Source organism: Eisenbergiella massiliensis (assembly GCF_003435485.1).
Genome location: NZ_QVLV01000005.1, coordinates 263,152 through 320,822, shown reverse-complemented (window position 1 = coordinate 320,822; position 57,671 = coordinate 263,152). Strand labels below are relative to the sequence as shown.

Annotated in this window: 48 protein-coding genes and 1 other RNA gene (2 of these 49 only partly in view); 35 read left to right on the top strand and 14 right to left on the bottom strand. The window is 45.9% G+C overall.

All coding sequences use genetic code 11. The features are described from left to right. Window positions 1-236: the 3' end of a hypothetical protein gene (locus DXC51_RS10040; RefSeq protein ID WP_117544433.1), read on the top strand. 1,333 nt of this gene lie to the left of the window's left edge; only the last 236 of its 1,569 coding nucleotides appear in the window; its start codon lies beyond the left edge, outside the window; it ends in the stop codon at window positions 234-236. A gap of 14 nt (window positions 237-250) precedes the next feature. On the opposite strand, the gene DXC51_RS10035 is transcribed toward DXC51_RS10040, so the two are convergent. Beyond that, window positions 251-946, bottom strand: a complete 696-nt coding sequence (locus DXC51_RS10035; protein ID WP_102287051.1) for an anaerobic ribonucleoside-triphosphate reductase activating protein — start codon at window positions 944-946, stop codon at window positions 251-253. Between the two features lie 245 nt (window positions 947-1,191). Between DXC51_RS10035 and tadA the strand changes: the two genes are divergently transcribed. Further along, complete coding sequence (tadA, locus tag DXC51_RS10030; RefSeq protein WP_117544432.1) at window positions 1,192-1,704, top strand: tRNA adenosine(34) deaminase TadA; 513 nt, start codon at window positions 1,192-1,194, stop codon at window positions 1,702-1,704. Between the two features lie 244 nt (window positions 1,705-1,948). Here the strand turns inward: tadA and DXC51_RS10025 are convergent, their stop codons facing one another. The 4 genes from DXC51_RS10025 to DXC51_RS10010 form a co-directional block, all read right to left on the bottom strand. Continuing rightward, complete coding sequence (locus tag DXC51_RS10025) at window positions 1,949-3,598, bottom strand: extracellular solute-binding protein (protein ID WP_117544431.1); 1,650 nt, start codon at window positions 3,596-3,598, stop codon at window positions 1,949-1,951. Between the two features lie 14 nt (window positions 3,599-3,612). After that, window positions 3,613-4,911, bottom strand: a complete 1,299-nt coding sequence (gene melA / locus DXC51_RS10020) for an alpha-glucosidase/alpha-galactosidase (protein ID WP_117544430.1) — start codon at window positions 4,909-4,911, stop codon at window positions 3,613-3,615. A gap of 78 nt (window positions 4,912-4,989) precedes the next feature. Continuing rightward, entirely contained in the window at window positions 4,990-5,928 is a 939-nt protein-coding gene (locus DXC51_RS10015) for a carbohydrate ABC transporter permease (protein WP_243003174.1), read from the bottom strand. Between the two features lie 70 nt (window positions 5,929-5,998). Next, on the bottom strand, window positions 5,999-6,967 hold the full coding sequence (locus DXC51_RS10010) for an ABC transporter permease (RefSeq protein ID WP_242991254.1): 969 nt from the start codon (window positions 6,965-6,967) through the stop codon (window positions 5,999-6,001). 219 nt (window positions 6,968-7,186) lie between these two features. On the opposite strand from DXC51_RS10010, the gene DXC51_RS10005 reads away from it, so the two are divergent. From DXC51_RS10005 to DXC51_RS09995, 3 genes are all read left to right on the top strand, one after another. Continuing rightward, entirely contained in the window at window positions 7,187-8,791 is a 1,605-nt protein-coding gene (locus DXC51_RS10005) for a response regulator transcription factor (RefSeq protein ID WP_102287046.1), read from the top strand. Next, the gene (locus DXC51_RS10000) at window positions 8,784-10,517 is read left to right on the top strand and encodes a cache domain-containing sensor histidine kinase (protein WP_102287045.1); all 1,734 of its coding nucleotides are present in this window, start codon (window positions 8,784-8,786) and stop codon (window positions 10,515-10,517) included. The genes DXC51_RS10005 and DXC51_RS10000 overlap by 8 nt, the downstream gene beginning before the upstream one ends. A gap of 111 nt (window positions 10,518-10,628) precedes the next feature. Next, window positions 10,629-11,102, top strand: a complete 474-nt coding sequence (locus DXC51_RS09995; protein ID WP_330406224.1) for a methylglyoxal synthase — start codon at window positions 10,629-10,631, stop codon at window positions 11,100-11,102. Window positions 11,103-11,316: 214 nt separating this feature from the next. On the opposite strand, the gene DXC51_RS09985 is transcribed toward DXC51_RS09995, so the two are convergent. Beyond that, on the bottom strand, window positions 11,317-12,138 hold the full coding sequence (locus DXC51_RS09985; RefSeq protein WP_180998043.1) for a helix-turn-helix domain-containing protein: 822 nt from the start codon (window positions 12,136-12,138) through the stop codon (window positions 11,317-11,319). A 392-nt stretch (window positions 12,139-12,530) separates the two neighbouring features. On the opposite strand from DXC51_RS09985, the gene DXC51_RS09980 reads away from it, so the two are divergent. The 13 genes from DXC51_RS09980 to DXC51_RS09920 all read left to right on the top strand — a co-directional run bounded on the left by DXC51_RS09980 (window position 12,531) and on the right by DXC51_RS09920 (window position 27,478). Next, window positions 12,531-14,309 carry a rhamnogalacturonan acetylesterase gene (locus tag DXC51_RS09980; protein WP_117544427.1) on the top strand — a complete coding sequence of 593 codons (1,779 nt, stop codon included), beginning with the start codon at window positions 12,531-12,533 and terminating at the stop codon, window positions 14,307-14,309. 6 nt (window positions 14,310-14,315) lie between these two features. Next, a complete protein-coding gene (locus tag DXC51_RS09975; RefSeq protein ID WP_117544426.1) occupies window positions 14,316-16,685 on the top strand; it encodes a glycoside hydrolase family 2 TIM barrel-domain containing protein in 2,370 nt (789 codons plus the stop codon). Window positions 16,686-16,808: 123 nt separating this feature from the next. Beyond that, entirely contained in the window at window positions 16,809-18,323 is a 1,515-nt protein-coding gene (locus DXC51_RS09970; protein WP_117544425.1) for a glycoside hydrolase family 28 protein, read from the top strand. A gap of 68 nt (window positions 18,324-18,391) precedes the next feature. Continuing rightward, the gene (locus DXC51_RS09965) at window positions 18,392-19,186 is read left to right on the top strand and encodes a polysaccharide deacetylase family protein (protein WP_117544424.1); all 795 of its coding nucleotides are present in this window, start codon (window positions 18,392-18,394) and stop codon (window positions 19,184-19,186) included. A gap of 40 nt (window positions 19,187-19,226) precedes the next feature. Continuing rightward, window positions 19,227-19,991: a class I SAM-dependent methyltransferase gene (locus DXC51_RS09960; RefSeq protein ID WP_021636580.1), complete on the top strand. Its 765-nt coding sequence runs from the start codon at window positions 19,227-19,229 to the stop codon at window positions 19,989-19,991. A 27-nt stretch (window positions 19,992-20,018) separates the two neighbouring features. Beyond that, window positions 20,019-20,309 carry a GNAT family N-acetyltransferase gene (locus DXC51_RS09955; protein ID WP_243003173.1) on the top strand — a complete coding sequence of 97 codons (291 nt, stop codon included), beginning with the start codon at window positions 20,019-20,021 and terminating at the stop codon, window positions 20,307-20,309. Between the two features lie 32 nt (window positions 20,310-20,341). Further along, window positions 20,342-20,603: signal recognition particle sRNA large type (ffs, locus tag DXC51_RS09950), an RNA gene on the top strand. A gap of 148 nt (window positions 20,604-20,751) precedes the next feature. Then, complete coding sequence (locus DXC51_RS09945; protein ID WP_117544422.1) at window positions 20,752-21,279, top strand: GNAT family N-acetyltransferase; 528 nt, start codon at window positions 20,752-20,754, stop codon at window positions 21,277-21,279. 36 nt (window positions 21,280-21,315) lie between these two features. Next, window positions 21,316-21,831: a DUF6886 family protein gene (locus DXC51_RS09940; protein ID WP_102287039.1), complete on the top strand. Its 516-nt coding sequence runs from the start codon at window positions 21,316-21,318 to the stop codon at window positions 21,829-21,831. Between the two features lie 199 nt (window positions 21,832-22,030). Further along, window positions 22,031-23,197 (top strand): glycoside hydrolase family 18 protein, encoded by a 1,167-nt coding sequence (locus tag DXC51_RS09935; protein WP_117544421.1) that lies wholly within the window; start codon window positions 22,031-22,033, stop codon window positions 23,195-23,197. A 95-nt stretch (window positions 23,198-23,292) separates the two neighbouring features. Further along, a complete protein-coding gene (locus DXC51_RS09930) occupies window positions 23,293-24,216 on the top strand; it encodes a radical SAM protein (RefSeq protein WP_243003172.1) in 924 nt (307 codons plus the stop codon). A 216-nt stretch (window positions 24,217-24,432) separates the two neighbouring features. Continuing rightward, window positions 24,433-26,010 carry an IS1096 element passenger TnpR family protein gene (locus tag DXC51_RS09925; protein ID WP_181970075.1) on the top strand — a complete coding sequence of 526 codons (1,578 nt, stop codon included), beginning with the start codon at window positions 24,433-24,435 and terminating at the stop codon, window positions 26,008-26,010. Window positions 26,011-26,170: 160 nt separating this feature from the next. After that, a complete protein-coding gene (locus tag DXC51_RS09920; protein ID WP_117544419.1) occupies window positions 26,171-27,478 on the top strand; it encodes an MFS transporter in 1,308 nt (435 codons plus the stop codon). A gap of 113 nt (window positions 27,479-27,591) precedes the next feature. On the opposite strand, the gene DXC51_RS09915 is transcribed toward DXC51_RS09920, so the two are convergent. The 4 genes from DXC51_RS09915 to DXC51_RS09900 all read right to left on the bottom strand — a co-directional run bounded on the left by DXC51_RS09915 (window position 27,592) and on the right by DXC51_RS09900 (window position 30,333). Continuing rightward, window positions 27,592-28,272 carry an HAD family hydrolase gene (locus DXC51_RS09915; RefSeq protein ID WP_181970074.1) on the bottom strand — a complete coding sequence of 227 codons (681 nt, stop codon included), beginning with the start codon at window positions 28,270-28,272 and terminating at the stop codon, window positions 27,592-27,594. Between the two features lie 43 nt (window positions 28,273-28,315). Next, window positions 28,316-28,966 carry an ABC-2 transporter permease gene (locus DXC51_RS09910; RefSeq protein ID WP_117544417.1) on the bottom strand — a complete coding sequence of 217 codons (651 nt, stop codon included), beginning with the start codon at window positions 28,964-28,966 and terminating at the stop codon, window positions 28,316-28,318. Further along, on the bottom strand, window positions 28,963-29,826 hold the full coding sequence (locus DXC51_RS09905; protein ID WP_117544416.1) for an ABC transporter ATP-binding protein: 864 nt from the start codon (window positions 29,824-29,826) through the stop codon (window positions 28,963-28,965). The genes DXC51_RS09910 and DXC51_RS09905 overlap by 4 nt, the downstream gene beginning before the upstream one ends. A gap of 126 nt (window positions 29,827-29,952) precedes the next feature. Beyond that, window positions 29,953-30,333, bottom strand: coding sequence for a GntR family transcriptional regulator (locus DXC51_RS09900; protein ID WP_117544415.1), 381 nt, complete (start codon window positions 30,331-30,333; stop codon window positions 29,953-29,955). Between the two features lie 264 nt (window positions 30,334-30,597). On the opposite strand from DXC51_RS09900, the gene DXC51_RS09895 reads away from it, so the two are divergent. Beyond that, window positions 30,598-31,092, top strand: a complete 495-nt coding sequence (locus DXC51_RS09895) for an AAA family ATPase (protein WP_117544414.1) — start codon at window positions 30,598-30,600, stop codon at window positions 31,090-31,092. Window positions 31,093-31,173: 81 nt separating this feature from the next. Here the strand turns inward: DXC51_RS09895 and DXC51_RS09890 are convergent, their stop codons facing one another. After that, on the bottom strand, window positions 31,174-32,595 hold the full coding sequence (locus DXC51_RS09890; RefSeq protein ID WP_021636566.1) for a sensor histidine kinase: 1,422 nt from the start codon (window positions 32,593-32,595) through the stop codon (window positions 31,174-31,176). Between the two features lie 221 nt (window positions 32,596-32,816). On the opposite strand from DXC51_RS09890, the gene DXC51_RS09885 reads away from it, so the two are divergent. Then, a complete protein-coding gene (locus DXC51_RS09885) occupies window positions 32,817-33,935 on the top strand; it encodes an alkaline phosphatase family protein (protein ID WP_117544413.1) in 1,119 nt (372 codons plus the stop codon). A gap of 23 nt (window positions 33,936-33,958) precedes the next feature. Continuing rightward, a complete protein-coding gene (locus tag DXC51_RS09880) occupies window positions 33,959-35,380 on the top strand; it encodes a sulfatase family protein (RefSeq protein WP_117544412.1) in 1,422 nt (473 codons plus the stop codon). 83 nt (window positions 35,381-35,463) lie between these two features. Here DXC51_RS09880 and DXC51_RS09875 read toward each other — a convergent pair whose 3' ends face one another. Next, on the bottom strand, window positions 35,464-36,162 hold the full coding sequence (locus DXC51_RS09875) for a response regulator (protein ID WP_021636563.1): 699 nt from the start codon (window positions 36,160-36,162) through the stop codon (window positions 35,464-35,466). 85 nt (window positions 36,163-36,247) lie between these two features. Next, window positions 36,248-38,626 carry an endonuclease MutS2 gene (locus DXC51_RS09870; protein WP_117544411.1) on the bottom strand — a complete coding sequence of 793 codons (2,379 nt, stop codon included), beginning with the start codon at window positions 38,624-38,626 and terminating at the stop codon, window positions 36,248-36,250. Window positions 38,627-39,411: 785 nt separating this feature from the next. Between DXC51_RS09870 and DXC51_RS09865 the strand changes: the two genes are divergently transcribed. From DXC51_RS09865 to DXC51_RS09840, 6 genes are all read left to right on the top strand, one after another. Beyond that, window positions 39,412-39,948 (top strand): hypothetical protein, encoded by a 537-nt coding sequence (locus DXC51_RS09865; protein WP_117544410.1) that lies wholly within the window; start codon window positions 39,412-39,414, stop codon window positions 39,946-39,948. 273 nt (window positions 39,949-40,221) lie between these two features. Beyond that, entirely contained in the window at window positions 40,222-40,938 is a 717-nt protein-coding gene (locus DXC51_RS09860; protein ID WP_117544438.1) for a LytR/AlgR family response regulator transcription factor, read from the top strand. A 5-nt stretch (window positions 40,939-40,943) separates the two neighbouring features. Then, window positions 40,944-42,254, top strand: a complete 1,311-nt coding sequence (locus tag DXC51_RS09855; RefSeq protein WP_147332355.1) for a GHKL domain-containing protein — start codon at window positions 40,944-40,946, stop codon at window positions 42,252-42,254. Window positions 42,255-42,497: 243 nt separating this feature from the next. After that, window positions 42,498-43,034: a hypothetical protein gene (locus tag DXC51_RS09850; protein WP_117544408.1), complete on the top strand. Its 537-nt coding sequence runs from the start codon at window positions 42,498-42,500 to the stop codon at window positions 43,032-43,034. A 595-nt stretch (window positions 43,035-43,629) separates the two neighbouring features. Further along, window positions 43,630-44,346, top strand: a complete 717-nt coding sequence (locus DXC51_RS09845; RefSeq protein ID WP_180998042.1) for a LytR/AlgR family response regulator transcription factor — start codon at window positions 43,630-43,632, stop codon at window positions 44,344-44,346. Then, window positions 44,343-45,686: a sensor histidine kinase gene (locus DXC51_RS09840; RefSeq protein ID WP_102287026.1), complete on the top strand. Its 1,344-nt coding sequence runs from the start codon at window positions 44,343-44,345 to the stop codon at window positions 45,684-45,686. Before DXC51_RS09845 ends, DXC51_RS09840 begins: the two co-directional genes overlap by 4 nt. A 432-nt stretch (window positions 45,687-46,118) precedes the next feature. Here the strand turns inward: DXC51_RS09840 and DXC51_RS09835 are convergent, their stop codons facing one another. Further along, window positions 46,119-46,985, bottom strand: a complete 867-nt coding sequence (locus tag DXC51_RS09835) for a transglutaminase domain-containing protein (RefSeq protein WP_102287025.1) — start codon at window positions 46,983-46,985, stop codon at window positions 46,119-46,121. Window positions 46,986-47,271: 286 nt separating this feature from the next. Here DXC51_RS09835 and DXC51_RS09830 point away from each other — a divergent pair, with 286 nt between their 5' ends. The 8 genes from DXC51_RS09830 to DXC51_RS09785 all read left to right on the top strand — a co-directional run. Then, on the top strand, window positions 47,272-47,676 hold the full coding sequence (locus tag DXC51_RS09830; RefSeq protein ID WP_102287024.1) for a NifB/NifX family molybdenum-iron cluster-binding protein: 405 nt from the start codon (window positions 47,272-47,274) through the stop codon (window positions 47,674-47,676). Between the two features lie 462 nt (window positions 47,677-48,138). Further along, window positions 48,139-48,546 carry a hypothetical protein gene (locus DXC51_RS09825; protein WP_102287023.1) on the top strand — a complete coding sequence of 136 codons (408 nt, stop codon included), beginning with the start codon at window positions 48,139-48,141 and terminating at the stop codon, window positions 48,544-48,546. A gap of 287 nt (window positions 48,547-48,833) precedes the next feature. Continuing rightward, window positions 48,834-49,397, top strand: a complete 564-nt coding sequence (locus DXC51_RS09815; protein WP_117544406.1) for a GNAT family N-acetyltransferase — start codon at window positions 48,834-48,836, stop codon at window positions 49,395-49,397. A gap of 257 nt (window positions 49,398-49,654) precedes the next feature. Further along, window positions 49,655-51,034 carry a S1C family serine protease gene (locus DXC51_RS09810; RefSeq protein ID WP_025487761.1) on the top strand — a complete coding sequence of 460 codons (1,380 nt, stop codon included), beginning with the start codon at window positions 49,655-49,657 and terminating at the stop codon, window positions 51,032-51,034. Between the two features lie 98 nt (window positions 51,035-51,132). After that, window positions 51,133-52,077, top strand: a complete 945-nt coding sequence (locus tag DXC51_RS09805; protein WP_021634128.1) for a 3'-5' exoribonuclease YhaM family protein — start codon at window positions 51,133-51,135, stop codon at window positions 52,075-52,077. A gap of 6 nt (window positions 52,078-52,083) precedes the next feature. Further along, window positions 52,084-53,463: a 23S rRNA (uracil(1939)-C(5))-methyltransferase RlmD gene (gene rlmD / locus DXC51_RS09800; protein WP_117544405.1), complete on the top strand. Its 1,380-nt coding sequence runs from the start codon at window positions 52,084-52,086 to the stop codon at window positions 53,461-53,463. Window positions 53,464-53,671: 208 nt separating this feature from the next. Beyond that, complete coding sequence (locus DXC51_RS09795) at window positions 53,672-54,679, top strand: hypothetical protein (protein ID WP_117544404.1); 1,008 nt, start codon at window positions 53,672-53,674, stop codon at window positions 54,677-54,679. A gap of 511 nt (window positions 54,680-55,190) precedes the next feature. Then, window positions 55,191-57,671, top strand: the 5' portion of a protein-coding gene (locus DXC51_RS09785) for a UvrD-helicase domain-containing protein (RefSeq protein ID WP_117544402.1). The gene runs 819 nt beyond the window's last position; the window shows 2,481 of its 3,300 coding nt (coding positions 1-2,481); the start codon lies at window positions 55,191-55,193; its stop codon lies beyond the right edge, outside the window.

Below are 57,671 nucleotides of genomic sequence, written 5' to 3'. Positions count from 1 at the left end.
ACCAGAAGATGGTGCGCAATAGCTTTCTGCTTCATGGCTATTATAATTACAGGCATATTATTTTGGGGAAATTTAATGTGGGAGGAGTGGAGAAATTTTATCTCGGAGTGCCGGGAGTCTATTATGACAGGGAAAAGATGGCGGCGGAGATGTTTGGATTTGAAGCCTTTGAAGGCAAACAGACGCCTGCGGAACCGGGCAGCTTCGGTTATTATATGAAGAGTGTACGTATCTGAATCTCCGGGGGTGCTCAGTCTACCCCCCGGAGATTTACATTGTCTATGTAAGGTTTGAGAATACGGATAAATTCTTCCAGCTCCGGTTTTTCATAGGCGGAGAATTGTTTGCAGATGACACCGTCGCTTTCCGCATAGGACTGGAGAAAATATGCTTCACAGCCCTTCAGCCATTCACCGATGGAAATAAAATCCCGGGCGGAATGCAGTTCCTTTACTACTGTGGTGCGGAATTCGTAAGGAAGCCCACAGGAGCGGATAAAATCCACGGATGCCCGGATTCGGCCCATGTCAAGCGCGGGCAGGCCGATGGTTTTAGTGTAATTCTCAGGAGAGGATTTTATGTCCATGGCAATATAATCCACCAGCTTTCTGCCGCACAGTGATTCCAGTACCTCGGGGCGGTAGCCATTGGAGTCCAGCTTTACCAGATAGCCCAGTTCCTTTACACGGGAAAGAAAGATGTCCAGATCGGGCTGAAGCGTGGGCTCGCCTCCGGTCACACAGATTCCGGTAAGTATTCCCTGCCGCTTTCTGAGCACCTGGAAAATTTCTTCTTCAGGAATCTGTGGCAGCTGCCCCGCATGCAGGACCAGATCACCATTCTGGCAAAATGGGCAGCAGAAGTTGCAGCCTCCGGTGAAAACAGTACAGGCTACGTGGCCGGGATAGTCTAAAAGGGTGGTTTTATTGAATCCGTTAATTTGCATTTTTTCCTCTTTCCTGCTATGATTTATCTGCAAGTTGTTTTGGGTCTTAGTGACTTTTATTATAGACCACCCGGAGGCGCCATACAAGAAGAAAGGACATAACTGTTCGTCCCTTCACAGTTATTGCCAAAATCCATCCTAAATCGCCTTCGGCGATGGATTTTGGCACTCCTGAATCATTTTCTTACGGTCAGTACAGCAAGTGTGCTGACCTGGCTGAATAGTTACGAAAGGATTTCCATTCTATGACCGAGCAGGAAAAATATATGAAGGCGGCAATGACACAGGCAAAAAAGGCTTATGCCTTAGGAGAAGTCCCCATCGGCTGCGTTATTGTCCATGAAGGAAAAATAATAGGAAGAGGCTACAATCGCCGCAATACCGACAAAAATACACTTGCGCATGCGGAAATAACCGCCATTAACAAGGCCAGCAGGAAAATCGGGGACTGGAGGCTGGAGGACTGTACCTTGTATGTGACACTGGAGCCGTGTCAGATGTGCTCAGGCGCTATCGTACAGGCCCGGATTCCCGAGGTCGTGATCGGCTGTATGAATCCCAAGGCGGGTTGCGCCGGATCTATATTGAATATTCTGGAAAATGATTCGTTTAACCATCAGGTAAAGGTCACCAGAGGGGTGCTGGAGCAGCAATGCAGTGATATGCTGACGCAGTTTTTTAAAGAGCTCCGGGTCCGTGTGAAGGAGGAGCGTAAGGCGCGTAAGCTGCTTGCGGCGCAGGAGGAAACTAAAGAATAGGACAGGAAATAGGGATTAGGAGGATACTAAAGAGCAGGACGGAAACTAAGTAACATGATGGATGCAATAGAGAAAAATCAAGGAATATACGGCAATTATGATAGTTATTCAATATAAATAGAGTCTCCCAGTACAAGATATTTCGTATGGTATACCTTGCCGGAGAAACTCCCTTTTTGTATTTATACACAGCTGACAGCTGATTACGATTTGGTATCAGCTGTCAGCCTATTGACATTTTAGTCTATTTCCATAAATCCATTTGGCTTGTATATTTTTCTGTATAAATCGCTTCAATAGCAGCAGCCTGATTGGCATCGATTTCACTAATCATGGCATTATAGAGGCTTTCTACCTGTTCTTCAGATTCTGCATAGACCATATTTGCAAAGGCAGTGTCAATAATGTCTTTTATTTTCTGTTCAGAGAGTGCCTCCTGGGTGCCTGCAGTGGGACCGATATAGTCGTAGGGCGCCGTATCCCAGGTGGAATTTGCCATGGAAGTAAGTGCATGTGTACTGATAGCATCCCTTTCGTATTTGGTAGCTAAATCATAAGGGGTTCCATCGGCACCATATCCGTTTTTAATGAACCAGGTCCATTTACGGATGCCGGTTTCCTTGGTAAAGGCATTCCAATCATCCTTAAAGCCCTGAAGGGTCTCCGGGCGGGGAACATGTTTACCATCCTTGATATCCCAGTCTTTCCCCTCAATACCCCACATAAGCAGATATTGTCCTTCCTCACTTGCAAGGAAGTTCATAAACTTAATTGTTTCTTCAGGGTGTTCATTCTTTACGGTGATGCCGATAGCATCCCAGCCAAGTGAGCTTCTGGGGCTGAAGGTGGTCTTGTTGGGATCCGTACCGTCAGCAATTACTTTAAACATATAAAATTGTTTATCAGTATCTTCTCCATTGGCCTCCCGGAGAAGCTTATTGCCGTCCGTGGAGAGTCCGATTGTGGCGGCAACACGGCCGCTGCCAGCTTTCTGCGTAAAAATTTGTTCTTTGTTTACTGCCCATTCTTTGTCAAGAAGTCCGTCTCTGTAGAGGCTGTTAATGTATTTTACCATTTCAAGGTAGTTGGGATCCCGCACATCAAAATAAAGCTTTCCATCTTTTTCAAAATAATTTTTCATGCCATACATTGCCTTAAAGGTACTGATTACTGCAGGCATATAATCTGAGTTGGCGCTGAGCGGGATTGCAGCCTGTCCATCTTCGTCTGTATAGGTTTCTTTAAAGTGAGCCAGGATATCACGGAACTCTTCCTGAGTAAAATAATCACCTTCCTTTGCTCTTTCACCATATCCAAGCTCATCCAGAACATCCATACGGATACAGATAGCTCTGTCAGGATCGGGATCCAAACCATACCAGTTATTAAGGTAATAATTTTTTCCGTCCTCATAGCGGCTCTTATTTAGTATATCACCATACATTTCCTTGATATCTGGACCGTACTGTTCTATGAGATCATTCAGCGGAACGAGTGCGCCGGCGGCAATGTATTTATTCACAATATCACTGCGTCTGTCCATCAGGACAATATCAGGAAGATCTCCGCTGGCCAGCATCAAATTGAGCTTTTCTTCCGGATTCCCGGTAGGCTGCTGAACTTCAATTTTAATCCCCGTTTTTTCCGTAATAGCCTGCGCTACCGGATTATCAAAGGCATCACCTGTATTTTTATCAAAAAATGTAAGTGTAATTACTTCCCCCGAATTGGATGGTGCTGCAGCACGAGAATCCTCGGAGGCTGCTTTTTCAGCACTGCCATCCCCGGAGGCCCCGGACTGTGCGGTGTTTGATGAGGAACTGCCACAGCCTGCCATAAGGCAGGAGGCCGTTAATACACAAGTGAGCAGAAGACTTATTTTTTTCTTAAACATAAGAATCCCCCTTCTTATAAGTTAAAGTTTGGTAAGTGAGGTTTATTAAAAGCAAGCATTTCATCACACATTTTTACAATATCTCCAATAGAAAGCTCGGAGGAGGTGTGAGGATCCATCATGGCAGCCTGGTAAACATGTTCTTTTTTGCCGGTAAGGGCTGCCTGTATTGTAAGCAACTGCATATTGATATTAGTGCGGTTCAGAGCTGCACATTGTTCAGGAAGCGGACCGAAATGTGTAGGACGGATGCCATTGCCGTCTACAAGGCAGGGAACCTCCACACAGGCTTTTTCAGGTAAATTGTCGATGAGGAAGCCTGTATTCAGGACATTGCCGGCGATTTCGTAAGGCTGGTTGGTTTCCATTGCTTCCATAATATAGGACGCATATTCCTTGCTTCTTTCATGGGTAAGGCCGGAGTTTTCGATTAAGTCATTTACTTCCTTCCAATATTGAGCTTTGCCAGTGGCCCAGTTTTTATAACCGTTGGTGGGCAGATGATACTGCTCCTTCAACTCTGGATATCTGTACTTATGATAGTATGGCACATATTCCGAACCGTGGGAACTGGATTCGGTTACATAATAGCCAAACATTTTCATAAATTCATATCTTACCTTATCATTATGATCATCGGTACGTTCCAATGCTCTACGGCGGATTTCAGGATAGAGATCCTTTCCATGCCGTGAAATGTCCAGAAGCCATGCCTGATGGTTGATACCGCCGATTCTGTAAACAACATCATCTGAAGGCATTCCCAGGCCTTCAAGAAGATCCTTTGCGCAAACCTGTACACTGTGGCAGAGCCCTACGCATTTTACAGAGGTGGCCTGCTGAACTGCTCCAGTGACAATACACATGGGGTTTGTATAGTTCAGAAGCCATGCGTTGGGGCAGACTTCTTCCATATCTCTGGCAATATCCAGCATAACCGGAATAGTTCGCAATCCGCGGAACAGCCCGCCCATACCAAGCGTATCGGCAACGGTCTGATACAGGCCATATTTTTCCGGAATTTCAAAATCGGAAACGATATAAGGATCATATTCCCCTACGGCAATGGCATTGATAACGTAATCCGCATCGCGCAGGGCCTCCTTACGATCATGGTACACTTCCACACTGGCATGGTTGCCGAGATTCTGGTTCAGGCAGCGAAGCATGGTTTCTGACTGACGCAGTCTTTTTTCATCAATATCAAAGAGTGCCAGCCTGGATTCGGCAAGAGCGGGGGTACACATGCAGTCGCCCAATACGTTTTTTACAAAGATAGAACTGCCGGCACCAATGAATGTAATTTTTGGCATAAAAACCTCTTTCCGGCGCTTTGGCGCCAATTTTTTATAGCAGGCCGCAGGAGCCTTTTTCCTTCTGCGGGCTTCCTGTCAGTCCTTAACTGCTCCAATGAGCATACCCTTGATAAAATATTTCTGCAGGAACGGATACACAAGAATGATGGGGATAGTTGCCACCATAGTAACCGTCATACGGATGCTTTCACTGCTGACCGGCATTTTCTTCGCTTCATTGGCCATCTGTTGAGCCTGTGAAACCATGGCCCCGGTCTGGTACTGGTTCAGAATTTTTACGAGTACGGCCTGCAGGGTTTTCAGCTGCGGTTTATAGGTATAAATATAGGAATCATACCAGGCATTCCAGTGAGAAATGGCGGAAAACAACAGGATAGTGGCTAACACTGGCATACTCAACGGCAGCACAACCCTCATAAATATGGTAAACTCCCCGGCCCCTTCGCTGGCGGCTGCTTCAAAAAGCTCCTTAGGAAGCCCTTCTATGTAAGTACGTACAAGTATCATCCAGTAAATATTGACAAGGCCGGGAAAAATAAAGACGAAAAAGTTATCTATCAGCCCCAATGCCTTGATTACCATATAGGTGGGAATCAGGCCGCCTGAAAAATACATGGTAAATACAAAAAAGAAATTGATAGCACGTCTGTGGACCAGCTCTGTTTTTGAAAGTACATAGGCGAGCATGGCCACACAGAATACCGTCAGGGGAACACCAATCACCGTACGTGTTACGGTTACACCCAGTGAGGAGAGAATTTCTTCATTTTGAAAAACTGCCTTATAGCTGCTGAAATTCAGTTCCCTGGGCCAGAGAAGCAGACCTCCTTTGAGTGAGTCTCCGGCATCATTGATGGAGAGTATAAAAATCTGCCAGAAAGGAAAAAAAGTAACGATAAAGATAAAAAGCAGGAATCCGTAGACTACCAGCTTACCGGCAATCTGTCCGGGTGTGAGCTGTAAAAGTTTTCTGCGGCGTGAGAGCGGTACAGCCTGCATTTGTTTCTGTTTCATGGATATCTCCTTCTATTTTATATTTCATTCAAAACTGATTTGCCGTGTAGTTGTTAAATGACAATCAGGATTAGAAAAGATGACTGCCTTCCAGTTTTTTGGATATTGTATTTACGGTCAATACGAGGAGGAAGGCGATGACCGATTTAAACATACTTACCGCAGAAGCATAGGAGAACATGCCGTTTTGAATACCATAACGGAACGTATAGGTATCAATAACATCAGAATATTGTCTGTTTAGGGAGTTGCCCAGAAGGAAGTACTGGTCAAATCCGGTATTCAGCAGGCTGCCTATGGAAAGAATCAGCAGTATCAGAATCGTGGGCCGGAGCATGGGAAGCAGGATATACCAGATCTGTTTTAACCTGCCGGCGCCGTCTACCTGTGCAGCCTCAAAAAGTTCCGGGTTAATGGCGGAAATAGCTGCCAGATACATGATGGAGTTGTAGCCCATGTCCTTCCAGGTATTAGAGAGAGCTACAATCAGCCAGAATCTTTTGCCTTCCTGCAAAAAGAAAATGCCCTCATCGATGAAGCCGCAGGCAATCAGGAGCTGGTTGATAAGTCCTTCCGAGGATAGCAGCGTTACAATGATATTAGCGGCAATAACCCATGAAATAAAGTATGGAAGGTAAGAAACGGTCTGTACCATACGCTTAAAAAACTGTCCTTTTACTTCGTTAAGGGCGATGGCGATGAAAATTGGTATGACAAATCCGATGCTCAGCGTCAGAATGCTGGAACACAGGGTATTTCTCAATACATTAAGAAAATCCTGTCCGGAAAAAAAATAACGGAACCAACGGAGTCCTACAAATTCACTCCCGAAAAAGTTGGACCAGAAATTGCCGAGAGAGGGCTGATAATCAATAAAAGCCATATAGAGCCCAGCCATTGGGCCATAAGCGAACAGCAGAGCCCACAGAATACCAGGTATCAGCATGAGATACAGGGTACGCTGCCGTTTCATTAGACGGTGGCGTGACCGTCTCCGTTCTTTTCTGGTGCTGGTACTTTTTACCATTGCTATGTTCAAAGAATCCCCTCCTTGGTCAATATGTATTAATGAATTGCTTGTTTGAGATGATTATAGTAAAAGATGTACAATGATTCCATAACTGAAAACACCGATTCATAACGGAAACGTACGAACATTGATGCAATGACATTGTAAAACTATAAATTATGTTATATGATTCATTTGTGAAAATGGCTTTTTGCTGATGTGTATGCCGGTATACAAGGGGGAGCAGGCATGTATCGAATTTTATTGGTAGATGATGAATGGCTGGAGCTTGATACTCTTGAAAACTATATTCCGTGGGAAGAGATGGGATATCAGGTCGTGGGGACAGCAGAGAATGGAAAAGTGGCACTGCGGCTGCTGGGAGAAATGGAAGAGCGGGGTGTTCAGGGACAGGAAACGGAAGAGAGCGCTCTCCCGGATGTTGTACTGACAGATGTAAAAATGCCGGTAATGGACGGTCTGGCTTTCAGTAAGATACTCCACGATAAATATCCTGATATGCAAATTGTATTCCTCAGCGGTTATAATGATTTTGAATACGTGAAATCAGCGCTTGCGGTGGAAGCCTGCGGTTATATTTTGAAGCCGTTGGATCCGGAGGAACTGAAGAGTACAATGGAAAAGGTGAGAGAGAAGTGTTCAAAAACCTTTAAGGATAAGAAATCCCAGGCAGTGGTTACGGCGGAAAATCTGAAGAACCTGTTAGGCTTCAGCATGGGAGAAAAGGAAGAACTGTGGGAAGATATCTGTCAGTCCTGCAATACGATTCTTCATTGCAGGCCGGAAAACCGGACTTTTTATGTAGGAATGATTACAATTGATGAATACAGGTTTTTATCCGGTTATGAATCCGATGGAAGTGTTATTCTTAATTCCATTCATACGGCAATCAGAAAGCTTACAAATAAAAAAATACTGCCGCTTCATATCAATGACCACAGCTATCTTCTTCTTTCGGACGGGGAATTGGGAACAGCCATGGCCGGTTTTATGAAGAAAGAAGGTGAAGCGGCTCGCTGGACTACGGTATGTCTATATGGCAGCAGGCAGTCCCTGGAACGGATGCCGGTGCTGTGCCAGGAAATGAACAGATACCGCAGATGGCATGTAAAGCTGTATGGATCAGGGCATATTATTTCCTGTGACGGACAGGAAGAAAGCACAGAAGGGCAGGTGGAGGAAGAAACCGCAGAGCCTGAGATACTGATTTCTTATCTTCAGAATGGGGAAAAGGAACAGATAGGGGAGTGGCTGGATATTTATTTTTTGAAGCCCCGGAGAGAAGAAGGCATGGTGAAAGATGCATTTGAACTGACAGAAAGGATATATGCATCGGTAATTGAAACAAATCCAGGCGCAGAAGAGCAGTTGGGGAGCAAAGCGGAGCTGTATGGCAAATTGTCGGCTGCTGAAGGAGCTTCCCTGATTAAGGATATTCTGATACAGTTTTTGGAAAAAACAGCGGATACTCTTGCGGCATTATCCGGAGACAGGCGGCTGGAGGTGGTAAATCAGGTAAGGCATTTGATTGAATTGGAGTATGATGCGCCGCTGACAATTGAATATCTGGCTGAGAAGGTGTACATGTCACCCAATTATCTGCGTACACTGTTTAAAGACTATACCGGAGAAACTGTGCTTGAGTATGTTACCAGGACAAGGATTAACCGTTCCGCTGAGCTTCTGCGTGATACTAATATGCGGGTTAGTGATATTTCCAGAAAGGTAGGCTACGAGAACCCGTCCCACTATTGTGCGGTATTTCGCAGACAGATGGGGATAACCCCTAACCAGTTCAGAAATAAAACGGCGGGGAGCGGAAGATATGATTAAGAAAATAAAGACTCTGTTTTATAATTTACCAATGATGGGAAAGCTGCTGATTCTTCTGATTACCAGTTCCCTGGTTCCGCTTCTTATTATTTCTATATACTCCTTTACTTCAGCTAAAAATCAGCTTCTGGAGCAGGCCTATGAAAATATGAATCACATGAACCAGCAGATTAACAATAATATCAGCAGCCAGCTGGACAGTTTCCATCAGATTTCCGGGATGCTTTATACCAATGCCACACTGAAAGCATATCTGACCCGTGAGTATAAACAGGATATCGACTTTGTGGAGGCCTACGGTTATATTAATGATCTTTTCTTCGGCCTGATGGCGGCAAATAGCAATGTGGAGGGAATTACCGTTTATGTATTTAATGATACCATACCGACAGACGGTGTTTTTATTAAATATCTATTTGATCCAAAAGCGGCCCCGGAATGGGTAAGGGCGCTGGATCAGAGCTATGGAAATGTGGTATACACAGGGATCACACTGAACGATAAAAAAGAACGTATTTTTTCTTTGGCACGTATTATGAATTTCAGCAGCCTGAATTATCCCTATGGTGTTCTTACCATTTCTGTTCGGGAGGAGTATCTTTATTCCATGATACGCCAGGAGTCGGAAGGAAAAAACATCTATGTCATAGATGAAAAAGGAGAAATTCTGTCTACAAAGAATAAGGAGCAAATCTCCAAAAATCTAACGGAGGTGCTGGGAGTAGAGGTTCCCATGGGGAAAGCTGACGGCAGACAAGTTATGAATATTCAGGGAAAACGTTCTCTTGTGGTATTCAACCGCATGGAGCAGGGCTGGAAAACAGTATCCATAGTTCCGTTGGAGGATATTCTCAGGGAAACAAGGCGTTCCGCTAGTCGTATTCTGCTGATGGCAGGTATAAGTTTTACGTTGGCTTTACTCCTGATTGTTTTAATTTCCAGATATCTCACCGGCAGAATGAAAAACCTTACGAGTCAGGTGGCGTTAATTGAAAATGAGGATTTCAGTCGAAAAATAGAGATTAAAGGAAATGACGAAATCGGACAGCTTTCACAGGCCTTTAACCGGATGACAGATAAGCTGAATGTCCTTATTAATGAGCTTTATAAAAAAGAGATTACCAGGAGGGATGCTGAGCTGTATGCCCTTCAGAGTCAGATAAATCCTCATTTTCTATATAATACCCTATCTGTCATTTCTTCACTGGCTATCAGAAAAGGAGACGGAGAGATCAGCAGTATTATTAATCATCTTTCTACCTTTTATAAAACTTCTCTTAATAAAGGGATGCGATATATTACAGTAGAAAATGAACTGGATATCACCAGGCATTATCTGGCGATTCAGCATATGCGATTCCGTGAGCATTTCCAGGAAAGCTACGAGGTGGATGAAAAGCTGTATCCCTGCAGGACGTTGAAACTTATTCTTCAGCCATTTATAGAAAATGCAATCAATCATGCTGTATGTGACAGGGAAGAACCGTTGCATATAGTCATACGATTGTACCGGGAGAAGGAGAAAATCTGCTTTGAGGTAGAGGATGATGGAGTGGGAATAGAACGGGAGAAAATGAAGCGATTGGTATCAGGGCAGCCGGAGGCCGGGTTTGGCATATATAATGTAAATGAAAGGATACAGCTGGCTTACGGAAGTGAGTACGGTGTTACAGTCCGGAGCACGGTGGGTAAAGGAACAAATGTAAAAATTACCCTACCGCTTTAAGGAATGCTTGCTTTTTATAATTGTTTCCTGTATAGTGAAAATCGTAGGACATGGAAAAAATAAAGAAAAACGTATACGGGCAGGTAGGTCCGTATGAAGGAGGAAACGTTTATGATGAATGAAGAATTTCTTACACTGACTATTGGGAAACAGAAGAACATTGCCCTGATCGCCCATGACAGCAAGAAGCCGGAGCTTATTTCCTGGTGTGAGGAGCATAAGGATGTGCTGAAGAACCATTTCCTGTGCGGGACAGGGACGACGGCCAGGATGATTACCGATAAGACCGGGCTTCCTGTGAAGGGATACAACAGCGGCCCGTTGGGCGGGGATCAGCAGATTGGCGCGAGAATCGTTGAGGGACGGATTGATTTTGTGATATTCTTTTCTGATCCTCTTACAGCGCAGCCCCATGATCCGGATGTGAAGGCTCTTCTGAGAATCGCGCAGGTATATGATATTCCCATTGCCAATAACAGGGCGACGGCGGATTTCATGATTACCAGTTCGTTGATGGATCAGGAATATGATCACCAGGTGGTGAATTTCCGGAGGAATATTGAACACCGGGCGAATACGTTGTAGGAAGCCGGGATGGGAGTTTTTCGCAGCATCCTGTAAAGATATAATTATTCTGGAATATCAATATTCGGGACGGCCATCTTCTTGAATGGCTTTGCCATTCAAGAAGCATCGGATGTTCATCCGATGCGAATATAGGTGCAAAAACGGTCTTATAAGCAAGCTTAACGCCCGCTTTTGCACCTATATTCCCGCCGGCCTGGACTGTTTATATGTATTATGATTTCAGTTTGCGATAGGCTCTGGGCGACATGCCCAGGGCCTTTTTGAATATGTCGGAAAAATAAGCAGAGGAATGGAAGCCGCAGGCGTAGCTGATTTCCGTAATGCTTTTACTTGTATTTTCCAGAAGGCTGCAGGCCTGGAGGATGCGGATGCCATTTAGATGGTCCATAACGGTGCTCTTGGTGGCGGCGCGGAACAGGCGGCAGAGATGGTATTTTGTAATATAAAAATGATCCGCAATGTCATCCAGGGATCGGATGGTGCTGTAATTTTGATTGATATAGGTGATAAGCTCGGCAATAAGGGGGGCGCTGGTTTTTTGCGTTTCTTCTTCTGCTCCTGCGGCCTGGCGGTAGGTTTGGGTAAGCAGGGAAAGGATTCTGACGAAGGCTGGGTAGGTGCTGTCAAAATCCTTTTTTGCCGAAAAGCTACGGATTTGGAACAGGAGCTGAAGGGTCTCCTCGTAATGCTTCTGGGGAAGGCTGAGGTGACCTGTCTGGAAGCATGTCAGGAGAAGGGAACGGCTTTTTTCCGTGAAATACCGGTTCAGATAGCGTTCGTCAAAATACATGAGTGTTCTTTCATTGCCTGCCCGGCCGAGGGATTTGTGCATGCAGTAGGGCGTGATGAGAGAAACATCATGTTTTTTCAGGGTGCAGGCGTTATCCAGGGTGATCAGTGTGTATTCCCCTTCCTGCAAAAGGAGCAGTTCATAGGCGTTATGGTAGTGAAATCGGCCCATGTCATAGTTCTGGGTGTGTTTTGTGTATTCTATCTGGATCATTTTTTCCGGGGTATAAAGGTTGTTGTTCATGGGGGCTCCTTTGTGGCGCATGGCAGCGGGACCTGCATGTGGATGGATGGTAGAGTTTTGATTCGTCAGAATCCATCCGGAATTTAATCGGAATCCGTCCGGAAGTTGATCGCAATCCGTCCGGGATTTAACCAGGATCCGTCCGGGATTTAACCAGGATCCGTCCGGGAGCTGAGCAGAATCCATCCGGAATTTTGCTATGGCGTCATTTGGTCAATATTTCTAAAATATTATAAATAAAATTCCCGTAATAAGCAATATAACAAAAGAAAAATAAGATTAATTGACTTATGATAATAAAGAAAATGGCGGCAGTCCAGTGTCTGGGCTGTTACAGAAAACGGGTCTTTTAGGAAAACAGGACTGAGAATAGAAAAAACGGAGGTATTTTCATGTTTAGCAGGGAATTTTCTTTTGCAGAGGGTGGAGAAGGTATCAGGCTGTCTGCCGGGGATTATTATGATGAGAGTAAGGGATACGGATTCCTGGGATTGGCAGTTCAGGAGAGGGCGGCGGACAGGTTTACCGGGACGGGCGGATGGAATCCGCGGGAGACGTATTGCCCCGGGGAGGGAGAAGAAGCCGGGCTGTGGCAGAATGGTGCGGACGGCGTGGAAGTGAAGGCGGGATTTCCTTTGCGGTTCCGGGCGGCGGTGCCGGGGAACGGAAGCTATGCGGTGACGGTGACCATCAGGGGCGGCAGAGAAGGCGCGCAGGGGCTGATGCTGTATACGGGCAGGAGGAACCTGATAAAAAGGGATATTGTTATCCGGCCGGGAGAGGTGTTTTCCTGCCGGTTTTATGTCCGGGTTTGTGAATATATCCCGGTGGTGGGAGAAGGGGCAAAGGAGGACAACTCGGTATATGTGACGGTGCTGGGCGCAGGGAAAAGCAGCGCCAGGATCAGCGGGCTGAAAATAGAGGATGCCCAGGCTCCCACCGTGTTTATCGCGGGAGATTCCCTGGTTGCGGATTATGATGGGTTGTATCCCTATAATCCGATTATCAACGGGGGCAGCTGGGGACAGAATCTGCCTCAGTATTTTGACGGCGTGGCTTTCAGCAATCAGGCGCATGGCGGGTTGACAACCAATTGCTTCCGGGATGACGGGCACTGGGATATTGTATGTAAAAATATCAGGCCCGGAGATATTTTTCTGATGGAATTCGGCCATAACGATCAGAAGAGACGGTATTTGAAGGCATTTGACCAGTATGCGGCGAATTTACGCAGATACGTCCGCCAAATCAGGGAAAAGGGAGCGTATCCCATGATCGTGACCTCTCTTTCCAGGATTCCGGGAAAAAATGAGGATGGGTATTTTGATTTGCTGGAGGATTATGCGCTAAGCTGCCTCAGAGTAGGGAGAGAGCTGCATGTGCCGGTAATCGATCTGCATGCAGGCAGCTTCCGGACTCTGTGCGATATGGGGCCGGAGATCACTCCTGATTATTTTATGGATACAACCCATACCAATGATTACGGCGCTTTGCTGACGGCCGGATTTATTGCAGAGGAAATTGTGAGGCTGCAGGCGGAACCGCTGTGCGGCATGAGAAATGATTTTGCCGGTAAACCCTGGAAGCCGGATGTATCGCTGCGTCCTGCGGATACGGTGTCCAGCGCCCAAAAGGAGGAAAGGCCCATTCTTCCTACGGATTTGCCCAAGCTGCCTTATGCGGACTGTAAGGGGATTCCCCAGGAGGGCATACTGAAAAAGGCGATGGTAAAGGGGCTGCTGGATCCCTGCATCCTGTTTTTCCATCCTTTTGATGAGATTCCCAGGGGACAGTTTCTGTATTTGTTTTTCAAGGCCGCGCCCATGCCGGTAAAGCGGGGATATCAGGGAAGATTCTGTGATATCTACAGGTATGAGTTTGATGCACAAAATGTGCAGACGGCGTTGGATGCAGGACTGGTGGATGAAACGACGACACCGGAGGACCGGTTCCGGCCGGATGATGGACTGACCTGCGGTGAGCTGGCGGAATTCATGGTAAGAAGCCTGCAGCCGGAAGGAAAAAGAGGACTGGATATGCAGACCTGTGAGCAGGAGGCGAAACGGCTGGGACTGTTATGGGACGGTTATGAAAGAAATGCGGCAGTGAACCGTGCGGACTGTACTGCGGCGTTAGTACGTATGATGGAAATCAGGGAAAAGGAGAATTGAGAAAAAATGCCAAGAACAGATTACAAACTCATGGAAGGATGGGAATTTACACTGGATGCTGACGGGAAGAAGGGCTATCGGCCGGTAACCCTGCCCCACGACTGGGCCATAAGCGCGCCGTTTTGCCGGGATATGGATCAGGGGGAGGCTCAGGGCTTCCGGGATCGTTTCGGAATCGGCTGGTACCGCAGAAGCCTTCGGCTGGAGGAAAAAAAGGAAGGCTATTGCTACTATCTGGATTTCGGCGGTATTTTTGAAAACAGCACCATATGGGTGAATGAAAGGGAAGCGGGAGGCTGGAAGTATGGCTACAGTTCCTTCCGGCTGGATATAACACAGTTCCTGAAAACCGGGGAAAACAGTATTGTCATCCGGGTGGATAATACGGCCAGCCCTGCGGACCGCTGGTACAGCGGGGCCGGAATTTACCGTACCGTGAAGCTGCTGGAGACGGAGGCCGCCCATCTGGAGGAACGGGAAATTGTGGTACATACCGAGCTTGAAGGGGACAGCGCAGTGGTACGCGTGGCAGCAGGCGTGGACGCAAGGGTAAGAGGCAGCCTTTCCCTGGCGGGCGTGTGCGGCGATGCGCAGAATAACAGATGCCCTGATGCGGAGAATATGGCAGAAGGCATTCTTGCGGAAGATATTATTGCCGAGGGTGAAAACGGATTACTGGAATTTCATGTAAAAAATGCAAGCCTGTGGTCTGCCGAAGAACCGAATCTGTATACGCTTACCTTGTCCTTAATGGACGGTGAGAGGGCTGCGGACACGGTTTCCATGCGTATCGGGCTGCGGAAAATAGAGCTGCTTCCGGGAAAAGGGATGTTTGTCAACGGGGAAAAGGTGATTCTCAAGGGCGTATGCCTGCATCAGGAAGCGGGAAGCGTAGGGATAGCGGCGAAGAAGGAAATCTGGAGGGAAAGGCTTCTTTTGTTAAAGGAGATGGGCTGCAATTCCATCCGCGCCGCCCACCATACCCATTCCGTGGAGTTCCTGGATTTGTGTGATGAACTGGGCTTTTATGTGTATGAGGAATGTTTTGACAAGTGGACCGGCGGCCTGTATGGCCGGTATTTTGAAACAGAGTGGAAAAAAGATGTGGAAGCCATGGTGAAGCGTGACCGCAACCGCGCCTGTATTTTTATCTGGGGCGTGGGAAACGAGGTGGAAAACCAGGGGCAGCCATCCATGCTGGCTATTTTGAAAATGCTGAAGGATTATGTGCTTACCATGGATGCGACAAGGCCGGTAACCTACGCCATGAACCCGCATTTTAAACGGGAAAGCAATGTGGAACTGTCGCAAATCAAGGATATCCAGAAATTTGTGGATGAAGCGGACGATACGGAAATTTACGACGTCAGAGAAAGAGTGGAACGGATTTGCAGGATCGGGGAGATCGTGGATGTGATTTCCTGTAATTATCAGGAGCAGTGGTACCCCATGATCCATGAGGCTATGCCTGACAAACTGATTCTGGGAACGGAAATCTACCAGTTTTTCAAGGGGCATCCGGAGCAGATGCAGAATTTTACCAATGAAAATCCTTCCCTGGTGCCTTTTGCCGCAGATTATGTAATCGGCGGGATGATCTGGACGGGGATTGATTATCTGGGAGAATCCATGGGATATCCGGCGAAGGGCTGGAGCGGGGCAATGATCCGCACCAACCTTGTGAAAAAGCCGGGATTTTATCTATTGAAGAGCTATTGGAATGAGGAACCGATGGTGCATTTTTCCGTGATGGATTATTCCCTTGAGGACGAAGGGGTCAAGGAGCACTGGGATATGCCGATTTATGCGGACCACTGGCATTTCCCGCAGTTCCATAAAACAGTGATCCCCTATATGATAGCGAGCAATTGTGAGGAAGTGGCGCTGTATCTGAACGGGAAAAGATTTTTCCTGCCCCGTCCGGCAGACTGCCCGAACCGGATGATTACCGGCTTCCTTCCTTATCAGCCGGGCTGTGTAAAGGCGGTGGGTTATAAAAACGGGGAAGAGGTGTGCTGTCATGTCCTCAAAACTCCCGGGCCTGCCGTGAGGCTTTCGTTTACCCGGGAAGAGATAAAGGCGCCTGCCGAGAGAGGCTATGAAATGCTGCTTACCGTAAGGGCGGAGGACGAGGAGGGAAATCCTTATTTCCGGGAAAGCTCCAGGGTGCGTTTCCAGATTGAGGGGGACGGGGAAATCCTGTCTGTGGACAACGGGAACCTGATGACCAATGAGCCGTATCAGGCTGATTTTATCCATATGTACCATGGCTGTGCAAGCGTGAGAATCCGGTTGGGCGGCAGCGCGGGACGTATTGTGGTTTCGGCCTGTGCGGAAGGAATGTATCCGGGGAAAACTGTGCTTACGGTGGAATAGTAAGGTTGCAGAATATGACCCATCCCATATGGGGAGGGATCGGACAGATCTCTGACAGGTGGGGCCGAATTATGAAGCAGTATCCGGTCGGGGATAGAAAATAAAAATCAGGGAGAAGACAGAATGAGATATGAAGATGAGCAGTTAAAGCTGTTTTGCCCGGAGGAGACGCGGACGGCGGACAGTGCGGCCGTCCTCTGGAACAAGGTAAAAGGCGTGCGGCAGTACCGGGTTTTTCTGGATGGTGCGGAGGTTGGAAGGACGGAGCATACGGACTTCACACTGCGGGGGCTTAAAAGCGGCAGAGGCTATGAGATAGAAGCATCGGCGGAGGATGAAAACGGGAGGCTGGCCCAAGATACGCTCCATATTACCCTGCAGGAAAAGGGAGAGGAGCTCACTATCACATCCTTTGGAGCTGTGGGAGACGGCCGGACCGTAAACACTTCTTTTATCCAGAAAGCAATAGATGCCTGTCCGGCCGGGGGAACGGTGCGGATTCCGGCGGGAACCTTTGTGACGGGCGCGCTGTTTTTAAAGAGTGATATGACGCTTTTTCTGGAGGAAGGAAGCCGCCTGCTGGGAAGCGGATGCCTGGAGGATTTTCCGCTTAAGAAATATCGGTTTGAGGGGCTGGAAACCATGTGCTATGCCAGCCTGATCAATACGAAGGAGACAGAGAACGGAAGGCTGCATAATATCCGGATTATGGGAAAAGGATGTGTGGATGCTAACGGAAGCATACTGCGCAGGCAGGAGCTGGCGGAAGGCAAGGGAAGGCCCGGGCGTGCGGTCTGCCTGCGGAATGTTGACGGCGTGTATCTGGAAGGAATTACGGTAAGACAGTCACCCGCCTGGTGTGTGCACCTGATTTACTGCAGCCATGTAAGCCTTAACGGCGTGAGTATTTTTACCAAGTTCGATGAAAACGGCAGGCGGTATGAGGGGATCGCAAACGGCGACGGCCTGGATCCGGACTCCTGCAGCTATGTAAATGTGTTCGGCTGTACCATCGGCAGCCAGGATGACTGCATTGCGGTCAAATCAGGCAGAAACGAGGAAGGAAGGCTTGTGGGAATCGCATCGGAGCATATCCGGGTTACGAACTGTACCTTTACCAGCGGCTTCGGCGTGGCGATGGGAAGCGAAATGTCGGGCGGCGTCCGGGACTGTTTGGTGCAGGATTGTGTTTTCAGTGATGTTTACAGTATCGGAAGCATTAAAACGCCCCGGGGCAGAGGCAGCGTGGTGGAAAATATTGTATATGAAAACCTGCGGCATCAGAATTTAAGCCATGAGCATCAGGACTGCAAATGGTTCCGCGGAGCCATATATGTGGATGAATTTTACAGTCATGATACCTTTGATACGGAACATCCGGAGCCTGTGGACGAGGGAACCTCCGTGATCCGGAACATCCTTTTTAAAAATATTTCCGTGGAAACAGTAACGGGAAATGCGGTCTATCTGGTCGGGCTGCTGGAGATGCCCCTGGAAAATATCTGTCTGGAAAATGTGACAGCAAAAGGACGATATGGGATGAAGGCCGCCAATATAAAAGGGCTTTGCATGAAAAATGTGACTGTGACAGCGCAGGAGGGTGAGCCTTATGAGTATCACCGTGTGGAACCGGAATGATCCGGAAGGAGTGAAAACCGGCAGAGCTGGATTTGTAAGCGTGCTTCTGATGCGCGGAGAGGAGTAATATGAGGAATATTTATATCTGTTTTCCGGAGGGAAAGCATAAGGTACTGACCATGAGCTTTGACGACGGCCGTGTGGAGGACAGACAGCTGGTGGATATGTTTAACCGCTACGGCATCCGGGGGACTTTTCATGTAAATTCGGGGATTGCGGCAGAAACAAGAGTTCCCGTTTCGGAATATCGGGAGCTGTACCGGGGGCATGAGGTATCCTGCCATACCTGCACCCATCCGACAATTGCCAGATGCCCCATGGAGCAGGTGGTTGAGCAGATTCTGGAGGATCGCAGAAGCCTGGAGGCCGCGGTGGGATATCCGGTGAGGGGGCTTTCTTATCCCAACGGTTCTTTTTCGGATGAGATCGTGAAGACCCTGCCAGCCCTGGGAATCCGCTACTCCAGGACGGTGGAGGAAACGGGAGCTTTTGCCATGCCGGAGGATTTTCTGCGATGGAAGGCTACCTGCCATTACAACCACAATCTGTTGGAGCTGGGAAAGGAATTTGTGTCTTTACATAAGACCCAATATCTGTATATGATGTATGTGTGGGGACACAGCTATGAATTTAATATTTACGGCAATTGGGATGTGATGGAGGAGTTCTGCAGGAACTGCGGCGGCAGGGATGATATCTGGTATGCCACCAATATTGAAATTGTGGACTATATGGAGGCGGCGGGACGGCTGCAGTTTGGCGCTGCCGGGAATATGGTGTACAATCCTTCCGCCGCATCCGTCTGGATTGAAGTGAATGGGGAGAAAAAAGAAATTCAGGGCGGCACCCTGCTGGAATTTTAACATCAGGATATTGTGGATAAAGGGGGAAAATAAGTAAGCCATGGGGGATAAGTATACGGAAATCAATTCCAGGACCTGGGATGTCTGGGCAGAGAATGGCTGTGACTGGTCACTGCCTGTCACCCATGAGGAATTTGAAGCGGTTACGGAAGAAAACTGGGGTGTGTATCTGACTCCGTGCATTACGGTGCCGCATGAGTGGTTTGGTGAGCTTAAGGGAAAGAAGCTGCTGGGGCTTGCCAGCGGAGGCGGACAGCAGATGCCCATATTTACCAGGCTGGGGGCGGAATGCACCATTCTGGATTATTCGGACAGACAGCTGGAGGCCGAAAGAAAGGTGGCGCGCAGGGAAGGATATGCCATTTCCATTATCAAAGGGGATATGACGCAGCGCCTTCCTTTTGAGGATGGGAGCTTTGATATTATTTTCCATCCCGTTTCCAATTGCTACGTGGAGGATGTTTATCACGTATGGAATGAATGCTTCCGGGTGCTGAAAAGCGGCGGTGTTCTCCTGGCCGGCTTTGACAACGGACTGAATTTCCTGTTTGAGGATGACAATCCGCTGCTTGTTGTGAATCCTCTGCCCTTTAATCCGCTGAAAATGCCACGGGAGAGGTTTGAGAGGATGGCGCAGAATTATGAAGGCATCCAGTTCAGCCACAGCATGGAGGAGCAGCTGGGCGGCCAGCTGAAGGCCGGTTTCCGGCTTACGGATCTGTATGAGGACAAAGATCGGGAGAACGGGATGGAAATCAGGAAATTTGCGCCGCAGTATATGGCGACAAGGGCGGTTAAGCCTTGAAAAAGTGGACAGGAAGGCCTGTTCCGGGTGCGGCATTATGTGAATGATGCGCAGCGCAGCGGAGGCGGCCATATCGGTTACGGAATACGGGAGAAATACAGAGGCAGGGGCTATGCGACAAAGGGCCTGGCGCTGACAATCGAAAAAGCCCGGGATCTGGTGGCAGAGGATGAGCTTTATCTGTCCTTGCACAAGGACAATCCGGCCTCCTTGCGTGTGCAGGAAAAAAACGGCGCATACATCCATCATTCGGATGAAAAAGAATATTATACGAGAATTCCGCTGGAAAAAACGCTGGAAAAAAGCACAAAGGATTGACAAAGCGTTAAAAAAAAAGTATACTAATTAAACCGTGCAGCCGGGGGATTAGCGGTCTCCTGTACCTGAAATCCGCTATAGCAGGGGTGATGTCCGGCCGAGGGCTTGTGCCTGTGTGGCTGCCCTTTATAAGTGGCGTTGAAGTTTGGGTCTTACGCAACGGATGTCTGCGAACCGTGTCAGGTTGGGAACAAAGCAGCACTAAGCAGAATTTTCCGTGTGCCGTGAGGGTGCCTGGCGGAGTTAACTGTAAAGGTAACGCATATGGGTTTGTGTTCGAAGCAGGACGCACGGTCTTTGATTTATATTCTGAATGATTTTTGAAAGTGGAAGGTGTTGGATTATTTCGTGGAAATGAGATGGTCCGGCACTTTTTTTGATAAAATTGGCACAAGGGGCTTGAGTGTCGGGAGTGTAATGCAATAAGGAAAGAGGGGATGATATGGAAATTAAGGTAAGGCAGGCAAACGATGGTGATTTGGATGAAGTTGAAAGACTGTATGGAGAATTGAACGATTATCTTGCGGAGCATGTGAATTATCCCCGCTGGAGCAGGGAAGTGTATCCTTTGCGTGAGCATGCGGAGGAAGGACTGAGAGCCGGGAATCTGTACGTTGCTTTGTGTGGGGAGAAAATTGCGGGTACAGTTATATTTTTGTATGAACAGGGGGAGGCATATCGGTCGGTAGAATGGCAGATTGATTTTGATGTTCCGGTAATTATTATTCATATTCTGGCGGTGCATCCTGCCTATATGGGATGCGGAGTGGGAAAGGCTCTGTTGGAATATGCGGAAGAACTGGGCCGAAGCCAGGGGATGCGGGCAGTCCGCTTAGATACATTTGAAGAGAATCTGCCTGCGGTCCGATTATATGAAAAATGTGGTTTCAGCTATAGAGGCCTGGTTGATCTGGGACTGGAGGAAATTTATGGATTAAAGTGGTATAAGGCGTTTGAAAAGATACTTTAGGTTGTGTGCTTTTGCCTTCAGGAGAAAGGAGCGGATATGAGGCTGTTTCATGTAAGTGAGGAGAGCGGTATCAGGGTTTTTGAACCGCGGATACCTTTAAGAAAGGATCTGGATCAGACTGTGGGGCTGGTGTGGGCGATTGATGAAAAAAGGCTGCCCAACTTTCTGACGCCCCGGGATTGTCCGAGAGTTACCTATCATGTAGGGGAGAATACGACGGAGGAGGACAGGAAGAGATTTTTTTCATCCCCGGGGGTTTCTCATGTGGTAATACTGGAGCACAGGTGGTTTCCTGCCATGCTGGATACGGTTCTGCATCTGTATGAATTTAATCCGGGTGAATTTACGCTCCAGGATGATATTGCAGGGTATTATGTTTCCAGTTCGGTTCAGATACCTGTCGCAGAATATGAAATTAAAAATCCCCTTCAGGCGCTGATAGATCGGGGTGTTGAGGTCAGATTTACGGATCGGTTGTGGGAGGCCGCCGGGGAGGTGAAGGCGTCAACCCTTAACTGGTCGCTCTGCAGAATGGGGTATGCACAGCCGTAGCGGGAGGAAAACAGCCCCCATAATTGACGAAAGCTATTAAAAAGCGCCCACATCTGCCATATTTTGTGCATTGTTCCTTTCCGTGCGTTTACTTTATAATGAAAAAAGGTAACAGCTCAGCTCTTTCTGAACTGTTAGGAAAAAAGATACTGCCCGGAGCAGGTCTTATTACATAAAACGCACAGAAAGGAATAGTACATTGAAAAAAATTATTTTATATTCTCTCATCACATCTATGATTGTTTCCGCGTTTGCAGGAATTATGGGCCTTTCTGCGCAGGCTGCGCCGGTGAGTGTACCTCTGGAAAAGACGGTTGTGGGCTATTATACCTCCTGGGCTTCGGCTAAGGGCTATACGCCGCTGCACGTTCCGGCACAGAAGCTGACCCACCTGAATTACGCATTTGCCGGAATTGATCCGGCTGCCAACAGCATCGCCCTTGCCAATCCACAAAGGGATCTTAAGAATTTTGAGCAGCTCCGCAGCTTAAAGGCGGCAAATCCCGGACTGAAAACCCTGATATCCGTAGGGGGCTGGGATGATTCTGTTTATTTCAGCGCTGTTGCTGCCACTGAGGAGAGCAGGAACAGCTTCGCCGAAAGCTGCCGGGCCTTTCTTGTGGCCCACGGTTTTGACGGAGTTGATCTGGACTGGGAATATCCGGTGTCCGGCGGAAAGGCCGGGAATCTGTCCAGCCCCGGAGATACCGGGAACTTTACGCTGCTTCTTTCCACAATCCGGCAGAAGCTGAATGAACAGAGCCTGATTGACGGCAAACAATATTATCTGACAATTGCCGGGGCGGCCAATCCCAACTATCTGAAGAAAATTGAAGCGGGCAAGGTAGCGGAGCTGGTGGATCATATTTTTGTTATGACCTATGATATGCATGGGCCGTGGGACAGCCGGTCGGATTTCGGCGCGCCCCTATACAGTCCGTCAGAATACAGCCCCCAGTATAAAAACAGTGTATTTGAGGGGATATCCGCGTACCTGAATGCAGGAATTCCAGCAGGCAAGCTGGTTCTGGGAATCCCTTTTTACGGCTATCTTTATGAGGGTGTTTCGGAAAATAACAACGGCAGGTACAGCGCCTTTTCTTCCGCCCGTGCGGTCACCTACGATGCGGTAAAAAATAATTACCTGAACCGCCCCGGTTTTCGCTCCTTCTATCATGAAGAAGCATTTGTACCATATTTATATGGAAACGCAGCCTTCCTTTCCTACGAGGATACCCGGTCTGTAGGCGCTAAAGCCATGATGGCCCGGAATCTGGGACTGGCAGGCGCCGGGATCTGGGAGCTGTCGCAGGATACGGGAGGGGAACTGCTGGAGAGCGTTTATGCAGGAGTGAACGGGAAATAATTATCAGGAACTGACAACGGTATATGTTATGTTAAAGCACTTGCAAAACATCGTCCCATTACGTATAGTAAGAAGCAGCAGGAAAGGAACGGACGATGAAAAAAGAGGAAGCGGATTACATAAAAATCATGTCGGACTGTACGCTGTGCCCAAGAAACTGCCATGCCGACAGGCTTGGCGGAAAAACGGGCTATTGCGGGCAGACCGCGGAAATAAAAGCCGCCAGGGCGGCGCTGCATTTTTGGGAGGAGCCGTGTATTTCAGGAGATAACGGTTCAGGTACTGTTTTTTTCAGCGGCTGTGTGCTCCGGTGTGTGTTCTGTCAGAACAGGAATATTGCCGAGAGCAGGGCCGGCAGGGAAATTACGGTGGAAAGGCTTGCGGACATTTTCCTGGAGCTGCAGGAGAAGAAAGCCAATAATATCAATCTGGTGACGCCCACCCATTTCGTCCCCCAGATTGCGTTGGCGCTGGAACGGGCAAAGGAGGCGGGGCTGCGCATCCCGGTGGTTTACAATACCGGAAGCTATGAGAAGGCGGATACGCTGAAAAGGATGGACGGCCTGGTGGATATTTATCTGCCGGACATGAAATATGTTTCCCCTGCGCTGGCGCAGAGATATTCCCACGCACCTGATTATTTTGAAACGGCCTCCCTGGCGGTGGCGGAAATGGTAAGGCAGGTGGGAGAGCCGGTTTTTGACGGCAATACGGGGCTGATGAAAAAGGGAGTCATTGTGCGGCATCTGGTGCTGCCCGGCTGTACGGCGGATTCCAAAAAGGTGATCCGGTATCTGTATCAGACCTATGGGGACCGCATTTTTATCAGCATTATGAACCAGTATACCCCGATTGGTGAATTTCTGGAGTCCCCGGAGCTGAACAGGCGTGTGAGCAGAAGGGAGTACGACAGGGTGGTGGACTTCGCCCTTGAGCTGGGTGTGGAAAACGGTTTTATCCAGGAAGGGGAAACCGCGGAGGAAAGCTTTATACCGGAGTTTGATGGAGAAGGCCTGTGAGCGTGTCACAGGCCTTTTTTCTAAATGATGGGAATGGCCGGTTTTAATCTCAAAAACATGGAACTTACATGTTACAGTTCAGACAGGGCCGTCCATTTTCTGTGCAGACCGTGAGAAAACGTGCCGGCGGCCTGGAAAAAAGAATTGTATCATGGCTCAGGGTGGGTTATGATGAAGGTATGTAACAATTGAAAAATGCACAGAGAGGAAAAGTCTATGGGGGAAACAAAAGCTTATACATTTAAGGTAAAACCGCAGGAGGATTCCAATATATACAGGCTGATTCAGATTGACAGCGGCAAGACGCTGGATGATCTGCACAGCGCCATACTCCGGGCCTTTGATTTTACGGCAGAGCATCTGTATATGTTCAGCAGAAACAGGAAGCCATATGACAAAGACGGTTACTATTCGCCCTATGATGAAGAAGGAAGGAGGGCGGATCAGGAAACCCTTTCAGGGCTGGGCTGGAAGCTGAAGGAAACCTGGCTTTATTTGTATGATTTCGGCGATGACTGGATGTTTGATGTGACGTTAGTAAAGATGGAGGATACGGAGAAAAAAGCGAGGACGCGCCAGCTGGAAGGAAAAGGCATACTGGAACAGTACCCTGCTTATGAAGAGGAAGACGGCTGGGATGAAGAGGATGACTGGGAAGACGCTACGGAGGATTTTGCGGAGGAGGCGGAAGATGCGCCCTTTGAGGATAATATCCTGCGGGATTTTTTCCTTGGAGAGGACTGGGACGAGGAAGACGATCTGGATATCATGTCTCCGGTGGAAGTGCTGCCCACGAACAAAACCATGGAAAAGCTGCTGAAGCAGAAGAGCAAGGAGGAGCTGGAGGCTCTGATGGGCAGGATGGGGATAGCGCTGCCCCCGGTCCCCAAGGGAAAACGCAAGGTCCCTGTTTATGCTGCGGCCCTGGCAGAGGAGCTGAATAAGGATATGGAGCCGTTACTCGGGCTGCTTACCGGAGAAAGCATGGAATTTCTGGTCCGGCTTACGGAGGGAAAGAAGGTTACGTTGGCAGACTGCCTGGGTATGCTGGGGGAACTGGATGTTTATTTTGCCTGCGGGCTTGCGGATTTGGAGGATTTTGATGAGGGAGTTATCAGGCTGACGCCGGAAGCCGGAAAATGTGCGGAAATTTGTTCGCAAAAGAATAGAAGGCAGCAGATCGAAGTGATTGTAAAGCTGGAGTCCAACATGAAAAGGTTCCTGAATATGTATGGGGTGATGGAAGCGGAGAAGCTTCTGCCGCTGCTCAATTCCTATACCGGCTGCAGCATGGAGATGGAAGAGTTCTATGACAAAGTTTTGGTGCCAAATGCTTGTTGGGACAACATCACTGTGCTGAAGATGGAGGGAGATGAAATTATTTATGTCTCCATCCTGGAGGAAGAGGACGCCGAATGGGTGCTGTCGCAGAGAGCGGAATTCGATGAAATTAAGGATTACAGGGAGTTCACCACGCAGGAGAGGAAGGCGCTTGAACAGGGAGGAATTATATCCTTGATTCCATCTATGAAGGAGTTGATGGACTATCTTCTGGATGTAAAAGAAGTGGAAGAAGAGGAATGTATGTTCCTGGTATCCGAGCTTTTGCATGAAGGTATGCTGGGCGTTGATATTGAGAATTTTATCGCTGAGTGCGGAGATATGCTCAGGGATAATGATATCCGGATGACACACAGATTCAGGGAAATGGTGGAAGCGGTGTTGGAGGAATGCCCGTCGGCGGTTCTGAAGGGTTACTCTATGAAGGAATATGGAAAAATGATGGAGGAATAGAGAGCATGACTCGGCATGAGGAAATAATCATGGATGTTTTTCTCTGTACAAGGTTCAATGAACGGGCGGAGCTTGTACAGAGGATGAGAGTAAAAAGGTAATTCCGCCCTCATTGGATTTTGTACTTATAGGAAGAAAAAAACTATAAGGAGAAAAACCAATGAAACAGCTCACAAATAATAAATCGGGATTTACGTACTATATTATATTCTGGCTCAGCCAGTCCGTTTCCCAGCTGGGAAGCGCCATGACGGGTTTTGCCCTGATAATCTGGGCTTACAAACAGACGGATTCCGCGATGGCGGTATCCCTGATGACCTTTTGTTCTTATGTGCCTTACATTCTTGTCAGTCTTTTTGCAGGTTCATTTATTGACCGGCACCGGAAAAAGACGGTTATGCTGGCGGCGGATTCCGCCGCTGCTGTGTGCACTGTTTTTGTCTGGATGCTGCTGATTAACGGCAGGCTGGATATCCGTTATATTTACGTGGTGAATGCGGTAACAGGCTTTATGAATGCGTTTCAGTTTCCGGCGCAGTCAGTGGCAGTCGGGATGCTGGTGCCCAAGGAGCTGTATGCGAGGGCAAGCGGTATGGATTCCTTTTCTTCCAACCTGCTGACGGTGGTGACACCGGTGCTGGCGGCTTCCGTCAGCGCCTTCTGGGGGTTGGAGGGCGTAATTCTCGCGGATCTTGGCTCTTTTGTTTTTGCGTTCTGTGTCCTGCTCTTTTTCGTCCGGATTCCGGAGGAGTGCAGCAGGGAAAAGAAGAAAGAGAAGCCCTTTGCCGGCCTGAAGGAAGGGATTGGTTTCCTGAAAAAGGAAAAGGGCCTGGGATTTATGATTTTCAGCATGGCGTTGATTAATTTCTTTTCCCGGCTGACCTATGAAAATATTCTGTCGCCCATGCTTCTTGCAAGGAGCGGGGGAAATGAGCAGATTATGGGGCTGGTGAGCAGTGTGATGGGCATGGGAGGGATCGCGGGCGGCCTTTTGGTTGCCACCGGGAAGATAAAGGGAAAACCGGTGAGGATGATCTATCTGTCCGCCGCTTTTTCCTTCCTGTTCGGGGATTTGGGGATCGGCATGGGCAGGGGTGCCTGGAGCTGGTGCCTGGCAGGGCTTGCGGCAAGCGTTCCTATTCCCCTTGTAGCCGCGGGACAGCGTATTATTCTGTATCACCGGGTTCCCCGGGAGATACAGGGAAGAATTTTTGCAGCAAGAAATGCGCTGCAGTATTGCAGCATCCCGGCGGGCCTTCTGCTGGGAGGCTGGCTGGCCGACTATGTATTTGAACCGTTCATGCAGAGGGGATCGGCTGCGGCACAGCTGCTTGGCAGGCTGGTTGGGACAGGGAGCGGAAGCGGAATGGCGCTGATGTTCCTGTGCACCGGCGTGCTTGGAGCAACGTCAAGCCTTTACTGGTATTGCAACAGGGAAATACGGAAGCTGGAGGAAGGGCTGGAGTGACAGCACTTTATAAGATGCAGGGGGAAAACAGTATCTGTTTTCTTCCCTGCTTTTTTGTATAAAAAGGGATATTCAATCAATGCGTTTTTATGGATGTGGTTTTTGTGTCGGGGTTATAAAAGCAGGGAAGGAATTTCGGACAACGTATGGCACTGGCATCCGGCTGAACCATCACCATTTTGGTGTACAAGGATGGTATTCATGCCGGCGGCCTTTCCGCCCTGGATATCAGCGACTGGATTATCTCCAATCATACAGCTGTAATCAGGAGAACCCGCGACATGCAGAGCATGCCGGAAAAGTTCAATCCGGGGCTTTTCATAACCGATGAGGGACGATACAAAATAGCCTGAAATATACGTGGATAATCCCAGTTCCTTTGCTACAGAAGAAAGTTCGGGATAATTATTAGACAAAATATAATTTTTATAGCCCATATCAATGCACAGCTTTAATACAGGGACAGCGTCATCGTAAAGGGTATAGTTTCCGCTGTCCAGTATTTGCTGTCTGAAATGATTATTTATAATCATTTCTTTGGCTTGGGGTACGCCCAATTTTTTATAAAATAAGGAAAACCTGTCATAAAGGGCAGTCCACCACTGTTCTCCGGTTTTATCAGTATATGCAGCTTCGGGTGTATACCAGGAGCATGCCGTCCGCAGGAAGGCTCTGATCTCATCCGGGGAAACCATAAAGTTGTGTTTTGATAGCGCGGTATGCATGGCGTCTAAAAATGATTCGTTGGGATGAATCAGAGTGCCGTCAAAATCCCAGAATAAGGCTTTTTTCATGGAGATACCTCTCATCTTGTATCAGGCTTTGGATGTACTTTAGCTATATTTCCTGTTTCACAAACACCTTGCAGCTGATCCAAAACATCAAAAATGTCCAGATAACCACAAGGAAAGGCGCAATACACAGGCCTGTAAATGCCAATTTGTCCGTAATTACCACGCCGCCCATGGAAAGCAGCTTAAATACAAGCAGGCCAAGGACAACGGGAATCAGAAAAGCCACTATAGAAAGGATTCGGGCCTTTTCCGCGCCGAACCTGAAAAGCAGGGGAATGACGATGCTTCCGAAAAAAATTCCCGCGCATATGCCTGCGCCGGCCACGGCAGCAGTGGTGAGCCATTCCGTAGGATCTGCCGGGTGGAAGCTGCCGAGGATAAGCCCGCCGATAATTCCCAGAACCAGGCCGGATACTGCGCCGAAGGCGGTGAAAATAAGGAGGACAATAAACTTGGCGGCAACCAGATCCTGTTTTGTAACAGGCATGACAAGCGCGTATTTTTCCCATTTTGACATGTTATCAAAGGAGAAGGTGGTAATGACCATCATGCTGCAAAGCACACAGGAAGTAGTGATATAGCCGGGCGCTCCGCCCTGGGGGAGCATAATAAAAACGAACATCACCAGGAGCAGCCCAAGCGAGCGCATATTGTGGGTAATATTATAGATATCCTTTAATATCATACTTTTCATTTCACCTGTTCCCCCTTTACATAAAGCAGAAGAATGTCATCAATGGAAGGATTGTCAATTACGATGCTCCGGTAGCGGGACATTGCCTTATTCTTGTCTTCCACGAGTACGTCCCACTGGTAGTCGTTTTTACGCCAGGCCAGGATGTCAGCGGGATCCAGCCTGTGAAAATCCTCCGTGCCGCAGCGGAGAATGCCGTAGTTGTAGATCAGCTCGTCCTTGGGCTTGCTGAAAACGATTTTTCCCTGGTGGATAAAGGTGATGTAGTCGGCAACCTTTTCCAGATCCGTTGTGATGTGGGAGGACATCAGGATGGAATGTGTCTCATCCTGGATAAAATCCAGGAAAACATCCAGGATATCGTCGCGCATTACCGGATCCAGTCCGCTGGTGGCTTCGTCCAGGATAAGCAGCTTCGGATGGTGGGAAAGGGCGGCTGCAATGGAAAGCTTCATTTTCATGCCCTTGGAAAAGGTTTTGATTTCCTTGTCTGCAGGCAGTTGGAACTGGTCCAGAAAGCCCTTATAGGCAGCCGGGTCCCACTGGCGGTAAGCGGCAGCAGAGATCTTGCCCACCTTGACGGGGGTGAGGGTTTCATAAAAGTTAATGCCGTCAAACACAACGCCGATATCTTCCTTCAGCTGCCTGGGATTGTGAGAAAGCTCTTTGCCCCAGAATAAAATATTTCCGTCATCCTTCCGGATCAGGTCGAGCACGGCATTGATGGTGGTGCTTTTGCCCGCGCCGTTCTCCCCGATCAGTCCCATGATGGTTCCGCAGGGCAGTGTGAAGGATACATGATCCAGCTTAAAGCCGGGATATTCTTTTGTCAGGCCATTGATTTGTAATGCAGGTTCCATATAAACTCCCGTCCGCGTACTTTAAGACGCAAATATAATCAGGAAGAGACTTTGCCTGCCCGTCCCAGACGGCATGCTGCCGCAGAGGGAAGGCCGGTGTCCGCTTTCTGTCTCCTTAAAACAAAGTCAGTTTTCTGTGTCCTCATAGAACAGAGTGATCAGCTCTGTCAGCTTATCCGGGGAAATTCCGCAGCCGCGTGCCATTTCAACGGCCTCCTGCAGGTGTTCTTCTATTTTGCGCTGCTGTTCCTCCTGGAACAAATCCCTGTTTGCAGCGGATACGAAGCTGCCGCGTCCGACAGTTGTTTCGATAAATCCGTCTCTCTGCAGATCCTCATAAGCCTTCTGAACAGTGATAACACTGATATGCAGCGATTTTGCCAGCGCCCGCATGGAAGGGATCGGCTCCCCTGCCTGCAGCTGGCCGGTGATAATCATTGCCTTTATCTGTGTGGTAATCTGTTCATATATGGGCTTGCTGGAGTTATTACTGATTATTATTTCCACAAAACCCCTCCGGAGTGTTTTATAGTGTACTTATCGTACAAGTACACTATAAAACACTATATGCGGGATGTCAATAGGGTTTTTACAATATAAGAAGAAAAACAGTATCGCAATATAAACGGGAAAACAGGGTTCCATAGTGCAGACAGAAAAATAATGGTTGCTGTGAGGGTACAGAACAATTACAAATAATGATATAATAGTAACAATTCAGACGGGACGAAACTGTTATATTTAGTAAAATCATGGCTAAGGGGAAAAGAAGTGAAAATACACATTATTGGATGCAGCGGAACAGGAAAATCATATCTGGCAAAAAGGTTATCTGAAAAATATAATATCCCGCACTTTGATTTGGATGATATATTCTGGGACAATTCATCCGATAGGTATGGGGTAAAAATGCCTGATGAAAAGAGGAATCAATTGCTGGACGATATCCTCCGGAAAAATAATTGGATTATAGAAGGCGTGTTTTATGACTGGCTTGATGGCAGCTTCCGTGATGCGGATGTAATTATTCTTTTAGATATTCCGAAAAGAGTTTACCGTTTTCGTATAATCCGCCGTTTTGTTAAGAGAAAACTTGGAATGGAGCGGGCGAAGAAAGAAACACTTTCTTCGCTCGTGGCCCTGCTGAAGTGGACAGATAAATTCCAGGATAAAAATCTTCCCCGGATATATGAAAAGTTAGGGAAATATCCGGATAAGACCATAATTTTACACAGCAGAAGAGAAGTGAATGACTATATAAAATAAGCAGATTACGGGCTGCAAACTACAACGATAACATTTTCCCGACATGACAATATAAATGCAGCAGCCTGCGCCATGCCGTTTTTAATCATCATCTTCCTCCGAAAGCGGCAGGCTGAAAATAAATTCCGTTCCCACTCCCTCGGTACTGATAACATTGATATTTTCATTATGCGCCTGGATAATTTCCCTTGTGATTGAAAGTCCAAGGCCGGTGCCCTTCTTATCCTTGCCCCGGGAAAGATCCGTTTTATAGAAACGATCCCAGATCAGCTTCAGGCTGTCCTTGGGAATGCCGATGCCGCTGTCCTTTACGGAGACGAATACCTTGTTCCTTTTTTCTGTGGTTTCAATCTTGATAACGGAATCGGAATGGGAAAATTTGATGGCATTGTCCATCAGGTTGTAGAGTACCTGCTGTATTTTACCCATATCCGCGTGTACAGGAAGCTGTTCGCCGGTAAGGACAAGCTCAATGGCGATATGCTTCTGCTGGCAGGTGCCCTCAAAGGAAGCCGCTGTATTGCGGATGATGGAGTTAACATCAAAATCCGATTTTTCCAGAACCATGCCCTTGGTGTTCAGGTTGTTCAGGGTGAGCAGGCTGTTGGTGAGCTTGGTGAGCCGTTCGGTTTCGTTTAGCACGATGTTCAGGTATTTTTCATGAAGCTCAGGCGGGATGGTCCCGTCCAGCATGGCTTCCAGATAACCCTTGATTGAGGTCAGGGGGGAGCGGAAGTCGTGGGAAACATTGGCGATGAATTTTTTCTGGTTGTCCTCTCCGCGGGCGATTTCACTGGCCATGTAGGAAAGGGAGGCCGCCAGATAGCCGATTTCGTCTTCACTGTCCACCTGGAATTCATAGTGCAGGTTGCCTGCGGCATACTGTTCTGTCGCCTCCGTAATTTTGCGCAGCGGCAGGTAAACCATTTCCGTAAAAAAGATAAGAATGATCAGGGACAGCAGGAACAGGATGACCAGGATAATATAGGAAATACTGAGCAGGCTTTCACTGGTGGAACGCAGCGACGCCATGGCGGTATGGATGACCACATAGCCCCGGACCTTGAAATTGGAGGTGATGGGCGCATAAACGCTCAGCATTTCCCCTTCGAAGCTGTCATAAAAGGTTCCGATGGTATAGTAGGAGCCGGCGGTTTCCGTAGCGTTGAAGCCCTCGATGATGCGTGGGTGATCCAAATCCACCGGAGTGGCGGTGTCCATAATCATACGGCCGGAGGGATTGATAATCCATATGGTGGAATCCAGGTAGACGGAAAGGGAATCCAGCTGTGTTTTTACCGTTTCCAGGGATGCTTCATTATTGTACAGATCCGATGCGTAGGTGTTGGCAATGAGTGTTGCTTCCTTATACAGCGTATCCGCTTTTTCTCTTTTCATATGCTCCAGGGTCATGCTGGATCCGAAGGAGGCGACGACGATGAAGCCGAAGAAGCCGAAAATCAGATATGCCAGCAGGAATTTTAAATAGAGGGTCTTTCTCATTGGTCCACCTCAGTTTTCATAATGTCATTTCTATTATACAGACCTGGTAATTATTCAGCAGCCTCGCAATTACCAAACCTTATACTATCTTACCATATTTGCCCTGCCTTGTAATCCCCTTTGCGGGATTTGCGGATTTGCCCTGAATTTGTGGTATTAAAAAGTATTCTATTCTATAATATAGGTATACAAATCAACATCTAAATTGGGGGAGGGAAAAAATGAAAGTCAAATTTCCGGATTACAATAATTGCATTACAAACATCCCAAATTCTATACTGAAATATTTTGGATATGAGGAAGGACGAAAAACAAGCAGCCTGTTAGATTCTTATCTGAAAAAAGAATATGATAATGTCGTTGTCCTTTTATTAGATGGCATGGGAAAATGTATAATTGACGGGAATCTGGATAAGGAAGGTTTCTTTCAAAGTCATTTGGAAGCGGTATATAGTTCTACATTTCCGCCGACGACAGTGGCGGCAACGACTTCTATGCTTAGTGGAATGAATCCATGTGAACACGGCTGGCTTGGCTGGGATTGTTATTTCCCGCAGATAAACAAGAATGTAACTGTTTTTTTGAACAAGGAGATGGAAACAGGTCTGTCTGCGGCTGATTATAATGTTGCATTCAGATATTGCGGATATGAAGACATTGTTCAAAAAATCAATCGGATATGCGGAAAAGAAACAGCGTATTACGTTCTCCCTTTTCTTGCTCCTTATCCGCGGACATTTGAAGATATCACCAACCGCATTGCTGATTTGTGCAGTCAGCCCGGCAAAAAATTTATCTATAGTTATTGGAGTGAGCCGGATACTACGATGCATAGAAAGGGATGCTATAGCGAAGAATCAAAGCAACTCCTTCAAGATATTGAGTCCAGGGTAGAAAAAATGTGCAGCGGGCTTGATAAAACACTGTTTATAATTACTGCGGATCATGGACATATGGATTCGAAATGTGTTGCAATCGGAGCTTACCCAAAGATTCAGGAATGCCTTGTCAGGTTGCCATCGATTGAACCGAGAGCCTTGAATCTCTTTATCAAACCGGAGAAAAAAGAACAATTTCTCAGTGAGTTTCAAAAAGAGTTTGGGGAGAAATTTTTATTGATGTCAAAGGAAGAAGTAATTCAAAGGCAATTGTTCGGACCAGATACAGAGCATCCTTCTTTTAGGGACATGTTAGGGGATTACCTTGCGATTGCAGTAAGTGACTTAACCATTTGCTGTACAAAGGAAGAGGCTGATATTTTAATCGGCGTGCATGCCGGAATGACAGATGAGGAGATGGAAATTCCGTTGATTATCATTGAGAAATGTAGCTTCTCTTAATTGGGGATAAGGAGAGTAGAAGTATGTCTGAAAAACCTGCAATTATTTTTATTACCTGTGATGAAATGCGCCTGGATACGTTAAGCTGCTATGGGGGGACTGCGGTGGATACACCGAACATAGACAGTCTGATGCATCAGGGGACAAAGTATGAAAACTGCTATACGGTGAGCCCTTTGTGTCTGCCTGCGCGCTGTTCCATGCTGACAGGGCTGTATCCGCATAACAGCGGGGCCTACAGTAATTTCCGCAGGTGTCCGCTGAATCAGAACCTGCCGAATATTTTTACGGAGTTGGGGAAGGCAGGGTATGCCACCTCGATGATAGGAAAATGCCATTTTGCACCGGTTCCCTATGATGAGACGAAACCGGACCGTACGCTGCCTTATGATGATTTTAAGGAATATTATATGTCGCTTGGCATTGATCATCTGGAGCTGCAGGACGATAAACAGGTATCGGTCTGGTATTATGATGATTACAGCAAGGAACTGGATCGGGCCGGGTATCTGAAGGAGTACCGTGACTGTACATGGAATGACAGTCTGGGCAAGGTATTTCCTTTTCCGGGACCGGTTCAGTGGCATCCGGACGCCTGGGTGGGCGATCATGGGGCGCATTTTATAGAAGCGGTTTCTTCCGGGGAAAAACCGCAATTTACCTGGATATCCTTCAGCGGGCCGCATTATCCGTTTGATGCGCCGCAGGAGTATTACGGGAGGGTCAATCAGGACGGGCTTCCTTCCTGCCGCCGCAGGGAGGGGGAACTGGAGGATGCCGCAAGAATCCATCATGACAGCTACTTCGGCGGCGGGCATATCGACGGGTGCGGCACTGCGCCGGGACACGCCTGCCGGAATTATACAGAGGATTACTGGAAACGGCTGCAGATCAGCTATTATGCCAATATCGCGCTGATTGATGATGAGGTGGGAAAGATATTGGAGGCAGTGAAAAAACGTTATGGCGAAAATGCGCTTGTGATTTTTACCGCCGATCATGGAGAAATGCTGGGAAACCATGGTGTCTGGGGGAAACATGATTGTGCGTATGATGATGTATGGCGGATCCCACTGCTGGTGCGTTTCCCGGGACAGAGTGAGCCTGCTGTCTGCAGGGGGATGGTCAATCTGACGGATATCCTCCCTACGTGCCTGGCGGCCGGGGGCGCGCAGCCTGTTGTGTGTGACGGCCGGGCGCTGCAGGAGAGAACGGAATATCCGGCGTATACCTTCAGCGAATCCGAGGGCTTCTGCGCAGTAACCGATGGCAGCTGCAAATATGTCCATGTGCAAAAAGACGGACATAATCACCGGGAGTTCCTGGATCTGCGCAGTGATCCGGAGGAGTTTGAGAATCAGATGGACAATCCGGAGCTTGACGGGGATAAGGCGCGGCTGATGGAACGTATGATAAGCCATTTTATGCCCCATGTACTGCCATAAAAAACAGCGGTAAAAAAAATGGCGGAGGCTGATATGGTACTTGTCTGCTTGACAAGAGCCATATCAGTCTCCGCCGGTTTTTGTTATCTTACCTCAAATTTATATCCAATCCCCCAAATCGTAGCGATTCTCCAGGACTCATGGTCTTTGATTTTTTCTCTCAGACGCTTGATATGTACATCCACGGTACGGGTATCACCGATATATTCATAGCCCCAGATCTGATCCAGAAGCTGTTCCCTGGTAAAAACATGATTGGGAGAGGAAGCGAGGAAATAAAGAAGCTCCAGCTCCTTGGGCGGCATTTCCACGGATTTTCCCATGTAGATGACGGAATAGTTGGTCTGGTTGATGGTGAGATCCGGGTATTCCACACACTTGATGCCTGTGGGCTCCGCAGCTGCGGGAGCCGCCTTATAACGGCGCAGCACGGCTTTGACGCGGGCCACCAGCTCCTTGGAGTCGAAGGGCTTTTCCATGTAATCGTCGGCGCCCAGCTCCAGCCCAAGCACCTTGTCAAAAATCTCACCCTTGGCGGAAAGCATGATGATGGGAATATTGGATTTGCTCCGTACCTCGCGGCATACCTGATAGCCGTCGATGCCGGGGAGCATCAGATCCAGCAGGATCAGGTTGGGGGTAAAGCTGTCCACTGCGGAAAGGGCGGATTCCCCATCCCCCACAATCATGGTTTCAAAGCATTCCTTAGTGAGGTACAAAGAGATCAGCTCCGCAATATTGTTGTCGTCGTCCACAATCAGAATTTTCTGTTTATTTACCATGTGGTTAGTCTCCTTTGCTGTGACAAGTGGGCATGCTTTCACAGGCTCCGGCGGCCCGGTCGCCAGAATCCTTATGAAAGCAGGCTCAGGATTTAAATTCTACTATGGTGACACCTGCGTCTCCTTCGCCGTATTCACCCAGGCGGTAGGATTTCACATATTTCACCCTGCGCAGGTGGTTCTGTACTGCGCTTCTTAACGCGCCCGTCCCCTTGCCGTGTACGATACGCACACTGGGCAGGTGGGCCAGATAGGCGTCATCCAGATATTTGTCGAGAACGGACATGGCTTCGTCCACTGTTTTGCCCAGAAGGTTAATCTCCGCGGAAACAGAGAGGGATTTGGACATGCGGATTTTGCCGGAGCCGGTACGCGCGCCTTTGGCTGTGGTCGCGGCATCCTTTTCCTGGACAAGGACCAGATCGCGTATATTTGTCTGGGTACGGATAATGCCGCACTGTACGAACAGGTTGCCTTTATTGTCGGGAAGCGTGCTCACGGTTCCCTTCAGTCCCATGGATACGATGCGCACGGTTTCACCCAGCTTAAGCTGGGAGGGCTTCAGGCCGGCTGTTGCGGGCTGATCGTTTTTAACGGCCAGCTTTTCATTTTTGTCGGAGATTTTCCCGCGCAGCTTTTCCCTTGCTTTTTCCAGATCCTTCATGGAAGCGCCGGGACCGGCTTTCTGGAAGGCGCGGATGGTTTCGTCCGCTGTATTTTTGGCATCCTGGAGGATTTCGCGGGCCTGTTCGTTGGCTTCGCGTAAAATCCGTTCCTTAGCCTGGTCGATTTTTTCCTGTTTGGCTTCCAGCTGCTTCTTCAGCGTTTCTACTTCCCTCTTGTAAGCGGCGATTTCCTGCTGTTCCTTCTCTATTGTAACACGGCTTTGCTCCAAATCGGTAAGCAAATCTTCAAAGCTTTTATCCTCCGCGCTGATCTGTGTGCGCGCGGCATCGATAATTTCGTCGGAAAGCCCCAGCCTGGAAGAGATGGCAAAGGCGTTGCTCTTGCCGGGTATGCCGATGAGCAGCCGGTAGGTGGGACGCAGGGATTCCACGTCGAACTCGCAGCAGGCGTTTTCCACAAAGGAGGTGGAAAGGGCATAGACCTTCAGCTCGCTGTAGTGTGTGGTGGCCATGGTGCGGATACCCCTGTCGTGCAGGTAATTCAGGATGGCGATAGCCAGCGCCGCTCCCTCGGTGGGGTCAGTGCCGGCGCCCAGCTCATCAAAAAGACAGAGGGAATCGGCGTCTGCATTTTTCAGGATGGAGACGATGGAGGTCATATGAGAGGAGAAGGTACTCAGGCTCTGCTCAATGCTCTGCTCATCCCCGATGTCCGCATAGACCTCATGGAAAATGGAAAGCTCCGAACGGTCCAGGGCGGGAATATGAAGGCCGGCCTGCCCCATCAGGCAGAAAAGCCCCGTTGTTTTCAGGGATACCGTCTTACCGCCGGTATTGGGGCCGGTGATGATGAGCAGGTCATAATCCCTTCCCAGGCGGATGTCGATGGGCACCGTGGTTTTCTTATCCAGGAGGGGATGTCTCGCCCCCCTGATATTAATAATGTGTTCGTTGTTAAATACAGGCTCCGTGGCGTTCTGCTCCAAGGCAAGGGATGCCTTGGCAAAAACAAAGTCCAGGCGCGTAAGGATTTTCTGGTTTTCCGCAATATCCTCTGCGTGGTCGGCAACCTGGGCGCTGAGAGCGGCCAGAACCTTTTCTATTTCTTCCTGTTCTTTGATTTCCAGCTCGCGCATCTGGTTGTTCAGATTAACCACCGCGGCAGGCTCAATGAAAAGCGTGCTTCCGGTGGAGGACTGATCGTGGATCATGCCCGGCACCTGGCTCCGGTATTCGGCCTTGACCGGGATACAGTAGCGTCCATTTCTGGAAGTAATCAGGGCATCCTGCAGGTAGGAATGCAGGGAGCCGTTTACCATGCCGGACAGCTGGGAATGGATGCGGTCCGTGGTAACCGCCATGCTGCGGCGCACATGCTTCAGGCCGGGGCTGGCGTCGTCGCTGATTTCCTCTTCGGAAAGGATGCAGCGGTAGATTTCGTTGGAAACGGGGGTCAGCGGCTCAATCCCCTGAAAAAGAGGGGTAAGGGAATCCTCCTCCATGTCCTCCCTTTCCTGCCGTCCGTAGGCCTTAACCCGTCCTGCATTCTCCAGAAGCCCTGCGATTCGCAGAAGCTCCGGCGCGGAAAGCGTAGCTCCGATTTCCAGGGATTTCAGGCTCATGCCCAGCTCCCGGTTGTTGCCGAAGGAGATGCTGCCTTTTTTGAAAAGACGGGTGAGGGCGTCTCCTGTTTCCCTCTGGGCGGCACGGATGTCGTCCAGCTCCGTCATAGGTGTCAGCTCGCGGCAAAGCTTGCGTCCCGGGTCAGAGGTCGCATGCTCGGTGAGGCGGGCGATAATTTTGTTATATTCAAGCGTTTTTAATACTTTTGCGTTCATTTTCTGGTAATATTACTCCTTTTTCATGAAAGAGGGCAGCGGCGGGTCATCGCTGCCGATAGTAGGTATGCATTGACATTGGTGCCTTGTGGGAACCGGTATGGCGCAGCCCTGCTGTCTGCGGCATTTAACGGGTTACCGACATTATAGCATGGCGGGGGGAGAGATCCAATAGCGGAAAAGTGCAGAATGAAGGAAAAAGAATTGTCTTTATTAACCGTGAAACTGCATTTTAGATTCAGATATGGCGAAAGGAATGTATTTTAGTGTGAAAATGCAGAAATAAGTAACTGTGAGGGGGCTGGGAAACTGTGCATGAAAGTGGTCCGAGCTAATGGGAATGTAAAACGGAGGAGGGTTTCGGATGTTGTTAACAAAAATATATCCTTGGGTTTATCAAAAGGAATGGTGCGTTTTCTATTAAGAAAGCTAATTGGAGGACAAAATTGGTCTTTTTAGGGTAAATGTAACAATAATAATATTTATCTTTTATAATGATATAAAAGCATGAAAATATAGGGGGACATAATGGATGATATAAAAATATCTAATAGTATTTACCTATCAGCAGCCACTTTAGAAATAATAATAATACTTTTATTAAAAGCTAATTCCTCAATCGCATATTATCATGGATTAGTCTGGTGTCTGCCAATAGCGTTAATTTCAATACCAGTTTACAGGTGTATAAAGAAATTTCTATAAAAACTATGGATTGAAAAAATTAATGAACAACAGGTGCCGCAGTTTTTATGAAGTTATTTTTTATTATGATGGAGAAACTAATGAGAATAAAAAAGATAATATTATCCGTATTCACTGTATTGTTATTGGGGACAGCAATGTCTGTCCCTGTATCCGCGGCAAAAACAACGCCGACTCCGAACTTTGGGTATGTAGATATTCTTGTGAATGAGGAATCGGGACTCATTTTTGAAACAAGGACAGCTGCTGTTGACGGAAGGCCGGCGGGCACAGTATTTGAAGCAGAAACCTGCTATTCGCAGGCGTTTGTAAACGAACCGGCAATACCGGGACAGGAAACGTCAAGGACATTTATTCATAGCATATATGATCAGAATCATCAGAAGATTGCAACAGTGTGTTCCACATTGCGCAGCGTAAATTCTCAGGCGGATTCATGGGCACAGATTCTGGATATTTCGGCTAGTGCTGACGAATCTGCTGAGGCAGATTATCAGATTACCTTTGATACTTCAAGAAAAGGGGCGGACGGGTATTTATACATCTATTTTGATGGAGCGCCTGCCGGTACAATGCATTATAAAATCTTCACGGAGGGAACAAAGGAAAATTCCTGATAATTAATTTCCATATGCCAGTGATAAAGGCTGCCGCTTAACAAATAAAAATTTGTTAAGACGGCAGCCTTTTTCCGCAACAGTGCAGACGGTCCTGAACTGTTGTCTTTTTCTGCTTTTTGCGACCAAAAAGCTGCATTTTAGGGTCAGATGTAACAAATATGATGCATTTTACTGATAAAATGTAGAAAACTATAATCGCGAAAGCGCCGGACAGCTGTGAAAAGGAGCGGTACGGCGCAGATACAGGCCGCAAAAGAGGGGGATGGGAATTTGATAAGGATAGCCCTGGTTGATGATGATACTAATTTTCATATTATATGCAGCAGATATGTGAGAGAGTTTTTCCATGCAAATAACAGAATGCATGAGCTGCGGCTTTACAGCAGCCCGGAAATGGTAATATATGATTTAAAAGAGGGAAGGGATTCGGACGTTTATTTTCTGGATGTGGAAATGCCGGGAATGAACGGCTTTGAACTGGCGGAGAAAATACGGGAGCATTCCCCGGAGGCCTGCCTTATTTTTCTGACTTCCCATACGGAGCTGGTAATGGAGGGCTATGAGGTAAAGGCGTTTGCCTACCTGCCAAAGAGCCTGGCCGGGGAAAAAATCAGGCCTGCTCTGCAGCGTTTCCTGGATGAATATAAAAAGAAGAAAAAGAAAGCCTATCTGATAGAGACGCCCTCCAGATTCGAACGTGTGGAGTATGATGAGATTATCTATCTGTACAGAGAAAAAAAGTATGCCGTCCTCGTACTGCAGGACAGGCAGGTGCATGTGAGAAAACCGCTTCGGGTAGTTTGTGAGGAACTGGATTCGGAAAACTTTATGTTTATTGAAAGGGGATTTGTTGTTAATATAGAACATATCCTCAGGCTGGCGGATCGGGATCTTACCATGAGAAACGGTGATGTGCTGCCTGTGGGGAGAACCTATTTGAAAACGGTGAAGAGGATGCTTCTTCATTTTTGGAAGGACAGGATATAAGGGCTATGATAGGAATGAGGCTTGTACAGTGGCTGCTTACTGCCGCTGAAATGTGCGGTGTGTTTTATATTTTTCTTATGTTTTTTGAGAGACGCAGCGAGAAAATGTGGAACAGCGTGCTGCTTGGCATAATGATAGTGGTATTGTCGGGACTGACGGTATGGCAGCGGGAGGATACCGCCATGTATTCCCGTTATTTTATGCTTGCATGTATCCTGGCAGTAACGGTTGCGGCGCTGGCTTTTTTCAGGACGGGATTCTGGAAGGGGTTACTGGCGACGGCACTGTATTTTGAGACGGTTTATTTCCTGGATGTATTATCCGGTTACCTGGGGCAGCTGGCGACAGGGGATGAGGATTTTGTCGCCGTTATCCAGAAAGTCCTGAACCCGGAGAGACTGTTTGTGATGACGGTGAGCAGGCTGCTGGTGCTGGGGGCTGTGCTGGCAGCCGTCCATTATAAAGGGATTGTCAGGAATATATTTGTGCGGTACAAGCTGGTGGTCGCTGTGTTTGTTTTGTTGGAGCATATCGGACTGCTTTATTGCGATCAGGTTTTCTATTCTTCTGTAGTGAAAAAGAGGCGGATTGATATTTATTTTGTGTTTTTCCCTTTACTGATTTTGTTTGTTCTTATTCTGACGATTGTTTTTATTCTGTATATGGAAAAGAAGAATGAACTGGAGAATTTCAGTATCCGGAACGAGATGGCGGAGAAAAGCTATCAGGAAATGATCATGCTTTATCAGCAGAGGGATCGGATTTATCATGACATGAAAAACCACATTGCCGTGCTTTCGGCACTGATGGAAGACGCTGATCCGGAGCCGGCAAGGCAGTATATCAGCAAGATTCAGAAACCGATCAGGGAGCTGGAGCAGAAAAGATATACGGCCAGCCGTATTGTGAATATTATTATGAATGACAAGGTGAGAAGGGCGGAAGCGGCAGGCATAAGCCTGCATGTGAAGGCGCTTGAGGTGGGGCGGAATGCTGTGGAGGATATGGACTGGTGCACGATTCTGGCTAATCTGCTGGACAATGCCATTGAGGCGTGCGAAAAGGTCCCGGAGGAAGAGCGGAGGATAGATTTCTACCTGGTTCAGAAGGACAGTATAATTATTCTGAAGATATCCAATCCCTACAGCCGCGGTATTCAGGCGGAGGGGGACAGGCTGCGGAGCCGGAAAAGAAATAAAGCGCTGCATGGGATTGGGCTGGAGAGCGTCAGAAATTCGGTGGAGAAGTATAATGGGACGTTTGAATTCTCTTATGAAGGGGAGGTGTTCAGGGTTAGTGTGATGTTGTTTGTATGAAGGTGAAGGCATGTTGACCTTCTAGATTAAAAGGTTTGTTGGAGGACATTTTTGGGCTTTTTAGGACGAAAGATACAATAATAAAATTAATTTACTATAATAAAATTATTGATAAAACAATATTTTATAACTTTCTTATGGCGAATTATATAGGGGGGGGGATTCCAATGCATTAATTTAGAAAATGAAGATAATTACAGAAAAAATGTATAAAAAAATTACTTTACTAAAGAGGAGGTTTTTATGAGAATAAAAAAAATAATGGCATCTGTTTTATCTGTATTATTACTGGGGATAGGGATGTCTGTTCCTGTGTCTGCAGCAGAAACAACCCCAGCTCCTAATTTTGGGGATGTTGACATTCTTATAAATGATGAGTTAGGGCTTATTATAGAAACAAGGGCAGTTGCTATTAATGGAAGACCAATAGAAAATTCCGCTGAATTAGAAACGGATTATTCACAAACAACTGATAATACTCGGGCGATTCCAGAACAAGAAACATCAAGAACTTTTACTCATAATATATATGATAGGAATCATACAAATATTGCAACTGTGTATTCTACAGTACGTGGAGTTTATTCTCAAGTGGATTCATGGGCGCAAATATTGGATATTTCAGCCTATGCTACTGGTTCCAATGCGGTAGTCTCTCAAATTACATTTAATACTTCAAAGAGTGGTTCTGACGGTTATTTATACATATATTTCGGTGGAGCATCATCCGGGACAATGCATTATAAAATTTATACGAATGGAACAATTTCAAATCTCTAATTATCTATATCCTTATCTCTACGAAACGGCAGCGTATATTTTCAAAGCTGCCGTTTTTTAATAAACAGTGAAGAATACAAAGAGACATCAGAATCAAGTATTTAACTGATCTATAAACTTTCTATCTGCCATATAGGTTTTTATATGATGAATTAATAATTGCGACTACAACATATTCCTTAAGTTTGTGAAGTAATTGGGTAAATTGTTATGTGTATATTTTGCTACTACTGAAAAGAAAAAATGAAAATGTGGCAAACAGTATTTACATTTAAGGTAGTTCGGTTATTTTAATTAAATGCGATTATTATAACACAATATAGGTATTTAAAAATCTGAATAATAAATGTATTTATTTTTGTTAAGTTAAATTTCGTTATAATTTCTAGATGGAAGTAATATGCTAAGATTTCAAATTATTTCTATGTTTTATATTATTGATAAAAATTTATAAATTTACATTTTGCGGTCAAAATCAGACATTTTAGGACAAGATAAAAAATTATATGTTTAATATGATATAATATCAACTTCATATATCCCAAATCATTGCAGTTTTTTATATCGTCTATTTATACGTATAATGAGGACATTTATGATAAAAATATCAATAGTTGATGATGATGAAGCTTTCGTAATACATATGAAAAATAAAGTGGAAAAATACTGTAAAGTAACCCAAACCGCCTGTCAAATTAGGACTTTTTCAAAACCACAATTATTTTACTATGAACTAGATGAGAAAATGCATTATGATATTTGTTTTTTGGATATTGAAATGCCTGAAATAAATGGAATTAAGCTTGCCGAGAAGCTGAGGGAATATGATAAAAATACCTATATTGTTTTTACAACTTCATATTTTGAGTTCGCAGCACATGGATATTCTTTAAAGGCATTTGATTTTATTCAAAAGAGTCTGTTGGATGAAAAACTGAACTTGACTCTTGAAAGCATTTTACTTGAAATAAAGAGGACTGAAAACAAATTTTACTGTATTGAAACGGATGTGCGTTTACAACGAATTAAATATAAAGAAATTATCTATCTTTATAAAAGTAATAAAAATACAGTCATTGTATCTATGGAGGATGAAATCCAGGTAAGGAAACCGCTGCAAACGGTTTTTCAGGAATTGAATTCAGAAGAGTTTATATGGGTGGAGAGAGGATATATTATTAACCTGGAACACATAATGGGAATGAATGGCAGGGATATCAGGCTGCGGGATGGTACAGTTATACGGGCGGGGAAAGCTCGCGCAAGATCGATAAAGGAAGCAATTCACGATTATTGGAGGAATTGGATGTGATATGGCTGCAGGGAATACAAGGGGGTTTATGTATTTTTGAAATATATGCTTTGTTTTATATTTTCAGTTTGTTTTTTGACAGGCGGTTTTGTGGGAAGAAACATGGCGTACTTCTGGTTACAGCAATAATTGTTCTAAGCAGTATTACAATATACCAAAGATATATTGCAGGGATGTATTCACGTTATTATCTTTTGTTGATTTCTTTATTATTTTCTTTACTGTTAATGGTATTATATAAAAACAGCTTTAAAAATATTTTAATCATAACTTTATTATATTTTGAAAACATATATTTTTGTGATTTATTTTTATTATTTTTCCTAAATAATATAAGACATGATTCAAAGCTTGCAACATATGTTCAACAAAATGTCTCAGGGGAGAGAATTATAATATTATTAATTACACGTGCAATCACAATTGCAATATTGTTCCTTCTTTATAAATATCAGGCAGACATAAAAAGAGCAGTATTTGAAAATCAAAATTATTTAGGTTTATTTACAATTTTTGAATTTATTGCCCTATCCTTTTGTGATAAAATATTTTATCCATTTCTGCAGGATAAAGTTAGAATCTATTTTATTATTTTTCCTGTACTAATTCTGTCTTTTTTTGTATTGTCTATAGTTTATATTATGTACTTTGAAAAGAAAAAAATGCTTCAAATAATGTCTGAAAGGATTTTAAACACAAAAATTAGTTATCAAAATTTAATTTTAGAATATAGGGATAGAGATTTGATATATCATGACTTGAAAAACCATTTATCTTTACTTACCAGTTTATTAGAAGCCGGCGATACGGAAAAAGCATTATTATATGCAAAAACTATAAGTGAACCGATTAAAGTATTAGAGAGAAAACGTTGGAGCGGAAACATAATAGTTGATATCATTTTAAATGAATTCTATACCAAGGCAAAGAGAAATAACATTAATACCAACATATTGTGTGGAAATCTTAGAGATTGCGGAGTGAGCGATAATGATTGGTGTATTGTTTTATTAAACTTACTCGACAATGCTTTAGAAGCATGTGAGAAAGTGGAAGAGTCAAAGCGATGGATTACTATAACAATAAAATGCAGAGAAAATATTATACTTCTGGAAATCAATAATAGTTTTGATGGCAAACTTCAGAAAGATAGGAATGGAAAATTACTTACTGCAAAACAGAATAATTTTTTACATGGTATCGGATTGGATAGTGTTGTGCGAATCATTGATAAGTATGGAGGGCTTATACAAATAAATGGGGAAGATAAGGTATTTAAGGTGAATGCATCTATGATAAGTGAAAATTATGTTAGAAGAAAGAAGGGACATAATGAATAGGGAAGAATACATGAATATAGCAGGTGATTTGGAGTATGAGATGAATATTATTAATGATTTGGAATGCAATAACTCTGATATTAGCAGAGAGCCGGGAACGAGTACTACTATAAACACACCGATTTTATCTATTTATTGCTGCTAATGTAAAAATATAATAGCCTGATATATATTCCGATAGGAGAAGTTTTCAATTATCTGCTCTATTACAAACGGAGCTTCTTATAATAATTGCAGAAAAATATGGCGGCAGTGCTGGAATTATAGCGCTGCTGCCATAAAAAAATTTACCATAAAATTCAGTTACCAACAAAAATTCATAACCGTTCTGACATTTCAGATAATCTGTATTCTGTATTCTACCGGAACAGCAATGCCAAAATGAAAAAATTAAAAATACTAATCCCACAGCCTTGCATATTTACTTCAAAATCAAGTTGCCGGAGGATAAAACGCAGGAACCGAATCAGTATAGATATCTATCTCCAATGGGTAATTAACCTGAAAAATTTTCGGATTTTCAGCATCAGCTGGCGTCAGCATCAGGGATGTTTCCTGCAGGCCATCCTTTGTACAGGTATAACCGGTGCAGTCAAAATAGTATAAATATTCGCTTATCCACTCTGCATAACCGCCTGCACCGCCGCCCTGAAAGGACAGGAATTCCACGGGCGTATCATAGCTGCCGGGATGCTCCAGGACTTCACTTAACTGCACGGCATTTAAGGGCATTCCATCCATCACGGGGATAATTCCCCATTGACCGTCGATGAAGACCCATTTTTTCAGATCTTTAATATAAGCTTCTGCCGCAACATGCCCTGCGCCGTACTCCCTTGTCTCCACATCCTGTGTTTTCAGGCCGAGGGTACGCGTGGGTATTCCCAATGCGTTGAGGCAGCCGGAGATGACAACCCCATACTCCACACACCGGTATTGCTCCCCCTCCTCTGTCACATTATGTAAAATAGAGAGCGGGTCATTTTGCTCCGGTATATTATCCCCGTTATGAGCCCAGAGATTGGTGACCCATTCCGTTACGGCCTGTACCCTTTCGAAGTCATTTCCACAGTTTGCAACTAACTTTTCCAGCTCGTAGTCTGCTTTCAATTTTTCTAAATATTCTTTATCGTAACGTGTCCAGCTGTCACAGGAAAAGACCTCCTTCTCATCATAAGAATAACGCTGGTTGGAGTAGGCCAAATCCGCATTTCCCTTTTTTGCACATCCCGCCGCAAGACAGACTGTCATCATGAGTAATGCTGTTATTTCCAGATAACGTTTTATCACAGGCACCATTTTGCCCTCCCCTATTGGTGTGGTAAAAAATCAGGATTCCAGTAATGGAACGATGCAGTTTAAAGCTGCTGTGTCTTTTATGGTAAGTATAGCATATGCGTTATATTGAAACAACATTAATATATAACTGAATAGTTAATAAACACAAAACATTTTCTCAGTATAAACGAATATAATATATTAGTTGCCGGTATATTCCATTGATAAGATTGGGAGAGTTATTGACATATGCCATAAACAAGAGTAGACTACAGTTAGCATAAAAAATAACGGAGGCGTATTCATCATGAAAATTGCAGTAACCTATGAAAACGGACAGGTATTCCAGCATTTCGGGCATTGTGAGAATTTTAAAATTTATAATGTGGAAGACGGTAAGGTAACGGATTCCCAGGTAGTAAGTGCTGTTGGCAGCGGACATGGCGCGCTGGCAGGCTTCCTGAAGCAAAGGGATGTGGATACCCTGATCTGCGGCGGTATCGGCGGAGGCGCCAGAACAGCGCTGGCTGAGATCGGGATTACGCTTTATCCGGGAGCTTCCGGAGATGCGGATGCCAATGTTGCGGCACTTCTTGCAGGGCAGCTTGTTTATGATCCGGATACCATGTGCAGCCATCATCATGAAGGCGGACATAATTGCGGAGAGCATTCCTGCGGCGAGGACAAGCATGGCTGCGGAGGAAATCACTGATATCAGAGAGAAATAAAGAAGGTTTTGCGGGCAGCCTGATATGAAGCTGCCCGTTTTTCATATTTTATGAATAATTATTTATACCCGCGGGGCAGGCATTCATACATGGATATCTTACGGTTACCGCTACATTTTTTCACGGTTTGCGCAGTGAATGCGCAAACCTGCCTGAACCGTTACGGAATTGCTTCAGAAACAGCAGAAGAGGGGAAAAATAGTGTTGAAAAAACCGCGCCTTTTTGCTACCATTAGGGGTACGTATGAAAGCCTTGCGGAATTTTACATCGTGGAAGAGACAGCAGCCAGGGACTTGACACATTTTTAAACATAATTCGGGACAGACAATGATTTGCCGGAGGCGGCATATTTCTATAACGAAGGATAAGACTGACTGCAGGGATACGGCCCGCCGGGAGGACAGAGGCGGAAGCCGGGTCCCGGCTGCAGGGAAAGGCAGCATCAATGAAAGTAATGGAATTTATCAATGCGCACCGGGAGGATGAGGACTACTGTGAATGCGTGATCCATCCCAACGGTGAGGTGGATGAGCCTCTTCCTTCCCACATTGGCAGGCTCATTGAAATTGCGGGAGAGGACTCCGCCACGCTTAACGGACAGATGGAAAAAAACATGGAGCCTCTGTTCTGGATGGTGGAATATACCCGCTGCATGTCCGTATGGCAGACGCGTGTGGTAGCGCCCTCCCATCCGGACCAGGAGCAGCAGGATGCGCTGGAAATGCTTTATGACGCCGCATTCCTGGCCCCGAAATATCTGTATGAAACGCCGGATGCTGCTTACGTGGAAAGCGTGCGTAAGGCCAGAGAGGTCATTGCGGAGAAAAAAAGGCGGAAAGCGGAAACAGAATAGAACAGCGGCCGTGCGGAAGTGCAGAAAAAAGATGGAAAATGCTGCTTTCCGCACGTTTTTTTATTCCCGCGAGCAACGAGCCAAGTAGCCATGCTTGCATGGATATTTGGCGACTGCCGCGAGGGTCAAATACCCCGCTGCTCTGTAGCGCTACAAGTTTGATACCCCGTTGCTTGCAGCGGGTCTTTGATTCCGGCTGGCAGCAGGCTGAATGCGTCCCGTTTCCTGAGAGTAAGTCCGTTGAAGTACGAAGCCTGCCCATGAGAAACCAAAAAAGGAGAAAAAATATGAATCATAAAGGCACCATAACCCTGGAGACCAACCGTCTCATCCTTCGCCGCTTCCGTTTGGATGACGCGCAGGCCATGTATGACAACTGGGCCAGTGATCCGGAGGTGACAAAATTCCTCACCTGGCCCATCCACGGAAATGTGGAAATCAGCAGATCTATCCTGCAAAGTTGGATCGACGCATATGCAGACAATGATACATACCAGTGGGCCATTGTCCTGAAGGAAAACGGGGATTTCCCCATCGGCAGCATTGCAGTGGTACACCAGCAGGAAGATATTAATATGGTACATATCGGTTACTGCATCGGGCGAAGCTGGTGGCATCAGGGAATCACATCGGAAGCCCTGGCAGAAATTATCCGCTTCTTTATGGAAGAAGTGGGTGCAAACAGAGTGGAATGCAGACACGATTCCAATAATCCCAACTCCGGGAAAGTAATGGCAAAATGCGGCATGAAACCGGAAGGAATCCTTCGCCAGGCCGACCGGAATAACCAGGGTATCTGCGACTGCTGTATGTACGGCATCCTGGCGCAGGACTATTTTCAAAACAGATAGAAATCAGGAAATGACTCCAGCTGCCCATCCGGCCAACCGTTGAAAAACGGCTCATTTCCGGCTCGGAAAGCCCTGCCAAGCCTTTACAAGCCACGGCCAATCGGATATACTGTTAAAGAAAAGCCGGCAGGTTTTTCTTCTTTTCCAACGGAAAGGGACATAAACTGTAACTGGTCAGTTCTTTGCGGGCAAGTCTGCTGGTCTCGTTGCCCGCGGGATAAAAAGTTTCAGGCAAAAATAAGAGGATAGTAAAAAGAATGTCAGATAATGAACGGGATAAAACATCCGTCCCCGAACCGGAATCCGGCGGAAGCTCAAACCTGTCGGAGCCTGCCTCCGGGGCCTCCAGCAGGGACATTGATTTTATCAAGGAAAAAGTAAAGGAACGCCCCATCAACAAGAGAAAGCTGCTGAAAAGAACCATGATCACCGCCTCCATGGCAGTGATCTTCGGCCTTATCGCATGCTTTACTTTTCTTGTGCTGGAGCCTGTTTTCAGCAACTGGCTGTACCCCGAGGAGGAACCCGCCCCCGTGCAGCTCCAGGAGGAAGCGGAAAATGAAGAAATGCTTCCCGAGGACATGGTTCTGGAAACTGAAACCGAAGAAGAAAAGGAATCCGCGCCCATCGCCTCCACCGTTGTCCAGAAGGTGGATATGAGCGTGTCCGATTACCAGAAGCTGTACAGCAACCTCTACAAGCTGGCCCAGGACGGCGCCAAATCCATGGTCACCGTAACCGGCGTTGTTTCCGATGTGGATTGGCTGAACAACACCTATGAAAACAAAGGCCAGACAGCAGGCCTGATCGTGGCCGATAACGGCAAGGAGCTCATGATCCTCACCGAAAAAGAAATCGTGGAACAGGCGGAAAAGGTACACGTCACCTTCTGCGACAACACCCAGGCCACAGCCACCGTAAAACAGTCCGATCCGACCACCGGACTGGCAGTCATCTGCGTCAGCCTGAGCGACATCAGCGACGAGACAAAAGAAGCGATTAAAGCGGCAAAGCTCGGCAGCTCCAACAGCGGCAGCGGCCTCCTTGCCACGCCGGTCATCGCCCTGGGCCGTCCCATGGGAACCGCTAACTCCGTGGCCTACGGCATCATAACCTCCATGGATACCGTCCTTAACCTCACCGACGGCAACTACCACCTGCTCACCACCGATATTTACGGGAGCACAAACGGCAGCGGTGTTATCATCAACTTAAACGGCCAGGTGCTGGGCATTATCAGCCAGCGCAATAACAGCAGCGACGCCAAAAACCTGATATCCGCCCTGGGCATCAGCGACCTGAAAAACAACATTGAAAAGCTTTCCAACGGCCAGCCCATGGCCACGCTGGGCATATACGGAACCGATGTCCCTGCTGAAATCCAGGAATCCCAGGGTGTCCCCGCAGGCGCCTACATAACCGGCATTGTGATGGATTCCCCCGCTATGGTTGCGGGCATCCAAAGCGGAGACGTAATTGTAAAAATGGGAACTGAGGAAATCACTTCATTCAAAGAATACAAGGAAGAAATGATGACACTCCTCCCTGATTCCCAAATCACCCTCACCGTCATGCGCCAGGTGCAGGATGAATATCAGGAAATGACATTGGATGTTATCCTGGAAACCTTAAAATAGGAAATTAAGAAACAAACTATAAACCAATATTTTTTATAAAATCCAATTTAGAAAAAATACTGTAAAAAGAACGGGCCTGAAGGCAGAATGGAGAAAAAATGAAATATATAAAAGACTTAAAAGAAGGCGACAGAGTATTCGATATATACCTCTGCAAACATAAGCAGTCAGCGGTGACCAAAAACGGTAAGGCTTACGACAATGTGATACTTCAGGACAAAACCGGCACCATTGACGCCAAGATCTGGGATCCCAACAGCGCGGGCATTGCCGAATTCGACAGCCTGGATTACATAGAGGTATACGGCGATGTCAATTCCTTCCAGGGCTCTCTTCAAATCAGCGTAAAAAGGGTCCGCCTTTGCCAGGAGGGAGAATACGATCCTGCCGATTACCTTCCTGTAAGCGCTAAAAATATCGACGACATGTACAAAGAACTGCTTGGTTTTATCGGCCGCGTGGAAAACCAGTACCTGAGAAAGCTGCTGGAAACCTTCTTTGTGGAAGACGAAGCCTTTATGAAGGCCTTCCGTTCCTCCTCCGCAGCCAAAACCGTACATCACGGCTTTGTAGGCGGCCTTCTGGAACACACCCTCAGCGTCACCAGACTCTGCGAATACTACTGCGCAGCCTACCCGTTGCTGAAAAAAGACCTCCTGATCACGGCAGCCATCTGCCATGACATCGGAAAAACAAGAGAAATCTCCCTCTTCCCTGAAAACGACTACACCGACGACGGCCAGCTTCTGGGACACATCGTCATGGGAACGGAAATGATAGGCCAGAAAGCCCGCACAATACCCGGCTTCCCGCCGGTTCTGGAAGCGGAGCTGAAACACTGCATCCTGGCGCACCACGGCGAATACGAATACGGATCCCCCAAAAAACCGGCCCTGATCGAAGCGGCCGCTCTGAACCTGGCTGACAACACCGACGCAAAGATGGAAACCTTCATGGAAGCCCTTCAGAATGCAAAGGATACCGGCTGGCTTGGCTACAACAGATTATTTGAATCCAACATCAGAATGACACGGATGGAGTAAAGCACGATGGAAATAAAAAAGAATGACATTCTCACAGTGGAGATAACGGACACCGGGATCGAAGGCGAAGGAATAGGAAAAACCGACGGTTTTATTCTGTTTGTCAAAGATGCGGTTATCGGCGACACGGTACAGGTGAAGGTCATGAAAGCGAAGAAAAACTATGCCTATGCAAAGCTGGAGAAGGTACTTGTGCCTTCTCCTTTTCGTGTTCAGCCCCCCTGCCCCTTCCACCGCCAATGCGGCGGCTGCCAGCTTCAGCCGCTCTCCTATGAAAAACAGCTGGAATTTAAACAAAATAAAATAAGAAACAACCTCATCCGAATCGGTGGATTTTCCCCGGAACACATCGATGCCTGCATGGAACCAATTATTGGAATGGAAGACCCCTGGCACTACCGGAATAAGGCACAGTTCCCCTTTGGATATGACAAAGAAGGAAACGTGGTAACGGGTTTTTACGCCGGAAGAAGCCACAACATCATCGCCAATACGGACTGCGCCCTGGGCGTGGAGGAAAATAAGACGGTTCTGGAAACCATCCTTGCCTATATGAAAAAATATGGAGTTTCCGCCTACGACGAGACTTCCGGAAAGGGACTAATCCGCCATGTGCTGATAAGAAAGGGCTTTGCCAGCGGCCAGCTCATGGCCTGCATCGTTATAAATGGGAACAAGCTGCCGGAGGAAAAGGCGCTGGCGGAGGAGCTGTGGAAAATCCCCGGGATGACCAGCGTATCCATAAATGTAAACACTGAGAGAACCAATGTGATTCTGGGCAAAAAGGTGCGGGTTTTGAAGGGCGAAGAGAAGATCGAGGATACCATCGGAGACGTGGTATTTCGGATATCCCCGCTGTCTTTCTATCAGGTGAACCCGGTACAGACGAAGAAGCTGTATGGACAGGCCTTAGAGTATGCGGGCCTGACCGGGGAAGAAACAGTTTGGGATCTGTACTGCGGAATTGGTACTATCTCATTGTTCCTGGCAAAAAAAGCGAAGAAAGTGTATGGCGTGGAGATTGTGCCGGAGGCGATTGCTGATGCAAAAGAGAATGCTGCCAGGAATGGGATAACAAACGCGGAATTTTTCGTCGGAAAAGCGGAAGAAGTGCTTCCTCAGAAATATGAGGAGGAAGGGGTTTATGCGGATGTGATCGTGGTGGATCCGCCTCGGAAAGGGTGCGATGAGAAGTGCCTCGAAACCATGGTGCGGATGCGGCCGGAGAGAATTGTGTATGTGAGCTGCGATTCGGCTACGCTGGCAAGGGATTTGAAGTATTTGGGGGAGATGGGGTATGAGGTAAGGAAGTGGAGAGGGTGTGATATGTTTCCGGGGACGGTGCATGTGGAGACCATCGTATTGCTGGAGAGGAAAGGGCAGTAAATCAAAGGGTTCTGGAGACTTAGGCCGGATATGTAGGTGTGCTTTTGTGTTGAGTGAGGGGCAATATGTTTCCATTTAGCGAGATGGGGTAAGTAAAACGAACATTTTGGCAAAAGGTATCAATTCCTCAAATAAACACTTTGTTTTTTGACGAAGAAGTAAAAGAGAATTTGTAGAGATAAATAAACATAGGAAGGATGATATTTTAATGATTCTAATCCGCGGAATAAAAGGCGAGTCATATGCTCGCAGAATAAAAAAAGGAATTGTTGATTGTAGAGATATTTTGTCAGCTTTACTGCAACCACCAGTAACAGGTTATGAATACTCGGATTATTATGAAAAGAATCTGGTTAAAGCATTAACATATTTTACTAATGAAGATACAAAGAACCTCCATAATCCGAGATTTTTACATTCTTTATTAATCGATTACTACATCCCACATATTTATCTGACATATTTTCATGTTTTAAATGAGCGTTCCTTAGAATGGTTGGATAAATTTGAGGATGATTATCAGTTTATTGCATTGAATGTTAAAATTGATAGACTTACTCAGACCGCGATAGGCAATGAGTTTTTTGGTGCTAAAATGTCATATGTGGATAGTATTCGTCAACTTAATCAGGATGGTACTAATGATTTCTATGCTGCATGCATGTGTTCGTTAGAAAATCTATTTGTAGATAAAAGTGATATGATAATGTCACTTCAAATTTACAATACATTATCATTTGCTCTTTTATGTAGAGAGCAGGATGAAAAGTTTACGGATATAGAAAATGAATTTAGAATAATAGCATATGACTGTCCTAGAATACAAAATGGAATAATGAAACAAATACCCAGAGAGGTGACGATTTTAGGAAAAACTGGTATTGAATATAAGGGTGTGTTAAATGCGGGGATAGATACTGTTTTAAGCAGTAATCTTTTCACATTGAACAACCCTAATAAGTTATTGAGTGATATTCTCATTGAAGAGCAAGGAATGGTTACTTTAGACAGTAGATTTAAATCTATTAATATATGTGATATTTCTGATGATTATATGTATTTGGGTGGGAAAAAAGCTTGTGCAAATTATATTGAAAAAATGGTTAAATGTAAGCCTAAAGATATTTACGTTAATAGAACCATACTTAGAGAGCATAAAATGAGCGATCTTACAGATGCTGTGTTTGTGCCAGGTTATCAAAAAGTGGAATACTAAATATAACATATTTACATGCAGTATGCAAAATCCAGTTTGTACGATCAAGTAAGAGACTTTTTATTAACAGGAGAGTTGTATGAGGTAACTGCGACAAGTGGAGCCAATCTGCGGAAAAGTCGGGGCTCGCGAGAGCCTCGTGGATCGAAACTTCTTTTTCCTGAAGCAGATCCATGTCTGTTTGCAGTCGGGGCTCGCGAAAGCCTCGTGGATCGAAACAATCGGAAACAATGCCAAACATATTTTGCCGCTGTCGGGGCTTGCGAGAGCCTTGTGGCTCAAAATACCTTCATATGTAAAATGGCCATAAATGCTTATTAGTGTAGTGACACAAGCATAACGAGTTAAATTAATAAAAATTTATAAAGCCTACCATCATATCTTTGTAATTCAGTTGAAATCCCCCTCAAAAATGGTAAAATAAAGGAGATAAATGTAAAAATAGCGGATAGTCCACAAATATCGTGGCAAAATTCCAATTAGTATAATTACTTTAAAAAGGAGTAACCACATGGGCTTTATTCGTGACCTTTTCAGAAAGAAAAAGAATTCTAATACAAACGCAATACCTTCTGAAAATAATCAATATATTACACGGATGTTTGAACTTCTGCAGTTTATGGATAACCTTTTACAAGCAGATAAGTATATCGCTAGAAGTGAATATCAGTGCAGACTTAAAAGTTACCAGGAAGTAATAGATTTTTTTACTATTTTAAAAAATAGCGGTATGCTGATTTCGTTTTGTAAAAAGAATGGTATTAAAGAATCATATATAAATCAGGCGGAAGAGAAAATTCTTCATTTTGATCAATATATAGATGAGCATAATGATAATTTTATAAAGAAGACGATGGTAGAGGATAAGGAGTATTTAGATAATATTCTTAAAGCTGTAGATCCCAATATCTTATTAGATGAGGATCAACGGCGGGTAATATTAACAGATGAGGACTATTGCCTGGTTATAGCCGGTGCCGGTGCCGGAAAAACAACAACGGTTGCTGCAAAAGTAAAGTATCTTGTTGAGAGAAATCAGGTGGATCCATCTCAAATATTAGTAGTCTCGTTTACGAATAAGGCAGTTATTGAACTTCGGGAAAAAATAAATGAGGAGCTTAAAATAGGATGCCCGATCGCTACGTTTCATTCTACCGGCAACGCAATTATTCATAAAAACGAACCTGATGAAAAATTAAATATTGTTGAAGGTTCTAAACTGTATTTTGTGATTCGTGACTATTTCAGAGGAGCTATTATGCAAAATGAAAATATAGTCAATAAATTGATTATGTTTTTTGCATCTTATTTTGAAGCTCCATACGAAGGTGATGATCTGAATGTTTTCTTTAATCAGATTGCCAAGGCGAATTTTTCTACCATGCGTAGCGATTTAGAAGATTTTAAACGCGAGGTAATTGATACCAGAACAAAAAAGTCGGTTACAATTTTAAACGAAGTGCTTCGTTCTCATCAGGAAGTGGAGATTGCTAATTTTTTGTATTTAAATAACATAGAATATGAGTATGAGCCTGTTTATCAGTATCATATCCTATATGCAAGAAAACCATACACACCTGATTTTATTATCAAACAAAATGGAAAGGTTGCATATATTGAACATTTTGGAATTACAGAGGATGGAAAAAACGACAGGTTCAGCGAAAAAGAGGTAGAAGCTTATAAGAAAGCTGTTAACGAAAAAGTGTTATTACACCATAAGCATGGGACTACCTTGATCTATACCTTTTCCAGATATAATGATGGAAAACCATTATTATATCATTTGCAAAAAAAATTAGAGGAAAATGGTTTTGAAATGAAACCTCGTTCAAATACAGAAGTGATGGAGATGCTGGTAGCGGGGGAAGAAAATCGCTATGTACGTAAATTAGTGAATCTAATCAGTAGGTTTATATCTAATTTCAAGGTAAATGGATATACGGCTGATGATTTTAACCGTATGTATCATTCTACACAGAATGTCAGAACCAGACTGTTTCTTGATATATGTAGTGATTGTTTCTTAGAATATGAGAGATATCTGAAAGAGAATAAAGCCGTAGACTTTCAGGATATGATAAATGAATCCTCCAGAATCCTTCGGGAAGTAAAAGAAATGAAGCAAAAGTTGGACTTCAAGTATATCATTGTTGATGAATACCAGGACATATCAAGACAACGATTTGATTTAACAAAGGCTCTGGCAGAAGTGACTGATGCAAAAATTATTGCGGTTGGAGATGACTGGCAATCTATTTATGCTTTTAGTGGCTCAGATATTACGTTGTTTACGAAGTTTGAAGAGAAGATGGGATATGCAAAGCTCTTAAAAATTGTAAAGACGTATCGTAATTCACAGGAAGTAATTGACATAGCAGGTAATTTCATTCAAAAAAATTCAGAGCAAATAGCAAAAAGACTGGAATCTCCAAAGCAGATTAATGATCCGGTTATTATTTATACATATGATAGTACCTATAAAGGCAAGGACGGAAACCGCAGGAGCGGTGTAAATTATGCTATTGCGCATGCTGTTGAGACTGCATTGGAAAAGATTATAAGCTACGGTAAAACTGAAGGTAGAAAAGCAGAATCGATCTTGCTTCTTGGGCGCTTTGGCTTTGACGGGGATCAGTTGGAAAAGTCAGGATTATTTGAATACATTAACCGGGGAAGCAAAATAAGAAGTGTAAAATATCCGGAACTTGACATAACTTTTATGACAGCACATTCTTCAAAGGGTTTGGGTTATGATGAAGTAATTATTGTAAATGGAAAAAATGAAACCTATGGTTTCCCGTCAAAAATTGAAGACGATCCGGTTTTGTCATTTGTAATTAAAGGGGATCGTTCTATTGATTATGCTGAAGAACGTCGCCTTTTCTATGTTGCAATGACAAGGACAAAAAATCGTGTTTATTTTATTGCACCGGAACAGAACCCGTCTGAATTTCTGCTGGAGTTGAAGAGAGATTATAAAAATATTGTG

Coding starts and splice junctions, on each gene's coding strand:
- DXC51_RS09810 (WP_025487761.1), top strand. CDS start 49,655: ATGTCAGATAATGAACGGGATAAAACATCCGTCCCCGAACCGGAATCC.
- DXC51_RS09905 (WP_117544416.1), bottom strand. CDS start 29,826: ATGGAACCTGCATTACAAATCAATGGCCTGACAAAAGAATATCCCGGC.
- DXC51_RS09985 (WP_180998043.1), bottom strand. CDS start 12,138: ATGAACAACAACCTTTATACCCCGGAAAAAATGATCCAGATAGAATAC.
- DXC51_RS09910 (WP_117544417.1), bottom strand. CDS start 28,966: ATGAAAAGTATGATATTAAAGGATATCTATAATATTACCCACAATATG.
- DXC51_RS09855 (WP_147332355.1), top strand. CDS start 40,944: ATGATAGGAATGAGGCTTGTACAGTGGCTGCTTACTGCCGCTGAAATG.
- DXC51_RS09875 (WP_021636563.1), bottom strand. CDS start 36,162: ATGGTAAATAAACAGAAAATTCTGATTGTGGACGACGACAACAATATT.
- DXC51_RS09795 (WP_117544404.1), top strand. CDS start 53,672: ATGATTCTAATCCGCGGAATAAAAGGCGAGTCATATGCTCGCAGAATA.
- DXC51_RS09970 (WP_117544425.1), top strand. CDS start 16,809: ATGAGATATGAAGATGAGCAGTTAAAGCTGTTTTGCCCGGAGGAGACG.
- tadA (WP_117544432.1), top strand. CDS start 1,192: ATGACCGAGCAGGAAAAATATATGAAGGCGGCAATGACACAGGCAAAA.
- DXC51_RS10035 (WP_102287051.1), bottom strand. CDS start 946: ATGCAAATTAACGGATTCAATAAAACCACCCTTTTAGACTATCCCGGC.
- DXC51_RS09930 (WP_243003172.1), top strand. CDS start 23,293: ATGAAAAAAGAGGAAGCGGATTACATAAAAATCATGTCGGACTGTACG.
- DXC51_RS09915 (WP_181970074.1), bottom strand. CDS start 28,272: ATGAAAAAAGCCTTATTCTGGGATTTTGACGGCACTCTGATTCATCCC.
- rlmD (WP_117544405.1), top strand. CDS start 52,084: ATGGAAATAAAAAAGAATGACATTCTCACAGTGGAGATAACGGACACC.
- DXC51_RS09980 (WP_117544427.1), top strand. CDS start 12,531: ATGTTTAGCAGGGAATTTTCTTTTGCAGAGGGTGGAGAAGGTATCAGG.
- DXC51_RS09830 (WP_102287024.1), top strand. CDS start 47,272: ATGAAAATTGCAGTAACCTATGAAAACGGACAGGTATTCCAGCATTTC.
- DXC51_RS09975 (WP_117544426.1), top strand. CDS start 14,316: ATGCCAAGAACAGATTACAAACTCATGGAAGGATGGGAATTTACACTG.
- DXC51_RS09805 (WP_021634128.1), top strand. CDS start 51,133: ATGAAATATATAAAAGACTTAAAAGAAGGCGACAGAGTATTCGATATA.
- DXC51_RS09920 (WP_117544419.1), top strand. CDS start 26,171: ATGAAACAGCTCACAAATAATAAATCGGGATTTACGTACTATATTATA.
- DXC51_RS09960 (WP_021636580.1), top strand. CDS start 19,227: ATGGGGGATAAGTATACGGAAATCAATTCCAGGACCTGGGATGTCTGG.
- DXC51_RS09925 (WP_181970075.1), top strand. CDS start 24,433: ATGGGGGAAACAAAAGCTTATACATTTAAGGTAAAACCGCAGGAGGAT.
- DXC51_RS09940 (WP_102287039.1), top strand. CDS start 21,316: ATGAGGCTGTTTCATGTAAGTGAGGAGAGCGGTATCAGGGTTTTTGAA.
- DXC51_RS09870 (WP_117544411.1), bottom strand. CDS start 38,626: ATGAACGCAAAAGTATTAAAAACGCTTGAATATAACAAAATTATCGCC.
- DXC51_RS09845 (WP_180998042.1), top strand. CDS start 43,630: ATGATAAAAATATCAATAGTTGATGATGATGAAGCTTTCGTAATACAT.
- DXC51_RS09890 (WP_021636566.1), bottom strand. CDS start 32,595: ATGAGAAAGACCCTCTATTTAAAATTCCTGCTGGCATATCTGATTTTC.
- DXC51_RS10015 (WP_243003174.1), bottom strand. CDS start 5,928: ATGAAACAGAAACAAATGCAGGCTGTACCGCTCTCACGCCGCAGAAAA.
- DXC51_RS10005 (WP_102287046.1), top strand. CDS start 7,187: ATGTATCGAATTTTATTGGTAGATGATGAATGGCTGGAGCTTGATACT.
- DXC51_RS09815 (WP_117544406.1), top strand. CDS start 48,834: ATGAATCATAAAGGCACCATAACCCTGGAGACCAACCGTCTCATCCTT.
- DXC51_RS09885 (WP_117544413.1), top strand. CDS start 32,817: ATGAAAGTCAAATTTCCGGATTACAATAATTGCATTACAAACATCCCA.
- melA (WP_117544430.1), bottom strand. CDS start 4,911: ATGCCAAAAATTACATTCATTGGTGCCGGCAGTTCTATCTTTGTAAAA.
- DXC51_RS09945 (WP_117544422.1), top strand. CDS start 20,752: ATGGAAATTAAGGTAAGGCAGGCAAACGATGGTGATTTGGATGAAGTT.
- DXC51_RS09825 (WP_102287023.1), top strand. CDS start 48,139: ATGAAAGTAATGGAATTTATCAATGCGCACCGGGAGGATGAGGACTAC.
- DXC51_RS10025 (WP_117544431.1), bottom strand. CDS start 3,598: ATGTTTAAGAAAAAAATAAGTCTTCTGCTCACTTGTGTATTAACGGCC.
- DXC51_RS09965 (WP_117544424.1), top strand. CDS start 18,392: ATGAGGAATATTTATATCTGTTTTCCGGAGGGAAAGCATAAGGTACTG.
- DXC51_RS10000 (WP_102287045.1), top strand. CDS start 8,784: ATGATTAAGAAAATAAAGACTCTGTTTTATAATTTACCAATGATGGGA.
- DXC51_RS09835 (WP_102287025.1), bottom strand. CDS start 46,985: ATGGTGCCTGTGATAAAACGTTATCTGGAAATAACAGCATTACTCATG.
- DXC51_RS09865 (WP_117544410.1), top strand. CDS start 39,412: ATGAGAATAAAAAAGATAATATTATCCGTATTCACTGTATTGTTATTG.
- DXC51_RS09850 (WP_117544408.1), top strand. CDS start 42,498: ATGAGAATAAAAAAAATAATGGCATCTGTTTTATCTGTATTATTACTG.
- DXC51_RS09880 (WP_117544412.1), top strand. CDS start 33,959: ATGTCTGAAAAACCTGCAATTATTTTTATTACCTGTGATGAAATGCGC.
- DXC51_RS09995 (WP_330406224.1), top strand. CDS start 10,629: ATGATGAATGAAGAATTTCTTACACTGACTATTGGGAAACAGAAGAAC.